Annotated in this window: 45 protein-coding genes (1 of these 45 running past the window's edge); 26 read left to right on the top strand and 19 right to left on the bottom strand. The window is 40.6% G+C overall.

The window, feature by feature from the left end; all coding sequences use genetic code 11:
• Positions 1-659: the 5' portion of a DUF2461 domain-containing protein gene (locus Q4567_RS13885; RefSeq protein WP_216048512.1), read on the bottom strand. 25 nt of this gene lie to the left of the window's left edge; only the first 659 of its 684 coding nucleotides appear in the window; it begins with the start codon at positions 657-659; its stop codon lies off the left edge, out of view.
• 11 nt (positions 660-670) lie between these two features.
• The gene (locus Q4567_RS13880) at positions 671-1483 is read right to left on the bottom strand and encodes a pyruvate, water dikinase regulatory protein (RefSeq protein WP_216048513.1); all 813 of its coding nucleotides are present in this window, start codon (positions 1481-1483) and stop codon (positions 671-673) included.
• A 212-nt stretch (positions 1484-1695) separates the two neighbouring features.
• Between Q4567_RS13880 and ppsA the strand changes: the two genes are divergently transcribed.
• Positions 1696-4068 (top strand): phosphoenolpyruvate synthase, encoded by a 2373-nt coding sequence (ppsA, locus tag Q4567_RS13875; protein ID WP_216048514.1) that lies wholly within the window; start codon positions 1696-1698, stop codon positions 4066-4068.
• A gap of 89 nt (positions 4069-4157) precedes the next feature.
• Here the strand turns inward: ppsA and Q4567_RS13870 are convergent, their stop codons facing one another.
• Together Q4567_RS13870 and Q4567_RS13865 are read right to left on the bottom strand one after the other, a co-directional pair.
• Positions 4158-4376: a tellurium resistance protein TerC gene (locus tag Q4567_RS13870; protein ID WP_216048515.1), complete on the bottom strand. Its 219-nt coding sequence runs from the start codon at positions 4374-4376 to the stop codon at positions 4158-4160.
• A 171-nt stretch (positions 4377-4547) separates the two neighbouring features.
• On the bottom strand, positions 4548-5486 hold the full coding sequence (locus Q4567_RS13865) for a fatty acid desaturase family protein (RefSeq protein WP_303500794.1): 939 nt from the start codon (positions 5484-5486) through the stop codon (positions 4548-4550).
• A gap of 70 nt (positions 5487-5556) precedes the next feature.
• Between Q4567_RS13865 and Q4567_RS13860 the strand changes: the two genes are divergently transcribed.
• The 3 genes from Q4567_RS13860 (at position 5557) to Q4567_RS13850 (ending at position 10038) form a co-directional block, all read left to right on the top strand.
• Positions 5557-6384: a hypothetical protein gene (locus tag Q4567_RS13860; protein WP_303500793.1), complete on the top strand. Its 828-nt coding sequence runs from the start codon at positions 5557-5559 to the stop codon at positions 6382-6384.
• Between the two features lie 153 nt (positions 6385-6537).
• A complete protein-coding gene (locus Q4567_RS13855; RefSeq protein WP_303500818.1) occupies positions 6538-9591 on the top strand; it encodes an FAD-binding and (Fe-S)-binding domain-containing protein in 3054 nt (1017 codons plus the stop codon).
• A gap of 18 nt (positions 9592-9609) precedes the next feature.
• Complete coding sequence (locus Q4567_RS13850) at positions 9610-10038, top strand: DUF4826 family protein (RefSeq protein ID WP_216048518.1); 429 nt, start codon at positions 9610-9612, stop codon at positions 10036-10038.
• A gap of 49 nt (positions 10039-10087) precedes the next feature.
• On the opposite strand, the gene Q4567_RS13845 is transcribed toward Q4567_RS13850, so the two are convergent.
• The 4 genes from Q4567_RS13845 to cdd form a co-directional block, all read right to left on the bottom strand.
• A complete protein-coding gene (locus Q4567_RS13845) occupies positions 10088-10546 on the bottom strand; it encodes a GNAT family N-acetyltransferase (protein WP_303500792.1) in 459 nt (152 codons plus the stop codon).
• 21 nt (positions 10547-10567) lie between these two features.
• Complete coding sequence (locus tag Q4567_RS13840; RefSeq protein ID WP_303500791.1) at positions 10568-11719, bottom strand: cupin domain-containing protein; 1152 nt, start codon at positions 11717-11719, stop codon at positions 10568-10570.
• A 5-nt stretch (positions 11720-11724) separates the two neighbouring features.
• Complete coding sequence (locus Q4567_RS13835) at positions 11725-12984, bottom strand: adenylate/guanylate cyclase domain-containing protein (protein ID WP_303500790.1); 1260 nt, start codon at positions 12982-12984, stop codon at positions 11725-11727.
• Positions 12985-13086: 102 nt separating this feature from the next.
• A complete protein-coding gene (gene cdd, locus Q4567_RS13830) occupies positions 13087-13479 on the bottom strand; it encodes a cytidine deaminase (RefSeq protein ID WP_216048522.1) in 393 nt (130 codons plus the stop codon).
• 276 nt (positions 13480-13755) lie between these two features.
• Between cdd and nlpI the strand changes: the two genes are divergently transcribed.
• The 3 genes from nlpI (at position 13756) to Q4567_RS13815 (ending at position 17878) form a co-directional block, all read left to right on the top strand.
• A complete protein-coding gene (gene nlpI, locus Q4567_RS13825) occupies positions 13756-14649 on the top strand; it encodes a lipoprotein NlpI (RefSeq protein ID WP_303500789.1) in 894 nt (297 codons plus the stop codon).
• A 17-nt stretch (positions 14650-14666) separates the two neighbouring features.
• The gene (locus tag Q4567_RS13820; RefSeq protein WP_303500788.1) at positions 14667-16100 is read left to right on the top strand and encodes a hypothetical protein; all 1434 of its coding nucleotides are present in this window, start codon (positions 14667-14669) and stop codon (positions 16098-16100) included.
• 95 nt (positions 16101-16195) lie between these two features.
• Positions 16196-17878 carry an EAL domain-containing protein gene (locus Q4567_RS13815; protein ID WP_303500787.1) on the top strand — a complete coding sequence of 561 codons (1683 nt, stop codon included), beginning with the start codon at positions 16196-16198 and terminating at the stop codon, positions 17876-17878.
• 61 nt (positions 17879-17939) lie between these two features.
• Here the strand turns inward: Q4567_RS13815 and cysZ are convergent, their stop codons facing one another.
• Positions 17940-18692, bottom strand: coding sequence for a sulfate transporter CysZ (gene cysZ / locus Q4567_RS13810; RefSeq protein WP_216048526.1), 753 nt, complete (start codon positions 18690-18692; stop codon positions 17940-17942).
• A gap of 141 nt (positions 18693-18833) precedes the next feature.
• Here cysZ and smc point away from each other — a divergent pair, with 141 nt between their 5' ends.
• The 4 genes from smc (at position 18834) to Q4567_RS13790 (ending at position 26360) form a co-directional block, all read left to right on the top strand.
• Complete coding sequence (gene smc, locus Q4567_RS13805; protein ID WP_303500786.1) at positions 18834-22313, top strand: chromosome segregation protein SMC; 3480 nt, start codon at positions 18834-18836, stop codon at positions 22311-22313.
• 20 nt (positions 22314-22333) lie between these two features.
• The gene (gene zipA / locus Q4567_RS13800; RefSeq protein ID WP_303500784.1) at positions 22334-23722 is read left to right on the top strand and encodes a cell division protein ZipA; all 1389 of its coding nucleotides are present in this window, start codon (positions 22334-22336) and stop codon (positions 23720-23722) included.
• Positions 23723-23799: 77 nt separating this feature from the next.
• Positions 23800-25830 carry an NAD-dependent DNA ligase LigA gene (gene ligA, locus Q4567_RS13795; RefSeq protein WP_303500782.1) on the top strand — a complete coding sequence of 677 codons (2031 nt, stop codon included), beginning with the start codon at positions 23800-23802 and terminating at the stop codon, positions 25828-25830.
• 107 nt (positions 25831-25937) lie between these two features.
• Positions 25938-26360: a DUF1801 domain-containing protein gene (locus Q4567_RS13790; RefSeq protein WP_303500780.1), complete on the top strand. Its 423-nt coding sequence runs from the start codon at positions 25938-25940 to the stop codon at positions 26358-26360.
• Between the two features lie 29 nt (positions 26361-26389).
• On the opposite strand, the gene Q4567_RS13785 is transcribed toward Q4567_RS13790, so the two are convergent.
• Positions 26390-26914 carry a DUF2062 domain-containing protein gene (locus Q4567_RS13785; RefSeq protein ID WP_216048531.1) on the bottom strand — a complete coding sequence of 175 codons (525 nt, stop codon included), beginning with the start codon at positions 26912-26914 and terminating at the stop codon, positions 26390-26392.
• A 38-nt stretch (positions 26915-26952) separates the two neighbouring features.
• Between Q4567_RS13785 and Q4567_RS13780 the strand changes: the two genes are divergently transcribed.
• The 10 genes from Q4567_RS13780 (at position 26953) to Q4567_RS13735 (ending at position 36644) form a co-directional block, all read left to right on the top strand.
• Positions 26953-29283, top strand: coding sequence for a DNA internalization-related competence protein ComEC/Rec2 (locus Q4567_RS13780; protein WP_216048532.1), 2331 nt, complete (start codon positions 26953-26955; stop codon positions 29281-29283).
• A 146-nt stretch (positions 29284-29429) separates the two neighbouring features.
• On the top strand, positions 29430-31181 hold the full coding sequence (gene msbA / locus Q4567_RS13775; RefSeq protein WP_216048533.1) for a lipid A export permease/ATP-binding protein MsbA: 1752 nt from the start codon (positions 29430-29432) through the stop codon (positions 31179-31181).
• On the top strand, positions 31182-32174 hold the full coding sequence (lpxK, locus tag Q4567_RS13770; RefSeq protein WP_303500779.1) for a tetraacyldisaccharide 4'-kinase: 993 nt from the start codon (positions 31182-31184) through the stop codon (positions 32172-32174).
• Between the two features lie 5 nt (positions 32175-32179).
• On the top strand, positions 32180-32386 hold the full coding sequence (locus Q4567_RS13765) for a Trm112 family protein (RefSeq protein WP_216048535.1): 207 nt from the start codon (positions 32180-32182) through the stop codon (positions 32384-32386).
• Complete coding sequence (gene kdsB, locus Q4567_RS13760) at positions 32383-33147, top strand: 3-deoxy-manno-octulosonate cytidylyltransferase (RefSeq protein ID WP_303500778.1); 765 nt, start codon at positions 32383-32385, stop codon at positions 33145-33147. The genes Q4567_RS13765 and kdsB overlap by 4 nt, the downstream gene beginning before the upstream one ends.
• 2 nt (positions 33148-33149) lie before the next feature.
• Positions 33150-33812: an SDR family oxidoreductase gene (locus Q4567_RS13755; RefSeq protein WP_216048537.1), complete on the top strand. Its 663-nt coding sequence runs from the start codon at positions 33150-33152 to the stop codon at positions 33810-33812.
• A complete protein-coding gene (gene modA / locus Q4567_RS13750; protein ID WP_216048538.1) occupies positions 33790-34596 on the top strand; it encodes a molybdate ABC transporter substrate-binding protein in 807 nt (268 codons plus the stop codon). The genes Q4567_RS13755 and modA overlap by 23 nt, the downstream gene beginning before the upstream one ends.
• Positions 34593-35276 (top strand): molybdate ABC transporter permease subunit, encoded by a 684-nt coding sequence (modB, locus tag Q4567_RS13745; protein ID WP_216048539.1) that lies wholly within the window; start codon positions 34593-34595, stop codon positions 35274-35276. Before modA ends, modB begins: the two co-directional genes overlap by 4 nt.
• A complete protein-coding gene (gene modC / locus Q4567_RS13740) occupies positions 35273-36343 on the top strand; it encodes a molybdenum ABC transporter ATP-binding protein (RefSeq protein ID WP_303500777.1) in 1071 nt (356 codons plus the stop codon). The genes modB and modC overlap by 4 nt, the downstream gene beginning before the upstream one ends.
• Positions 36344-36479: 136 nt before the next feature.
• Entirely contained in the window at positions 36480-36644 is a 165-nt protein-coding gene (locus tag Q4567_RS13735) for a hypothetical protein (RefSeq protein ID WP_216048541.1), read from the top strand.
• A gap of 240 nt (positions 36645-36884) precedes the next feature.
• Here the strand turns inward: Q4567_RS13735 and Q4567_RS13730 are convergent, their stop codons facing one another.
• The 6 genes from Q4567_RS13730 to Q4567_RS13705 form a co-directional block, all read right to left on the bottom strand.
• Positions 36885-38114 carry an ABC transporter permease gene (locus tag Q4567_RS13730; RefSeq protein WP_216048542.1) on the bottom strand — a complete coding sequence of 410 codons (1230 nt, stop codon included), beginning with the start codon at positions 38112-38114 and terminating at the stop codon, positions 36885-36887.
• A 10-nt stretch (positions 38115-38124) separates the two neighbouring features.
• Positions 38125-39438, bottom strand: a complete 1314-nt coding sequence (locus Q4567_RS13725) for an ABC transporter permease (RefSeq protein WP_303500776.1) — start codon at positions 39436-39438, stop codon at positions 38125-38127.
• Between the two features lie 9 nt (positions 39439-39447).
• Entirely contained in the window at positions 39448-40164 is a 717-nt protein-coding gene (locus Q4567_RS13720) for an ABC transporter ATP-binding protein (RefSeq protein WP_303500775.1), read from the bottom strand.
• A 40-nt stretch (positions 40165-40204) separates the two neighbouring features.
• Complete coding sequence (locus Q4567_RS13715; protein ID WP_216048545.1) at positions 40205-41503, bottom strand: efflux RND transporter periplasmic adaptor subunit; 1299 nt, start codon at positions 41501-41503, stop codon at positions 40205-40207.
• A 180-nt stretch (positions 41504-41683) separates the two neighbouring features.
• Positions 41684-42856, bottom strand: a complete 1173-nt coding sequence (locus tag Q4567_RS13710) for a hydroxymethylglutaryl-CoA reductase (RefSeq protein WP_216048546.1) — start codon at positions 42854-42856, stop codon at positions 41684-41686.
• Positions 42857-42972: 116 nt separating this feature from the next.
• Positions 42973-43524, bottom strand: coding sequence for an RNA methyltransferase (locus Q4567_RS13705; protein WP_216048547.1), 552 nt, complete (start codon positions 43522-43524; stop codon positions 42973-42975).
• A gap of 74 nt (positions 43525-43598) precedes the next feature.
• Between Q4567_RS13705 and Q4567_RS13700 the strand changes: the two genes are divergently transcribed.
• Entirely contained in the window at positions 43599-44003 is a 405-nt protein-coding gene (locus Q4567_RS13700; RefSeq protein WP_216048548.1) for a TerB family tellurite resistance protein, read from the top strand.
• A gap of 69 nt (positions 44004-44072) precedes the next feature.
• Here the strand turns inward: Q4567_RS13700 and Q4567_RS13695 are convergent, their stop codons facing one another.
• Genes Q4567_RS13695 through Q4567_RS13685 form a run of 3 tightly spaced genes read right to left on the bottom strand, consistent with a single transcriptional unit; the run spans position 44073 to position 51590 of the window.
• The gene (locus Q4567_RS13695; protein ID WP_303500773.1) at positions 44073-47141 is read right to left on the bottom strand and encodes an efflux RND transporter permease subunit; all 3069 of its coding nucleotides are present in this window, start codon (positions 47139-47141) and stop codon (positions 44073-44075) included.
• The gene (locus Q4567_RS13690) at positions 47134-50466 is read right to left on the bottom strand and encodes an efflux RND transporter permease subunit (protein WP_303500772.1); all 3333 of its coding nucleotides are present in this window, start codon (positions 50464-50466) and stop codon (positions 47134-47136) included. The genes Q4567_RS13695 and Q4567_RS13690 overlap by 8 nt, the downstream gene beginning before the upstream one ends.
• A gap of 14 nt (positions 50467-50480) precedes the next feature.
• The gene (locus Q4567_RS13685) at positions 50481-51590 is read right to left on the bottom strand and encodes an efflux RND transporter periplasmic adaptor subunit (protein WP_216048551.1); all 1110 of its coding nucleotides are present in this window, start codon (positions 51588-51590) and stop codon (positions 50481-50483) included.
• 329 nt (positions 51591-51919) lie between these two features.
• Between Q4567_RS13685 and Q4567_RS13680 the strand changes: the two genes are divergently transcribed.
• The 4 genes from Q4567_RS13680 to Q4567_RS13665 all read left to right on the top strand — a co-directional run bounded on the left by Q4567_RS13680 (position 51920) and on the right by Q4567_RS13665 (position 57279).
• Positions 51920-53737 carry a VWA domain-containing protein gene (locus Q4567_RS13680; protein WP_303500770.1) on the top strand — a complete coding sequence of 606 codons (1818 nt, stop codon included), beginning with the start codon at positions 51920-51922 and terminating at the stop codon, positions 53735-53737.
• A 65-nt stretch (positions 53738-53802) separates the two neighbouring features.
• The gene (locus Q4567_RS13675; protein WP_216048553.1) at positions 53803-54402 is read left to right on the top strand and encodes a sigma-70 family RNA polymerase sigma factor; all 600 of its coding nucleotides are present in this window, start codon (positions 53803-53805) and stop codon (positions 54400-54402) included.
• Entirely contained in the window at positions 54395-55378 is a 984-nt protein-coding gene (locus Q4567_RS13670; protein ID WP_303500769.1) for a hypothetical protein, read from the top strand. The genes Q4567_RS13675 and Q4567_RS13670 overlap by 8 nt, the downstream gene beginning before the upstream one ends.
• A gap of 380 nt (positions 55379-55758) precedes the next feature.
• Positions 55759-57279, top strand: coding sequence for a catalase (locus tag Q4567_RS13665; RefSeq protein ID WP_303500768.1), 1521 nt, complete (start codon positions 55759-55761; stop codon positions 57277-57279).
• The last annotated feature ends 392 nt before the right edge of the window (positions 57280-57671 follow it).

Genomic DNA, 57671 nt, shown 5'->3' with positions numbered 1-57671 from the left:
CATAAAAACTTTTGAAAAGGCTGGGCTCTGCCATAGCGTCTAGCGACTTCTTCACATAGATTACCAGCAAATAAGAAATCTTCGGCAAGCGGACATATTGCGATAAAGTCTTTGCGCTTAATTTCTTCGATTAATTTGTGATCAGCATTAAATCCTTTAGGTGGTCGTTTTAATTTCTCACCTGAGAGGGCATAAATTTCGGTAAACGGTGCGTGTTGTATCGCGTCTTCGTATGAATCAGGTTTGAGAGCAATATAGTCACGAATTGATTTCAATGCGTCAGGTTCTGGACGCCAAGTTCCGACCCCTAAAAATACATTGTCCGGCTCGATATGCAGGTAGAAACCTGGGGCGTGGACGTTTTTGCCAATTTCATGGCGGAACTGAATCCCAACGTTGGTTTTGTATGGAGATTTGTCTTTGGAAAAGCGCACATCTCGGTAGGGCCGCATCATAGAGCCACCTACTTTTTTTGGGATGGCTTCGTAATGGGGAGAAATCATTTTAATCCAAGTGTCCATACCCTCAATAAATTCTAGGGTAGGGGTGCGAACCTTATCTTCATACTCTTGTTTATGATCTGCAAACCAATTTTTATCATTGTTATTAGCCAACTGCCTCAGGAAAGTCATCAAGCTTGGGTCGAAATGGGTAAACATACGATAACTTCCTAATATTTGCGTCTTTGAATACCTGTTTCAGCTAAAATTTTAGCTGACATCTCTTCTATGGAAAACTTGGTGCTGTTCAAAAATGGGATTTTTTCTTTACGATATAGATTTTCAACTTCTCTCAATTCCATTCGACACTGCTTCATTGACGCATAACGGCTATTGGCCCTTCTTTCAGAGCGTATTGAATGCAATCTTTCCGGTGCAATGGTTAATCCAAATAGCTTATCTTTAAAGCGCCTTAGTGCTGGGGGGAGTTTTAAAATATCGCCCATATCTTCTTCAGTGAAAGGGTAATTTGCTGCTTTAATACCAAATTGCAGAGCTAAATATAAACTGGTTGGAGTTTTACCCGAACGAGATACACCACACAAAATAATATCCGCTTCGTTATAGTCTTTAACATTAGAACCGTCATCATTTGCAAGGGCATAATTAACCGCATCAATTCTGTTGTCGTAAGTTTTTTCATGGATGCTGTGGGTACGATGTTTTTCCGGCATCGAAGGGACGCCTAATGCTTTTTCCAGAGGCGCAACAAATTGGTCAAGAAAGTTATAATTAATGCCTACTGACTTAGCGACCATTTTTCTAACTTCGGTATTCACGATGGTATAAAATACTAAAGGACGCAAACCAGTCTCTTTAAATTCCTCTGAAATTTTATTTAAGACTTTTTGGGCTTGTTGTTCAGTTTCTACGAATGGTTCTGTGTAATGTTTAAATTCGACGGTAAAAAGTGACAGCAATGCATGCCCAAACACTTCCGCAGTAATGGCTGTGCCATCAGATATGTAAAAAGCTGATCTCACTACAATTCCTTAACAATGTTGTAATTTTATTACAGAAAAAAATTAAATTTTACTTTCTTCTTTACACCATTCTAAAATCCCTGACGCAAAAAGCCAGAAGGTGAACAAAATAAATTCATAAGCACCATTCTGACAACTTTATTGCATTAAAACTTATTTCGTTTGCGCCTTAGCAATCGGGCCCAGGACAAAAAAACTTTGAGGTGTTAGCAGTGCAAGAATATGTACTTTGGTATGAGCAGTTGGGAATGAATGATGTTAATCGCGTTGGCGGTAAAAACGCATCATTGGGTGAAATGATTTCAAACCTGTCTAATGCAGGTGTTCAAGTTCCGGGGGGCTTTGCTACAACCGCATACGCATTTAACGAATTTTTAGAACAAAGTGGACTCGAAGAGCGTATCCATGACGTGCTGAATAGTTTAGATGTTGACGATGTTGAAGCACTAGCTAAAGCCGGTGAAAATATTCGTAACTGGGTGATTGAAACCCCGTTTTTGCCAAAACTTGAAGAAGAAATTAAAACCGCATTTGAAAAGCTACAGGGTGACGCTGGTGATGAAGCTTCATTTGCTGTGCGTTCTTCAGCCACTGCTGAAGATATGCCAGATGCTTCTTTTGCTGGTCAGCAAGAGACTTTTTTGAATGTAAAAGGTTATGACTCTGTGCTTGTAGCCATTAAGCATGTTTTTGCATCATTGTTTAATGACCGAGCTATTTCTTATCGTGTTCACCAAGGTTATGACCACAAGGGCGTTGCATTGTCTGCTGGGATACAGCGGATGGTTAGAAGTGACGTGAGTTCTTCTGGTGTTATGTTCACCATCGATACTGAATCAGGTTTTGAAGACGTGGTATTTATTACTTCTTCTTATGGTTTGGGTGAAATGGTTGTTCAAGGTGCTGTAAACCCTGATGAGTTTTACGTACACAAGCCTACCCTAGACAAAGGCTTGCCAGCTATTGTCCGTCGCAACATGGGCAGCAAATTAATCAAAATGATCTACTCTCCAGATTTGGCCCATGGTAAACAAGTCGAAATTGTGGATGTCGACAAATCTCAAAGTTTAGAATTTTCTATTACTGACCAAGAAGTAATGGAATTGGCCAAACAAGCGCAAATTATTGAAAAGCACTATAAGCGTCCTATGGACATCGAATGGGCTAAAGATGGTACTGACGGTAAACTGTATATCGTTCAAGCCCGTCCTGAAACAGTGCGTTCGCGAGAAGACATTCAAGTTATTGAAAACTTCCAATTGAAAGGTAAAGCGAAAATTGTCACCGAAGGTCGTGCAATCGGTCATAAAATTGGTGCAGGTGAAGCCAAAGTACTTAGTTCAATTGATGAAATGGGTAAAATTCAGCCAGGCGATGTACTAGTAACAGATATGACGGATCCCGATTGGGAGCCGATTATGAAAAAGGCCTCAGCAATCGTAACGAATCGCGGTGGCAGAACTTGTCATGCGGCTATCATCGCCCGTGAATTAGGTATACCAGCTGTTGTAGGTTGCGGAAATGCAACTGACTCAATCGAAACTGGCGATAAAATTACAGTATCTTGCGCCGAAGGTGATACGGGTTATGTTTATGATGCTGAACTTGAATTTGATGTAGTGACATCTCGAATCGATTCAATGCCTGATATTCCACTCAAAGTTATGATGAATGTGGGTAATCCAGACAGAGCTTTTGATTTCGCTAGATTACCTCACAAAGGGGTTGGCCTAGCTCGTCTAGAGTTCATTATCAACCGCATGATTGGTGTGCATCCAAAAGCCCTTTTGGACTTTGATAACCAGCCAGAAGAGTTGAAAGAAGAAATTTCGGAAATGATGGCCGGTTATGAATCGCCAGTAGAGTTTTATATTCAAAAATTGGTTGAAGGTGTGTCTACCATTGCCGCAGCTTTCTCTCCTGAGAAAGTTATCGTGCGTATGTCAGATTTTAAATCAAATGAGTACTTCAACTTGGTCGGCGGTTATCAGTATGAACCTGATGAAGAAAACCCAATGCTTGGTTTCCGCGGTGCAAGCCGTTACATCTCTGAAGAGTTCCGCGATTGTTTCGCGCTAGAGTGTGAAGCAATTAAGCGCGTTCGTAACACCATGGGACTGACCAATGTGGAAGTGATGATCCCATTTGTTCGCACTGTAGGTGAAGGTAAAAAAGTAATCGAGTTATTAGCTGAACAAGGTTTGGTGCAAGGTGAAAATGGTTTACGCGTGATTATGATGTGTGAATTACCTTCAAATGCATTGCTTGCCGATCAATTCTTAGACATCTTTGATGGATTCTCAATTGGTTCGAATGACTTAACTCAATTAACCCTTGGATTGGATCGTGACTCTGGCGTAATTGCGCATTTGTTCGACGAACGGGATGAAGCGGTGAAAATTCTATTGAGTATGGCAATCAAAGCGGCCAAAAAACGTGGTAAATACGTGGGTATTTGTGGCCAAGGTCCTTCAGACCATGAAGACCTTGCAGCTTGGTTGGTGGAACAAGGAATCGATAGTGTTTCTTTGAATCCTGATACCGTAGTTGAAACTTGGTTATACCTAGGCGAAAAACACGCGTAATAGTTTATCGTCATTAAACTAATTTATAGTTAAAACAACAAAGGCAGGTTCATCCTGCCTTTTTTTGTATTTAAATTGCGCTTAGTTATCTAACGATACTTTCGGTTAAGCAGGTATCTGTCTAATCGTCGAGCAGTGACACTCATAGAGTTTTGACATTTTTGCAAGCATTTCCGAGCCAGTGGTATGTCGTAACTCAAGAGCATTAACCCGCTGATCAAAAATAGAATTGAACCTGGTAAGATCGCGAAAACAATCCCCACAGCGGATAGCACTGCGCCTATCGTAATTCGAATTGCCTTTTTCATATGCTTCTCTTTTATCCGTTGCTACTGACGTTATTGAGTTATGGCATAACCCGCTGCATTTCTGTTGTGCGTAAAAAACCACAGATTAGGATCACAGTGTAGTGTTTAATTCGATTTAAATGTGTTTCGGCTTGTAACAAGTTGTGTTGAATTATTTCCAACTCATAGGTTCTAGCTCATATTGCTCACAGATGACGGCGCATGATGAATATTTTTGGATTTGCCATGGCGTTTTGAAATGCACTTTTTCATCACTTGCCAATAATTGTTTGCTACACAATCGAAACCGTCGTACATGCCTTTTTGTTTGAATAACTGATGGGCCTTTTTCAAATTTTGTGCTGGTATTTTTTGATGGATATGATGTTCCAAGTGATAATTCACATCATTCGGACAAATTAATAAAGCGACAATTGGATTTGCCAATGTGGTACGGGTGTTTAAGCGTGGATCTAATGCGTCTATATCGGTAACTGCGCCGTGTTCGCCGATGATCCTAATTCTGCTCAGAGCAGGATATATGAATAGGTAACCTACCCAAAACGCAGCGTATGTCCATAGTACGTCAAAAAATATCAAACTAGCGATGAAAATCCCATGAACAACGATGTTGGGTAAGCGTTTTTGCCAAGTAGATACTTTAATCTGGTAGATAATTTCTTTGAATCCGTTCACTCCGCTAAAATCTCGGAGAAGCTTACGGGCCATACTGGCGGGCGTTGCAGGATAGTTTGCAACAAATATTTTGTCTGGATCTTTACCTGTGCCTGCATAACGATGGTGTTGTGCATGACCGTTTTTAAAGGCTTGATAATCAACCAGTACTAAACCACCAAGTAGCCAACGGCCGACGTAGTGGTTAAGGCTGGGAGTGCGAAATAAAGTGTTATGTCCAGCGTCGTGATTAAGGATAGCGATACCCAAAATTCGCCCTCCGATAATCCAACTGCAACAAATAAATGTGTACCAATATGGAAAGCTCAGCAAAACTATTATTGCAATGGAAATCAATGCATAGTTTATAAAAACACGATACCATCCCACCAAATCAGAAGTTTGGCATAGGGCTTTCAATTCGTCAGAAGAAATATAATCTGATAGTTTTAGCAAAGTCTTAAATCCAAGTAGAGAGACCTTTTATAGGTATAACAAAAAATAGGGATGTTGCAAATTATTTGTTATGAAGTTAAATTATCAAGTTGCTATTGAACGACTCGCTGCAGACAGCGCAGATAAAAAAGTTTTAGAATTATTAAGTGCCATCAAGGGATTTCAAATATCTGAGCTTACAAGCCTATCGGCAAAACAATTGCTGGTGATTGCCGATAAGCTAGAGATAAGTGAAGCATCCTTGCGTATGGCCTTATCTCGACAAACTAAACAAGGTAAGTTAATCCGCGAAAACGGTAAATATTCACTGGCAAAAAGTCGAAAACCTTTTGTACTGCCTCGATTCTGGTTAGATATGCAGCAGCGCAGCGCGAATTGGGATGGTGAATGGCTGTTGGTGAATCAACTGCAGCATAAGTTTAGCCCAACGATAATGCGGCGGTTAAACAATAAAGCTGATTTGCTTGGTTTTAAATCCTTTCCAACCTTGGGGTGGTTGAGACCTAATAACCTAATAGATTTAAGAGAAGAAACACTTTTTCACTTTCATTCGGTTGTTGAGGAGCCTCAATTTTTAACCTGCTGTTTGACCGATATCGATGAAGCATCTATTGGTTTATTCACGCAAAGTTGGCCGTTGGATAAATTAAATCAGTTTTATCATAAAGCTTACGAATTGATTTTCAGTGAAAGTGAATTGTTGGAAACGTTATCAGATAAAGATATTCTCATTCGTAGCTTTGCTATAGGGCGTTTAGTTGTCGAATACTTATCCAAAGATCCTTGGTTACCGGAAGATTTAATTGACTTGCCAGCACGAACTAGGCTTTTCGAGCAAACTGTTGAATACTATCAGAAAATTACGCCATTATGGTTAAACGTAATGATCCAAGAGTGAAACCGTTAGAATTTTTAGTGCCATAGAAATCAAATAGATAGTTGAATGGCTATGATAAATTTAGCATATAAATTATATTCAATGAATGTAGGTAAAGAACTAGGCATAACGCTATAATATGCCCATCTTATTTGGACGTTTAAAACAGTGACAATGTTACCGAGTATTGATCCTCAATCCGCTTTAGAAAATCACTATCAAATGTATTTGGAAGATTTAAAGTCTTCTGGCTTTACTGGTGATATTGAATACAGTTACGCTAGCCGTCTGGCTGTTGCCACTGATAACTCTATTTATCAAAAATTACCTCAAGCTGTTGTGTTCCCTAAAACGACAGCCGATCTGACCCTGATTGGTAAAACTTCAAACCAATACGATGGCGTCAAATTTAGCGCTAGGGGAGGCGGCACTGGTACTAATGGTCAGTCTCTCACAAGTGGCATTATTGTCGATGTTTCTCGGCACATGAATCAGATACTTGAAATCAATGCGCAGCAAAGTTGGGTTAGGGTGCAAGCTGGGGTAGTGAAAGATCAGTTAAATGATGCGCTCCGTCCCCTGGGCTTTTTCTTTGCGCCTGATTTGTCCACTAGTAACCGCGCCACTATTGGCGGGATGATTAGCACTGATGCATCAGGGCAGGGATCTTTAGTATATGGGAAAACCAGTGATCATGTGCTTGGGCTAACATCGGTACTGGTTGATGGTACGGTTTTAGAAACGGCACCAACGGCAATAGAAAATGTCAAAAACGACCCAGCTCAACCGAGCCGTTTAACGAGTATCACATCACAATTAATTGCTACTTGCGTTGATAAACGTCAGCAAATTCTGGCTAAATTTCCGCGAATGAATCGCTTTTTGACGGGATACGATCTTGAACACACTGTATCCGATGATTTAGCTCAGTTGGATATCAGCCGTGTTATAACCGGCTCTGAGGGATCCTTAGTCTTTGTGGCTGAGGCAAAACTGAATATTACCCCTATTGCTAAATGCAAAGCCTTGGTTAATATCAAATACGATTCATTTGAATCGGCTTTGCGTCATGCTCCTCATATGGTTGCCGCAAATGCGACTTCGGTGGAAACGGTCGATAGCAAAGTACTCAACTTGGCGAAACAAGATATTGTTTGGCACTCTGTTAAAGATCTTATTCAAGATGTGCCCGGCAAAGAAGTGCTCGGATTAAATATGGTCGAGTACAACAGCGAAGATAAAGCCGAAATAGAAGCTAAAATAGCGCAGCTTAGTGAAACCTTAGACAATGCTCAAAAACATGGATTAGACGGCATAATTGGTTATCAATTAACCTATGATGTGGCCGATATTAATCGCATTTATGCAATGCGTAAAAAGTCTGTCGGTTTGTTGGGGAAAGCGGATGGCTGGAAAAAACCCATTCCATTCACTGAAGATACAGCGGTACCACCGGAAAATTTAGCTGATTTTATTATGGAGTTCAGAGCTCTCTTAGATAGCAAAGGACTTGCTTATGGCATGTTTGGTCATGTTGATGCGGGTGTACTGCATGTGCGGCCAGCCCTTGATATGTGCGATCCTAATCAACAGCAAATCATGCAAGAAATTTCTGATGAAGTAGTCGCTTTAGTCTCTAAATATGGCGGTTTGATGTGGGGCGAGCATGGTAAGGGGTACCGCAGTGAATATGGCCCTGAATTTTTTGGTGAAGAGCTTTTTCTAGAGTTACGTAAAATTAAAAGTGTATTTGATCCCTTGAATAAGATGAATCCGGGGAAAATTTGCACGCCTATCGATTCCACTGAAGAACTGGTTAAAGTCTCCGATTTGAAAAGGGGAGACTTAGACAGCCAAATACCTATTGCGGTTCGCGACTCGTTTGAGGTGGCAATGAGCTGTAATGGCAATGCGCTTTGTTATAACTACGACACCAAATCAACCATGTGTCCTTCCAGTAAAATCACTCGTGATCGCCGTCATACGCCTAAAGGTCGCGCAGGCATGATCAGAGAATGGTTACGCTTGCTTAGTCAAAATAACGTTAACGTGATTGAATTAGAAAAAGGCGAAGAAACGCCATCTTGGTTTGAACGTCTACAAAATACTCGCTACAAATCGAAAAACACCGACTTTTCACACGAAGTATTAGAGGTGATGGAAGGTTGTCTAGCCTGTAAAGCCTGTGCCAGCCAATGTCCGGTGAATGTTGATGTGCCGTCTTTCCGTTCACGATTTTTAGCGATGTATTATCAGCGCTACTTGCGGCCGGCTAAAGATGTGTTAACTGCGAACATTGAATCTATGGCTCCATGGATGGCAAAAGCGCCTGCAATGATTAACTTTTTCCAGCGTCAACCTTTGCTCAAAGAAGCAATCAAACGATATATAGGTTACGTTGATGCGCCATTATTGTCTGAGCCTTCGCTGGATAAGCGACTTGAAAAAAATCAAATCATGCCCTTCGATTTACAGGCTCTATCCGCATTAGATGAGGAACAAAAATTAAAAACAGTGTTGATAGTACAAGACCCTTTCACTAGCTATTATGAAGCTGAAGTGGTGGAAGAGTTGATTCAATTATTGCAAAAACTGCATTTTAATCCTGTTATTTTGCCGTTTAAGCCGAATGGAAAACCTCAGCATGTGAAAGGCTTTTTAGCTAAATTTGCTAAAACAGCGCAAAACACAGCAGACTTTTTAAATCAGGTTTCCGAACTGAATTTACCTATGATCGGTATCGATGGTTCTTTAGTACTATGTTATCGAGATGAATATCGTCGTATTCTAGGCAACCAGCGCGGTAATTTTCAGGTTCAACTAGTGAACGAATGGCTTGGTAGTCAGTCTTTAGAAAGAGAGCTACTAGAAAGAATGCAAGTTCGTAACCCTGATGGTCTTGAATTTAAGCTCATTTCTCACTGTACCGAAAAAACCAGTATTGCCGGTAACGATGAGCAATGGCGCACAATATTCTCTTGGTTCGGTTTAGAGTTAACATCGATTGCCACTGGGTGCTGTGGGATGGCAGGCTCTTTTGGTCATGAGTTAATTCATCAACAAGAATCAAAAGGAATTTATGATTTAAGCTGGAAGCAAGCTGTAGATTCGGTTCCTCAGCAAACGCTTTTGGCAACAGGATATTCATGCCGTACTCAGGTGAACAGATACGAAGGTTTCAAGCCTAAGCATCCAGTACAGGCTCTGTTAGCAGTATTACAGAAATAATAATCGATAAGGATAGTTATGACACAACCTCAGGCCATGAGTCAGGAGCAAATGACTCAGTGGGTGCGTTCGCAGTTTCAGCGAGCCAATAAACATTTAGCAGAAAATGGTGTTATTTTTGATTCGGTGGTGACCGAAGAATGTCGTTACCTAGCACCTTATGTAGCAGTTTGGAAAATCAAAGCACTAGATAAGAAATTTTATTGGGTAATCAGTGGCGATCTACCTTGTGATTTTATGCCATATGAAAGTGAAAAAAACGCGAGAGATGTGCTTCGTCGATTTTCTTTTCAATGGCAATTGAAAGCACAAGATATTGAAGAAAGCGGAAATATTGATAAAACCCAAAAACAGTTTGCAGAGATGTTAGTTACCCGAGCGGAAGGCTTGTATGCTTTGTATAATCAAGAAGATTTGTGGAAAGAAATCAAGGGCGGCAAAGCATAGATTTTCAATCAAAAGCTATGCAAAATAAAACAGCACCTTAGGTGCTGTTTTAATGTGTCAAATCCACTCTGTTGAGTGAAAATTCTGCTGTGGAACATGCCATTTTTTGTCTGGCTATTCCTGCGTCCATATAGACTGGACCGACTGGGTTGAATCCCTGGTTTTGATAATATTCTACACCTTCCAAATCACACTGAACGTATACTTGTTGCAAACCTAGACGATGTGCATTCTCTAGTAGTGCAGCAAACAGTGTGCGGTAGACTTCAGGTCCACGAAATTTTGGAACAACTGCTACGCGGCCAATTTCCCCTCTGGTGGTTAATCTGCCTGTCGCGATTTCTTGTTTTTCATTGTCTAGCATAAGTACATGGGTTGCATGCACATCTTGCTGATCAAATTCGCATTCTCGAGGAATGCGCCACTCGTAAACAAATACCTTTTCTCTTAACCTACTAAGCGTATGTTTTGCTTTTTCCCAGTCAACGTTTTGTACCGTCAACGTCACTAAAGCGCTCCTTAAAGTATCTTAAATATCAGGGAACCACCCCCCTGCATTAACGAGTTTAGCCAAGATTTGGTTAAAAATTAAGCCGTCAGCGTAATTAATTTTCGTTTGTTTATCTAAAACGCTGGAATTGAGCATTTTAAAAAGCATACTTTCATGTTCAGATTCAACGTTAATTCTGTGTTGATTTATCCATGTAACCATTTGATATTTATTGTTTAATCTTACTTTCTGCTGGATTATTTTGGTGTCCAGTTTGCGCTCAAAGCTTACTCCTGAGTCGAGTAAATTAACAATTTCATTAAGTGAATAATTTTCTGTTAAATCAGCCTCATACATATCTACATCTTTGGTTTCGGTGAAGTAGGTAGCGATAAAATCATCAAAATGTACAGAATTGATCATTTGGTTAAACATATTTTTTAGTTTTTCAATTTCTGACGGCTTAATTTCAAAACGCGAATCTCTTAAGGTTAAGTCTGGATCGCTATAGCGAAGGTTAAATAAATTCTTGGCTTGGGCATAATCGACAAAACCGTCAAGCAATTCTCTTTGTGTCGGCGCACGAAAGCCTACTGAATAATTTAAACAGGATGTTATTGCTACGCCATTATGTGGAAAGCCGGGAGGGATATAAATTAGGTCACCTGGTTCAAGCACTTCATCAATAATGGGGTCAAAGCCGGTTATTTGTTTTAAGTTTTTAGCGGGTTGTATGGAGTCATGGTGCTTATTTGCGCCAACTTGCCATCTTCTAGAGCCGCGTCCTTGTATAATAAATACGTCATATTGATCAACATGAGGGCCAACACCTCCATTGGCTTCTGAATAACTGACCATTAGATCATCGACCCGCCAATTAGGAATGAAGTCAAAACTATCTAACAACATTTTTGCCTCAGGTATATAGTGGTCGACAGACTGCACTAACAAAGACCAATCACCTATGCAATAAGGGGTAAAGTCTGAAAATGGGCCAGGGGAGTTGGACCATTTTCCCTGTTTTTTAGAAATGATACGAGAATCTACTTCCTCTTCTTGAGCAAGGCCTGCCAGTTCATGTTCGTCTAGAGGATCAACAAAGTCAGAAAAAGCCTTACGAATGACAAGCGGTTTTTTCTGCCAATATTCGGTCAGAAAATGTTGTTTATTGGGAATGTTTAATTTGTACATTAACGTTAACTTTTCCTTTGCTGTGCGTATTGAGACTCACTTATAAAATAAGCGGTAAGTGTACCAAGTCCTTTTAGGTATAGCTTGTCTACACTCTCAAATTTAATTTGCTCTCGAGAATGTAAATAGGTGTTTTGACAAACTAGTACTTTGCTTGCTTGGCCATGACTTTCTAAGCGAGAGGCTAAATTAACCGTTTCTCCCCACACATCAAAAAGCATATTATCTAATCCAACACATCCCGCTGTAAGTGGTCCGCTGGCTATGCCGATTCTAATCTGTAAATTTAATTTTAAGTGATTACACAGATTATTAAAGCTTTCCAACATAGTCCTTGCTGCTAGACATGTCTGCAATGCTGGGTTTAATCGCTTTTCGTAAATTCCGCATACCGCCATATATTGATCGCCATTGGTTTTAATTTTTTGGAGTTGATTTTGTCTACTGATTAAATCAAATTCGCAATAAAATGAATTCAGTAACTGCATGATTTCTTGCTCATTTGTACTGTTACAATGTTGGGTGTACCCCTGAATATCGGCAAATAACACTGAACAAAAATGCTGCTCTATTTGCATGGATGGAGCCGGAGTCGTGAAGTTTGTTAGTAGGTTTTTAATCAACGGCTTAGGTAAGGTTTTCTGTAACAAATGTGATATGCGGGCTTTATCTCGACTCATTCTCAGATGAGCTGTACGGGAATTTTGATAAATCAATAAGCTAGAGGTTATGGCTGCGGCAGAGATTAATAGACAAGTGCCCATTGTCAGCCAAAACTTTTCTAATTCGTTTGCCTGAAAAGTCTGACGAGGAAATTGCCAGAACGCTTCAATACCGCAAAAACAAACGACATAAATCACCAAGTTGGGAATATATTGGCGTTTTTCCCAATCGCGGTATAAAAATGGACTAACAAACAAACCGATTATAAACAGAAAGTGGAATTGTAGATTAATATTCCAAATTACACTTGATATACCAATGTAGGATACAAAACCAAACATCAAAAGTGCTCTGGCAGAGACAAAGTGATGACGCCAGTTGAAACGTAAGATCTGGATGAATATAGCGATGTGTAACACACATAGGATTAGAACTGGAAAGCCGCCATATTGCCAAAATCGAGCAATAAAAGGCAATTGCAAGACTAAAAATATCAACACCATTAATGAAATCGTGTTTACTATTTTTATGTGGCTGAGGTTATCTAAATCCTTTTCATTGATCCCCAGAAATGCAATTTTCCGATAAAGTAATTTTAGCATTGGCAATCCTTGCCATGGTTAGAAATATATCTCTAAATCTAGCAATAAACACAGATTTTTCCCATGCTGTCCAAGTCTAGTTTTCAACTGATTTTAAGTTTATTAGTCCAGTTCGAACGCGAAAGGCAACAATGTACTGATATCTACTGTTTTGACATTATCGCTGGTGTCATACATCAAAATTTCAGTATCTTGATCAGCAAATTCTTTAATTTTTTGTCTGCAACCGCCACAGGGAGGACAGATTTTTTCATTTGGACTAGCGACTAATATCTTAACGATTTTTTTACCACCATCTAAAATCATCGCTGCGATTGCACCGGCCTCGGCACATTGCCCTAAAGGGTAGGCTGCATTTTCAATATTGCATCCAGCATAGACTTTACCGTTGTCCGCTAAAATGGCTGACCCGACTTTAAAATTTGAGTAAGGAGAATAGGAATTTTGCTGTGCTTGTTTGGCAGCTTGGATTAGTTTTTTAGTATTATTTTCCAACAATTTTATCTTTCATTTTGAAAATGGCCAAACAGTTTGCGACAAAATGCCTGTGCTTGACAAGTATTTATCTAAATTGGCTTATCTTAATGAATTTTGTAAACCGCTAAATTTACCTTGAATTATCGTATTTGTGCTGGGCTAAGCTTTACTTTCGTGTCTAAATAAGCGAGTCTTATCTTGTTCTTTTGAGTGTTATTTTCTTAACCTTTAAATCCGAATTGATTTAATTTCCGTTAGTTTATTGTCCAACTTTCAAGTGCCATAGTCATCAATATGAATAAACACCTTTTACTGTCATTATTTCTAGTAACCTCAGGCCTTGCTGGCTGCAGTATTAACTCGGGCTCTGCACTGCATTCAAAAGTCGAAAGTATTTTAATTCCAGAACCGCAACCACTGAATTTTAGGTCGCAGCTGGCCATCGCTAGATACAACCAAATACTGACGCAAACATCTTTAAGCAATGAAGAAAGAGCTGAACTGCTCTTTTTACGTGGAACACATTACGACAGTGTAGGTTTAGCGGGGTTGGCTCAATACGATTTTGGTCGGGCTAAGCAATTAAAGCCTGATATGGCAGAAGCATACAACTCTCTTGGTATTCATTTCACCCAACAGATGGAGTTTAATGAAGCTTATGAATCCTTTGATTCTGCTTTGGATATCAATCCAGAGTTAGATTTTGCGTTATTAAATAGGGGCATTGCACTTTATTATGGGCAGCGAAATGAACTGGCTATGCAGGATCTCATTCGTTTCTATAATAAAGATAAAGAAAATCCGTTCTCTGCTTTGTGGCTCTTTTTGGCCCACAAAGAAATAAATTATGAGGCTGCGCTGACGGAATTAAAAAAGCATCGTGAAAATCTTTCTGATGACAACTGGGGAACAATTATTGTTGATTTTTACTTAGGTAAGGTTAGCCGTAGTACCCTGTTGAATGGATTTGTTTTAGGGCCTAAAACGACGGTAGAACTTAATCAACGCATGTGTGAAGTTTATTTTTACATGGGTAAATTTTATGAAAGCCTAGGTGAACGTGGTTTGGCGTTAAATTATTTCAAAATGGTTTTAAGCACTAACATTTATGATTACGTTGAACACCGATATGCACGAATCGAAATAGATATGTTGCGTAAACAGGCGTCTGAAGATTTAAAAAGTTAAGATCTATGTGTAATTAAATGATTTTACGTTTGCTGCTATTCGTCTTTTTTTTCCCCTTATTGCGGGCTGATAGTGCATTATCTCCGAGCTTCTTATTTGATATCGGCATACGTAAACCCGAGCATTACAATTTACTGTATTTGGCGGCACAACAAAATCATCAGGCCGCATTACGACAGCTTTCAAGCACCGCGATACAGCATAATCACATGTATTGGGTAAGCAAAAGTGCCGAAATTGGCTCCGTGGATTCTCTTTTCTTCTTGGCTAACAACACGTCTGAGGTGGCTACAAAAAAACACTATTTATCGCAAGCAGCTCAACTTGGGCACTCTGAGAGTCAATTTCAATTGGCATTATTAACAGCTAGCAGCTCTGCCAAAGAACGTCTGCTCGAAAATGCGGCTTACTCTGGTCATAAAAAAGCGATAGTGTCTTTGTATTATTTATTAAATAAAAAAGGCACTGCTGATCAAGATAACCTTTGGTTTGCTCAAGCGGCAGAAATAGACATTGATTTAACCTCAGCTTATGCTGATTTCCTTTGGTTACAACAAAGTCCTGAGGTCAGTATTGAGTGGCTGAATAAACAAGCCGATAACCCAGTGAACGAGGTTAAATACCAAACTGCTACCTTAGCAGCTGATATTGAGCACACTCGTTGGCGCAAACCTGTAACGACGTTTTTAGATAATAGGACAGAGCAACCCCGATGCGCCATCGATATTCAATTCATAGCTGGATCCTTATTGGCTATAGAACAAATCGCTGAGTTGTCGCACCGCTTCCAAGGCGATCCACGTTTTGCTTCTTTTCCTATCTGTTTCAATCCACCTGTATGGTTATCCCCAGAAGCGTTAGCTTGCAGTAATGCTGCAGATAAAAGGCTAACATGTTCACTGCAGGCAGTCTCTGAACTGGCCAGCCTAACTGATTTTACTCACGCTATTGTCGTTGCTGACTCAGGTATTGCAAATGTGCACAATGGTGTCATGTTTCTTGATAAACAAGACGACTATAGGGTGTTTTTACATGAACTTGCGCACTTTGCGGGATTTGTTGATGAATATGAAGTTGATGCACAGATGGCGAACAAACTTTGCACCTCGACTCAAGCTCCCAATTTGGTTTATGCAGAAAATAAACCGGCACTTTCAAACACTGAGTTTGCTCGTTACCAAACTGATTACGAAGACTTAGTATTAACCAAAACATCAACTTGCGAACAAGTCAATTCCAATGCCTATAAACCGGTTCAACAAACGACCTTTATGGAGCACCATGATATTGGCGTGATCCCCAAAGTGTACTTAAACATCTGGAAAGACTCGCTAAATGATAAATTAAGTTTAACCCCTATATACGTCAATTTTGCGCAGTGGTTTGAGTCTAACGGAAATCACAAGCAAGCTGGATACTGGTGGCATAAATATAATAAATACCGCTCGTAAGTCGCTATGGCTCTAAAAAACACGGCAGCTGAGTGAGATTAGTTGAAATGCTTAACTATAATGAAAAAGATTACAATAAGTGAGATGTTTAAACTATGCCAATTGACATAAAGCAACTGAGTCAAGCCTACCAATATTTGCCGGATGCGACTGGCTTGGTTGATGACACTGGAAATATATTGTTTATCAATCAGGCGTTTGCAGAGCTCATAGACGCAGATACAATGGTTACAACTCAAGATTCATTAGCGCAAGTTTTTCTATTGCACAAATCACAGTCTAACGATTGGCAAAGTCTACTAAACACGGCCATAGATCAGTCTTGCACCGTTGAAGTTGTCATTGCCAATAAATCAAACCATCTTGTGTCATGTCGTTTGCATCTTCAATCTATTGTTGATGAAGGTCGCTTCGTTTGTTTTCTCGCCAGATTAAGCAATAAATCGATTAATGCCTCACTAGATGAAAATCTCACTACTTTGGCCTATCGAGATAGCTTAACAGGGCTGGCTAATCGATATTTATTTAGCCAGTTATTTGATCATGAAATTAGTCAGTCGCAACGCTTAAACAAACGTTTTGCGGTGTTGTTCCTTGATTTGGATAAATTCAAAAAAGTGAATGACAGCATGGGGCACGATGCGGGTGACGAAGTACTGTGTGCGGTTGCCGAAAGGTTGCAAAAATCATTACGCAAAAGCGACTTGATTGCCCGTATGGGGGGCGATGAATTTGCAATTATTATGAGTAATATAAAAGACTCAGAGACAGTCTCTAAGGTAAGCGACAAACTGATTCGAGAAATTAAGAAGCCGGTAAAAAGCGGTGCGAATGTAATGGAAGTAGGTTGCAGTATAGGCATAAGCATTTATCCCGATAACGCACTAACCGCAGAGTCTCTGCTCCAGCATGCTGATGCGGCCATGTACCGAGCCAAACACGATGGTGGCAATCGCTACCAATTCTTCAGTGACGCGTTAAATCAAGAGTTAAATGATATTCGTGTTGTTGAGCAAGAATTACAACAAGGACTTATTGATGATCAATTTGTACCTTATTTCCAACCTGTCATCGATCTGCGCAGTAATAGGGTGGTGGGAGTTGAGTGCTTAGCACGTTGGAAGCATCCTAAACGGGGTGTTTTGGCTGCTGTGGAGTTTATAGATGTTGCCGAAAAGAAGGGCTTGATAAAAGATGTTTTTAATCAAGTTTTAACCCAAGCCTTCGAACAAATTGATGATTGGACACTGTCCTTGAATGAACGCATTCCGCTGTCAATCAATATTTCAAATAAGCAATTTTATCAACATAACACCTTCGATTTAATTGACCAGTTAATTGCAAAATATAAGGTGCCATCTGATGCCATTCGTATTGAAGTAACCGAAAGTACCTTGCAGGAAAGTGAAACTGATTTGTTGGAGCATTTGAAGCGGATTAAAACATCAGGCTTCAGTATTACCTTAGATGATTTTGGGACGGGATATTCTTCGTTACGTTATCTGCAACAACTTCCCGTAGATACTCTCAAGATTGATCGATCTTTTGTACGCAATTTAGATAATAATCCACACGATAAAATTATTGTTAAAGCGATTATACAACTCGCTGAAACCCTTGGGATATCAGTGGTTGCCGAGGGCGTTGAAACGGCCTTACAATCTGAATTTTTAGAGCAAAATAAGTGTTTTATTATGCAGGGATACTTTTTTAGTGAGCCCCTTAGCAGCAATGATTTTGAAGCCTTTATCAAGTCAAAACCATCACTTACTAAATAACCTGTTCACAGACTTTAAGCAAAGACCAAGAATGTGAACAGGGATATTCGTTTATCGCTGATTAACGATATTCGGGAACTTTGTCACGTAACTCATTAACCCACATCGAAGTGGCACCACAAATTGCAACTGGCATAACCAAAAAGTTAATAATGGGGATCATCGAAAACACGCTGACCAACACACCAAATGAAAAACAATGTGAGCGACTTTGGTTTAAGGTGGCACGCATGGTTTTAAAGTCAATTTTGTGATTATCAAAAGGATAGTCACAATATTGGATAGCCATCATCCAAGCAGAAAATAAAAACCACAATACTTGTCCGGCTACAGGCAACAGGAAAAACAATATTAGAAAACCAATGGCGCGGGGAATATAGTAACCAAGTTTAGCCATTTCTCGACCCAAGGTGCGAGGAATATCTTTGAATACATCGAGTATTCCACTATCGCCGAGCCCTTTTCCGGTGAGATGCAATTCTACTTTTTCAGCCAGCAATCCGTTGAACGGTGCCGCTATCCAATTGGCTAAGGTTCCAAACAAAAGAGCGAATATCAACAACACTGTTATGACCGCAAGTGGCCACAAAATATAGGCTAAACCTTGTTTTAACCAGCTTAACCATTCCCAATCAGGAATGATATTAACGATATAAAGAATAGAAGACTCAATTTGCCCGACCAAAAAATATAGGGCCACTGAAAAAAGAATCAAATTTACTGCTAATGGAATAAAAACAAAACGTTTTAATCCTTTGGTTTTAATTAACGAAAAGCCCTGAAGAAAATATCCGGCACCACTGTTACTTTGCATTCTTTACTAATTCCTGCAGATTAAACTCAAAAATAGGGGTTAAGTATAACTTTGTGTTGAATCAATACAAATCCTCAATTGTTACACTTGATGACATTTGATACATTCACTACAAACTATAATAAAGATCACCAATCCCTAATGCGCTTAAAAAAAATCCGGTTGGCTGGGTTCAAGTCTTTCGTTGATCCTACCAATATTCCGTTTCCTGATGATATGACAGCAATTGTTGGTCCCAACGGTTGTGGCAAGTCTAATGTCATCGACGCGGTTCGATGGGTTTTAGGGGAAAGTTCCGCTAAAAATTTGCGTGGTGACGCAATGACGGACGTTATTTTTAACGGTTCAAGTGCGCGTAAACCAGTATCTCAGTGCAGTGTTGAATTGGTTTTCGACAACTCTTCTGGTCGAATTCAAGGGGAGTTTGCAAACTACACAGAGCTATCAGTTAAACGAATTGTTACTCGTGAAGCACAATCAACCTATTATTTAAACGCAAGCAAATGTAGACGCCGAGACGTGACAGACTTATTTCTTGGTACGGGATTAGGACCCAGAAGCTACGCGATTATTGAACAAGGCACAATTTCCCGATTAATTGAGTCCAAACCCCAAGAACTGCGGGTTTTCATAGAAGAAGCCGCTGGTATTTCTAAATATAAAGAGCGTCGACGGGAAACTGAAAATCGGATTCGCCATACCAAGGAAAACTTAGAACGATTAGAGGATGTGCGCGCGGAATTAGGACAACAAATTGATAAGCTGCAACGTCAAGCGAGCGCCGCGCGAAAATACAAAGATTTAAAAGCCAAAGAACGCACCTTAAAAGGTGAACTAGCAGCTTTACGCTGGTTGAAACACAGTGAACATATTGCAGGGCTTGAAAGCGAAATTGAGCAACAGCAAAATGAAGTTGAAGCCTTTGTTGCCAAGCAGCGAGGTGACGAACGTGGTATCACTGTCTATCGGGAACAGCAGCATAATCTAAAACAACAGTTAACCGATTTACAAAAAGAAAACTTCCGGCTAGGTACCGACATTACTAAGTTGGAACAAAATCGTCTGCACGCGAAGCAGCGTGCACTGCAAATTGAAAATGAACTTCAAGAAATTAATCAATCAATTGAAGAGTCAGAATTAATCGCGGCTGAAGAAGCGGCAAAACTCGAAAGCCTTGAAATGCAGGTCGCTGAATCAGAGCCAGAGTCTGAGGCACTACAAGCACAATTAGAAAATGCACAAGATACCTTGTTACAACATCAAGAAAAGTTACGTTGGTTAGACAATGATTTTCGTGACCATGAAAAGACTTATCAAAACACCAAACAGCAAGCGCAAAGTTGTCATAGTCAAATACAATCTACGATGAATATGCAGATGCGCACACAACAGCGCATTGGCGAGTTACAACAAGAACAAAATGAATTGCAACAGGATGTCTTAGCCGAACAAATTACAAGTTTGCAAACCCAGGTTGAACAAGCAAAAGAAGACTTTGAAGACGCTAAACAACAGTTACATAGCATCAAAGAAACACTGCTTAATGCGCGAGAGAAAGAAAAAAGTCAACAGCATCAATTATTCGAATTGAAAGGACAAGTGCAGCAATTTGACGCGCAAATATCTGCACTAAATAGTTTGCAAAGCCTATCTGATGAGGACAATTCGTTAGAGCTGCAATTGCAATCTAGCGCCGAACAATTCCAACCTTTATGGCAAGTGTTGCAAGTTGAAGCCGGATGGGAAAAAGCAGTAGAAGCGGTTACCCGCGAGTGGCAACAAGCATTTTGGTTGAGTCACTCCGGTAATATTCAGGATTATTTAGAATCTCAAAACGGTAAGCTCATCTTCGCTGATCAATTGGAACAGTTAAAACCTGAAGGCACTTTGGCGTCCAAAATTTCTAATCCAGATATCCCAGATTGGTTCTGCCAAGTACTAACAGTCGAGACGGCTGAACAGGCATTAGCATTACAACAAACGCTAAAATCAGGGCAAAGTATTGTTAGCAAACAAGGCCAGCGTTTTGGCAAAGGATGGTTGGACTTAGGAGACCCGCAAAACCAAGGGGGAATGATCGAAAGGGCAGCGAAAATAACCGAGTTAACGGCGACGCGTCAGCAACTTATTGATGATAAATTGCTTCAGCTGGAAGATTCGGTTTCTCAAATGGCGCAAGCTAGCGAACACCTTGAATTAAAAATAGAAGAATCTCAGGCTAATTTTAAACAGGCTGAGCAAACCTTAATTCAAAGGCAAAATCAATTAAATTTGATAGAAATGCAGCAACAACAAACTGCATTAAGACAAACAAAGCTTAGTGAAGAACTAGGTCGGCAACTGCAGCTATTAGAAGACGAAAAAATGCAGTCGGAGCAATTAGCGGAGCAAGTCCAAGAATTAGAAGTTGAGCTTGAAGACATGTCGGCTAAACAACTCGACTTCGAACAACAAAAATCTCGATTATTGGAACACGAACAACAAGCTCGACATCAGGTTGAAGCCCTTACCAGCCAATCCCATCAACTTGCGTTGTCATTACAGCAGCTAAAAAGCCAATTTCAAGGCGTCAGTGAGGCGAATCGTCGCACTAAACAGTTATTGGAAAACCTGCAAAATCGTCACAGCATGCTATCTGCAGAGCTTACCGAGCTATCTAAACCTTTCGATGAGCAACAGCAAACTTTGGCTGCGTTGTTAGAACAACGGGTGGAAGTTGAGATTCAACAAACTGAAATTAGTGATCAATTGGCGGAAGTCGAAAATCTGTTATCTGATGCTGAAAAAGGCCAGCAGGGAATTGTTGAAAAAATTCAACAAATGCGCAGCCAGTTGGAGAGTAAAAAACTGGAATGTGAAGGTTATCGGGTACGCGCCAATAGTACCCTTGAAAATTTAGATGAACTCAATCAAAGCTTAAAGAGTATTTTGGAAACGTTACCCGAAGAAGCAGAAGAGACTCAGTGGCAACAACAACTGGAAACGACACTTGCAGCGGTATCGCGTCTTGGTGCGGTGAATTTAGCGGCGGTTGAAGAATATGAAATTCAGTTTGAGAGGAAAAAACATCTAGATGATCAAAATAATGATTTGGTGGCCGCGTTAGAGACACTGGAAAGTGCTATACGTAAAATAGATCGAGAAACACGAACACGTTTTAAAGAGACTTTTGATAAAGTGAATGATGGGTTGAAAGAACTGTTTCCTAAAGTGTTTGGTGGAGGTTCAGCTTATTTGGAACTTACTGGTGAAGATTTACTCGAAACAGGGGTGACAATCATGGCGAGACCACCAGGTAAGAAAAATAGTACAATTCACCTTCTTTCTGGTGGAGAAAAAGCGTTAACCGCTTTATCATTGGTGTTTGCAATTTTTAGATTAAATCCGGCACCGTTTTGTCTTCTTGACGAAGTCGATGCTCCGTTGGACGATGCCAACGTGGGACGTTTTTGTAAGTTGGTGTCTGAAATGTCGAAAAGTGTGCAATTTATATATATCACCCACAATAAAATTGCGATGGAAATGGCTAAACATTTAACCGGTGTCACTATGGCGGAACCAGGGGTTTCTCGTATGGTAGCAGTGGATGTTGAAGAAGCCGTGGCGATTGCTCAAGCATAAAAATAGGGTATTAAGCTCATATGGAAGAATTACGACTAGCATTTTTAGTCATTGGTGCGGTAGCCATCATCGGTATCTTGATGCATGGTATGTGGAGTGTGCGTAAGAACTCACAAGACAAAGGGCACGCGAACCTAGAAACCCAAGATTGGGATGACGATTATGATGATATTGAAGACGTTGATGTCGAGTCTGATTCAGACGTTATCGTGCTCGATCCCGCACTTAAATCAAATAATAAGGTTGAACCTAGTTTAGGTGGCGATAATTTCGACGAGCTCGGCATAGGCGCTGTTCGCGTTGTCAGTCAAGCCCCCAAAAAGCCCAATTCAGATGAAACTGATGAATCTAAGGATATCCCTGAAACTGACTTATCTGACGGTGCCAATGAAGTGGTTAAAGAACAGATAAAAGAATCAGAAGAAACCAAACCTAAGATTTATTCTTCTGTTGTGACTCAGCCCAAGCCTGAATATGCTGCACAGCAAGTTCATGCCATGCGCAGTCGAATGAGTGCAATTGACAATACTGATCCGAGTGATATTCCAGAACCTCCGCCGTTTTTGCTTAGAACGAGTGGCGAAGAATCTACAGACGAGGCGAACACAGCCGATTCAACAATCGATTTTTCGGCGATAGAACAAACCACCCCCAGAGCTGACGTAAAACAAAAGCCAGTTGTGAAAACGCCGCCTTCAGATAAACCAGAAGCGCCGTTGCTAACCGAACCTAAAATAGAACCTGAAATTAAAGCTCAGACCGCTCCAGAAAGTAAGGTAAGCCTTGCTGACCAAGCCCGTAATTTTGTTAAGCGCAGTAAATCTGAGCCTAAATCACGAAAACGTAAAGAGCCGCAAATTCGTGAAGACCAAATGAAAATCGATTTTGATGATCCTGAGCCTGAGATTGATGGCCACGGTGAACAAAATAAATCGCAAAATGCCACAAACGCGCCAAGTAAAGAAAATAACCAACCACCAGAACAACAGGTGCTCGTGCTTAACGTGCGAGCGAGCGATGATAATCCCATTCAAGGAGCTGCATTGCTGCCTATGTTATTAACCCTTGGTTTTAAATTTGGTGACCAAGATATTTTCCATCGTCACGTGAATAGTAATGGTAAAGGTCCGGTATTATTTAGCTTGGCTAATATGTTTAAACCAGGCGTGTTTGATATTGATAATTTGGAAAACTTTAATACCTTAGGTGTGTCATTATTTATGATGTTGCCGATTGAAGGAGATCCCCATCAAGTCTTCAATATGATGCACAATGCCGCTCGAAAAATTGCCGATGAATTTTCTGCCCAAGTACTTGACGGAAGACGCAGTGCTTTGACGAAACAAAGTTTGCAGCAGTATGTTGAGAAAATCAGAGAGTTCGAAAGAAAGCGAATGATCGCGCGCTAAATTACAATTTATTGGGGCAGTAACTTTACTGTCCCCAGATTAACCTTTCCCATCTATTCCGTTTTGCAGGTAATTACATGAGCCAATCTGCCGACCTTTTGCAGCAGTTAAACGACATTCGTACACAAATTAATGAATATAATTATCAATATTACGTATTGGATGATCCTTCGGTGCCAGACGCCGAATACGATCGTTTAATGGGTGAACTGAATGCTATCGAAAAACAGCACCCTGAATTAATTACCGCTGACTCGCCTAGTCAGAAAGTGGGTGGGGCGGCTTTATCCGCGTTTACTCAGGTTGAACATGAAGTGCCGATGTTGTCGCTAGATAATGCCTTTAATAACGACGAGCTGAGCGCGTTCAATAAACGAATACTTGATCGGCTTAAACAAGATATTACCTTGGAATATAGCTGCGAACCTAAACTAGATGGGCTAGCGGTTAGTATCTTATATGAAAATGGCATTTTGGTAAGGGCCGCCACTCGAGGCGATGGACGAGTAGGGGAAAACATTACCAGCAATGTGAAAACCATTAAAAACGTTCCGTTAATGTTACGTGGCGATAATTTCCCCGCACGTTTGGAAGTTCGAGGCGAGGTGTTCATGCCTAAAAAGGGGTTTGAGCAACTTAATCAAAGGCAACGCAATGCTGATAAAAAAGTATTCGCCAATCCGCGTAATGCCGCTGCCGGAAGTCTTCGGCAACTTGATCCTAAAATAACTGCGAGTCGCCCATTGTTATTCTATGCCTACTCAATGGGCTTGGTGGAACAAGAGGTGCAAGAGCTAGCCAACAAACACAGTGAACGTTTAGCCCAGTTAGTGGCTTGGGGACTGCCTGTTTGTAACGAAATCTCAGTGGCCTTAGGAGATCAAGAGTGCCATGATTATTTTGCTAAAATTGGTCAAATGCGCGATACATTAAGTTATGAAATAGACGGAGTTGTATTCAAAGTTAATGATATTGCGCTTCAACAAGAGTTAGGATTCGTGTCAAGAGCGCCGCGATGGGCCATCGCACAAAAATTCCCTGCCCAAGAACAAATGACAAAGCTAATTGATGTTGAGTTTCAAGTTGGTCGTACTGGCGCGATTACACCTGTTGCCCGTTTAGAGCCGGTATTTGTTGGTGGTGTAACCGTTTCTAATGCGACTTTACACAATCAGGACGAAATCGAGCGGCTGGGCGTTAAAAAAGGCGATACGGTGATCATTCGCCGAGCAGGCGATGTTATTCCTCAAGTGGTCTCTGTTGTAGCTAAATTGAGGCCAGAGGATGCCACTGAAATCACTTTCCCAACTCAATGTCCGATTTGTGACTCAGCTGTTGAGAAAATAGAAGGTGAAGCTGTTGCTAGATGTAGCGGTGGCCTATTTTGTCCCGCTCAGCGTAAGGAGGCGATGAAACATTTTGCATCTAGAAAAGCGCTCGATGTAGACGGTTTAGGCGACAAATTAATTGAACAACTCGTTGATTTGGATTTAGTTAAAAGTCCTGCCGACTTTTTTAAATTAGATTTAGCACAACTGTCCAATATGGAACGTATGGGTGAAAAGTCGGCAGCTAATCTAGTCAATGCATTGTTAGATGCCAAACATACTACATTTCCTAAGTTTTTGTATTCTCTAGGTATTCGAGAAGTAGGTGAAGCAACCGCGGCTAACTTGGCTAACCACTATTGCACTTTAGATGCACTTAAATCAGCGGATCAAGAATCCTTGCAAGAAGTCAGTGATGTTGGTGTGATTGTGGCCGCTCATGTGTTTCATTTTTTGCGTGAACCCCACAATATTCAAGTCATCGATGATTTGCTGGACGTAGGAATAACATGGCCAGAAATCATTCCCAAAACCGCTGATGAGTTACCACTAAAAGAGCAAACGTTCGTTTTGACTGGCACCATGGAAACCATGGGACGTAGTGAAGCTAAAGCGCAATTACAACTATTGGGAGCTAAGGTATCAGGCAGTGTCTCTGCAAAAACAGATTACTTGGTGGCAGGTGAAAAAGCCGGCTCTAAACTCACTAAGGCGCAAGATCTAGGCGTGGCGGTTCTCACCGAACAAGACTTGATTGACCTACTGGCACAATATTCGTGAATTGTTACTAATATTTACTCAAAAGGTAACTTGTTTAGGTTATCCATTGTTTACAGCCTATGTAGATAGGCTGTAATGCTCTTATCAGTAAATAAGGAATAACTTGTATGCCCACAAACATGAAAACCACAGAAAACGATTCAGAAGTCTTGAGTTTTATTAATAGTGTTGAGAATGCACAACGTCAACAAGATGCTTTGGTTCTGTTACAAATATATACTGAGATTACAGCTCAAAAAGCAAAAATGTGGGGAAGTTCAATTGTTGGTTTTGGTCGATACGCCTACACGTTGGCAAACGGTAAACAACAACAGTTTATGCGTAGTGGATTTTCCCCGCGAAAACAAAACTTAACGATTTATGTCGGCGCAATGTTGTCTGAAGATCAGAGCTTATTGGCAAATTTAGGTAAACATAAAACCAGTAAAGCATGCTTGTATATCAATAAGTTAGCGGATATTAACCTGGAGGTTTTAAAACAAATCATTACTCAAGACTTAACCATTATGGATAATCGTTATCCCCAATAAGCATTAGCTTATAGGCCAATGTAGACACGCTAGGGGTTATTGTGTGGTCGCAATTTACGTTTATTCCAAGCTTTATTTACTGAATATCGCCAAATGGCATCAAGGCTAAAGTAACCCACAATACCGCACACGATTGAGCAAATCCCACAGCCTACTAAAAACGCCGGACCTATGGTTTCCATACTTTGCACAACCCAATCCCAACTGAGTTGAAATTTAAAATGGCGCTCTGGTGTGCCTAACACCTTGGTACCTAAAAGATATGCAAGATAAAACATTGGAGGCATGGTAAATGGGTTAGTTACCCACACTGTTGCCATTGAAAGGGGAAGGTTAACCCGCAAAGGAATGGCAGAAGCAGCTGCTAACCACATTTGAAATGGCACCGGCCACCAGGCGAAAAATAACCCAATACCAAAAGCACCTGAAGCTGATTTTCTATTCAAATGCCACAAATTGGGGTCATGAAGTACAGTTCCGAACATTTTTAACGCTTTATGGTTCTTGATCGTTTGATGATCTGGTAAAAAGCGTTTAATAATCTTTTTAGGCATAGTTAACCGAATTTCATACCACTGTTGAGGCAAAGGAATTGCTAAACACTATACAACGTAATAAACAACTTTGGCTTGTCAGTTTTGTGACAATTGCAGTGTCCAGTATTTTGTGGACGCATCTACCGAGTTCCTATTTGTTGCCAGTATTACTTCTAATTGCCTGGCTGTTCACACGAAATCCCCTAGTTATGCCCTTTTCAAGCGCACTATTTATCTCAGGGGCGCTATTTGCAATTGTGTGGATGGCGAGTGTAGGCCATTGGCGGGTTAATTGGCAACTACCAGAGCAAGATATTCGACAAATTAGACAAGTTACAGGTTCAATCGAAACAATCGTAAGTGCGAAACAAAGCGCAAGATTCAATTTAATAGTCGCAAGCATTAATGGCCAAACTCACTATCGAAAGTCGCGCATTAGACTAACTTGGAAATCACCTACATGGCCGCTAAAGCAAGGACAAGTCGTTGCTTTAAAGATTAAACTAAAACCTATTCATGGACTGGCGAACGAGGGCAGTTTTGTCTATCAGAAATGGTTACTCTCGCAAAACATCGTTGCTACAGGCTATGTTCTTAACAAAGAAGCGCATTTAATCAATGATACTTCGACATTGCGGCAACAGTTAATTGATAAATTTGAGCGACTTAATTTGCAACACAGTGGCTGGATAGCGGCAATTACGTTTGGCGATCGTTCCGGTTTAGAAGCCGATGATTGGCAAATGATTCAAGCTACAGGAGTCGCCCATTTAGTGGCTATTTCTGGTCTACATTTAGGTGTTGTGGCGTGGTTATGTTACTTGCTATTTAATCTCGTTTTACGTTTGTTGTGTTTTTATTCTTCGTTATCTCAACGGATTAATTATCACCACATTTCGCTTCTAACGACATTAATTTGCACGTTTTTTTATGCTTACTTGGCGGGGTTTTCGTTGCCAACGTTAAGAGCATGGATCATGTTATCGGTATGGGCAGTGCTGCTAATAACAGCGCGCTTTATCACATTTAAATGGTTTATCTTAGGCAATATTTTTATCTTTATACTCATTGCTCCTATGAGTTTGTTGAGTGCCAGTTTCTGGTTGAGTTTTGGTGCTATCGCTTTTATTGGTTTAGTCACCTGGCTATGGCCTGCGATTCCACAAGATACGAGCGCTCAAACGTTATCTTCGAAGATTAAACAAAAGTGCAAAGTGGTTTTACGATTACAACTTATGCTGTGTTTTTTGATGATGCCCATTGTCGCTGTGTATTTTTCTATGATTTCAGTGAGCTCTCCTATTGTTAACCTACTTGCCGTTCCTTTGGTGACCTTATGCATAGTACCCATGTGTTTAATTGGCTGTTTGCTGCTCTTGTGTTGTGAATATTTGGCCGCATTTGTATTTTCTTGGATTGACTGGATGTTAGATAATAGCCTTGACGGTTTAGCGTTCTTTGCTCAAATGAGTTGGTCTCGTATTGAACTTCCCGGTATTCCAATTTTGGTCTGGGCGTGCGTATTTTTGGTATTGCTGGCGGTATGTATGCCAATTAAAAGCAGGTTTAAAGTGCTGAGTTTTATTGGGATTATTCCGCTAATAAGTTACTTTTTACCAGCAAACACGGACACATGGAAGGTGCATATTCTGGATGTCGGGCAGGGGCTTTCAGTATTGATTGAGCAAGATCAAAAAGCACTGTTATATGACACTGGAGCTGCATATCCTAGTGGATTTAATATGGCACAGGCGGTAGTGCTACCTGTTTTGAAAAGTCAAAATATCACATCGCTTGATTGGGTGATTGTGAGTCATTTTGACAATGATCACGCTGGCAGTTTAGCGCAATTATTTGCGGGGGTTAAGGTCACAGGTTTCATTTCGAATCAAGATGTATGTGATAGTAACCTATTTGTTAAGTGGCATGACTTAACCATAACTGGGCTTTGGCCTTTAGCGGGAAGTAAGGGGATTGGCAATGATCACTCTTGTGTTGTTTTAGTGTCAGATGGTCATCAGAGTATCTTACTGCCTGGAGACATTAGTAAGCAGGTTGAACACAAATTAATGAATAAATACCAAAGTTTGTTAAATGTGGATATTTTAGTGGCGGCTCATCATGGCAGCGACACATCGTCAGTCATGCCTTTTATTAGGGCAACTGCGCCGCAATATGCTATTTTCAGTCAAGGTTATTTAAATCGTTGGGATTTTCCAAAACAGCAGGTGGTAAATCGTTATGTGGAGCAAGATATCCATCTAATTTCTACCGCGGAGTCTGGGCAAATTAGTTTTGAGTTATCTTTGCGCGGTGAACCAATTAAGGTCATTGGTTTTCGTGATAAAGGACTACAAAGCTGGTTTAATCGATATTTATGGCATTAATAGAGTCCATTTGTATCAAAAATAAACAATTAGAGTTGGCATAAATAAATTTTATGCAATCATCATTTTAATCGTAATATCAATTTTTAATAGATTGGAATTACAGCTATAATCAACAAGTTATCTAACGTATAAGTTGCACATAAATGAATTCAACGCTTCCCACACAATCTCTGTTTAAACGTTTTATGGTTTATTTGAAGGAATTCAAATTAGCGTTTTTAATGGCGATTATTGGCATGATCGGATATGCCGCTATTGATTCTTGGATATTTTCTCAATTACAGCCGATTATTGATAATAGTTTGGGCAATCAAAACTTTGAAACATTGCGTATTGCCGCCTATTTCGTGGTACCAATATTTATCGCTCGTGGCTTATTTAATTTCATGGGAACTTACATATTGTCATGGATTGGCAGCCATATTGTCATGAAAATGCGCCAGCAATTATTCGAAAAATACATGTATCTTCCAGTTTCATATCATGATGATAATGCGTCTGGCGGACTGATTTCGAAAGTCATTTATGATACTGAACAAGTTTCAGGTGCAGGCAGTAAAGCGTTATTAACCTTGATTCGCGAGGGCGCATTTGTCATCGGTTTATTAGCGGTTATGTTTTATTATTCATGGCAACTTTCATTGGTCTTTATCTTAATCGGCCCCGTGGTTGCGGTCATAGTGTCAATCGTCAGCAAACGATTCCGTCAGGTCAGTAAAACGATTCAGCAAACGATGGGCAACTTAACCTCGTCAGTTGAGCAAGTTATCAAAGGTCATAAAGTTGTATTGATGTTTGGTGGCCAAAAACAAGAAAAATTAAAATTTACCGAACGTAATAACCACAATCGCCAGCAAAATATGAAATTAGTTGTGGCCCGTGTGTTGAGCGTTTCATCCATCCAGATTTTAGCTTCCATTGCATTGGCAGTGGTTTTGTATATTTCTAGCTTACCTAGCATGGTAGAAGATCTTACTCCTGGAATTTTTACAACCGTTGTGGTTTGTATGACAATGTTGCTCAAACCCCTCAAGCAACTTACCACGGTGAACAGTGAGTTTCAAAAGGGCATGGCTGCCTGTGCCAGTGTGTTTGACGTGCTCGATCAAGAAATTGAATTGGATACTGGCAGCAGACAAATTAGTCGCCTGAAGGGTAAAATTGAATTCGACAATGTCACCTTCACTTATCCTGATACACCCACGCCAGCGTTAAATAACATATCTTTTAAAGTTGAAGTGGGCCAAACCTTTGCTTTAGTCGGTCGTTCTGGGAGTGGCAAATCAACCATCTCTAGTTTATTGACGCGTTTTTATAATATTCAACAGGGGCAAATTCGTTTAGACGATATACCCATTGAAGAAATAAAGCTAACTGATTTACGTAAACAATTTGCATTGGTTTCTCAACACGTTACGCTTTTTAATGACACCATTTTTAACAATATCGCCTATGCGTCTGAGGACATTGACAGCTCCCGCGTGTACGAAGCGGCTAAAATTGCCCATGTGCAGGAATTTGTTGATCAATTACCTGAAGGTTACAACACTATGGTAGGCGAGAACGGTTTGAAGTTATCTGGTGGTCAACGCCAACGAATAGCCATTGCTCGCGCAATTTTGCTTGATGCTCCCATATTAATTTTGGATGAGGCGACCTCGGCACTAGACACTGAATCGGAACGTTTAATTCAAGATGCATTAGATAAATTACAACAAGATAGAACCAGTATTGTTGTTGCTCATCGTTTGTCTACGATTGAGAATGCTGACCAAATAATGGTGATAGAGCAAGGCAAAATAATTGAGCAAGGAGATCACCAAACATTATTGCAACAACAAGGTGCTTATTCTCAGTTACATAGTTTGCAATTTAGTGAAGGGAATAAACAGTAAGTGACTTTTATTGAAAAAGTTTGGTTTGATAATTTACCCCAATATCAATTAGTCAAATGGGTGTTATTGCCACTTACCTGCCTGTTTTGGTTGTTGTCGGGTTTACGGCGAGCTGGATATAAGTTGGGGTGGCTGAAAAGCCATAAAATACCGGTTCCGGTTATTGTGGTGGGCAATATCTCGGTGGGCGGAAACGGTAAAACCCCGTTAGTGGTTTATTTAGCAAAGTGGTTAACTGAGCAAGGTTATAAACCCGGTATTTTGAGCCGAGGTTATGGTGGTAACGCATCTTTATTTCCATCCAGTGTCGACTTTGAAAGCGATGTTAATCGCGTTGGCGATGAACCTTTGCTAATCAAACGGCGCGCCAATTGCCCAGTCGTTATTGATCCTAAACGTCCACGTGGCGCCAAATACTTGGTCGATAAACACCAGTGTAATGTAGTGATTTGTGATGATGGGTTGCAGCACTATGCATTGCAGCGTGATATTGAAATTGTGGTTATTGACGGGGCAAGAAAACACGGTAATGGTTGGTTATTACCAATGGGGCCGTTGAGGGAAAAGCAAAGTAGATTGAAAACGGTCGATTTTGTTATTAATAACAGCGGTTCACCAATACCACCTGAGATACCCATGGAAATTAAATCTGGGGACTTTATTAATGTAAAGGATGGCAATCAGCACAAAGCGGTTGCAGATTTTAACGAGCCCATTACGGCTATTGCAGCAATTGGCAATCCTCAGCGCTTTTATAATTTGTTAGCGCATTTACAAGTACCGGTAAAACAACATATTTCATTTCTTGATCACTACCAATTTAAACAACTAGACTTTCCTAATGGTACTATCGTCATGACTGAAAAAGATGCGGTAAAATGTCGTGACATAGCCAAAGATAGTTGGTGGTTTTTGCCAATTTATGCAAAATTACCGGAAAGTTTTACGCAACAACTAAAACAAAAACTAGACTCTATTGATAAGGATACATAAAGCGAATGGCATTTGATAAAAAACTACTGGAAATACTGGCGTGTCCAGTATGTAAAGGTAAGCTGCAATATCAGGCTAAAGACTCTGAGTTGATTTGTCGGTTTGACCGGTTAGCATATTCAATTAAAGATAATATTCCGGTTATGCTTGAAAATGAAGCACGGGAGTTAACATCCACTGATATAGAAAATTTGGATAAAGCGAAACAATGAAATTTACCGTGATTATTCCTGCTCGCTATGCATCTACGCGGTTTCCTGGAAAACCACTAGTTGAAATTGGCGGTAAACCAATGGTTCAACACGTTTATGAGAGAGCGCTGGAAGCAGGGGCTACCCGAGTGATAGTGGCTACCGATGATGCGCGTATAGCAAAAACCGTCACCGATTTTGGTGGTAATTACTGTATGACAGCTGCACATCACGAATCAGGCACGGAAAGGCTGGCAGAAGTGGTGGATGTCGAAGGTTTGTTAGCACACGAATTAGTTGTCAATGTGCAGGGGGACGAACCTTTTATCCCCGCCGAGAATATACGCCAAGTAGCAGAGAATTTATTTCAATATAAAGACGCTGAAATGGCGACCTTGGGAGTCAAGATTACCGATGTTGAAGACGCCTTCAATCCAAACGTGGTAAAAGTCGTAACCGATAAGATTGGCTATGCGTTGTATTTTTCTCGCTCAGCAATACCCTATGACAGATCACGCTTTATGGACGCCGACAGTATTGATGAAATCGGTGATTTTTACCTAAGACATATTGGTATTTATGCCTATCGAGCTGGCTTTATTAAGCAATATGTCAATATGGCGCCATCAGGGCTTGAACAGATAGAATCATTAGAACAATTGCGTGTTTTATGGCATGGAGAACGCATCCATGTTGATGAAGCGCAAAAAGCGCCACCAACAGGAATTGATACTCCTGAAGATTTAGAAAAGCTGATTCAAACCTTACAAAATGGAGAGTGATAATGCCAAATGCAGTTATAACCGGTGCAAATCGCGGTATTGGGTTGGAATTAACCAAGCAGCTTTTAGCCCAAGGTTGGGACGTGTATGCGTTATGTCGTAACAGTTCGGACGAGTTAGATAAAAGTGGAGCTAAGGTCGTTACAAAAGTCGATGTAGGCAATCCCGACTCACTACCGAGTGCATTAGCCAAAATAAAAGATGTGAAAATTGATTTATTAATCAATAACGCTGGCGTGTTAGGTAGAGATTCAATAAAAGAGTGGGACCCTCATACGATTGAACATCAATTTAGAGTCAATGCCCTAGGCCCGTTACTCGTTACCCAAACCTTGCTAGAGCAGTTTAAAAAAGGCGCTAAAGTAGCTCATATCACCAGTCGAATGGGATCGTTGACCGACAATAGCTCTGGTGGTTATTACGGCTATCGAATGTCTAAAGCTGCCCTTAATGCCGTCGGTGTTTCTATGGCAAACGATCTTAAGGAACGTGGCATAGCTGTTGCGTTATTGCATCCTGGCTATGTTCAAACTGAAATGGTCAGTTATGGTGGAGATATCTCAGCACAAGATGCAGCATCGCGTCTATTGACTCGCATTGAAGAGTTAAATTTAGATAATACTGGTAGCTTTTGGCATTCCAATGGTGAGATTTTACCTTGGTAAAGTATTTCTGTTAAACCCCATGCAAAAACTTAAACAACGCTATACCGGAAAATTAGTTCGAGTGCTGTGTGGGGTACTCTTTCTTTTTTATCTGCACAGTGCAGCGGCGAATCAAGTGATTCATGTGGCGGTTGCAAGTAACTTTTTATCTACGTTAAAACAATTAAAGTCTGAGTTTGAACGCACCCACAATAGCAAAATTTTAATTAGCGCAGCCTCTACCGGAAAATTGTATGCGCAAATTTCCCACGGCGCGCCATTCGATATATTTTTTTCCGCCGACGATGTACGCCCTCAACAGTTGGAAGCGCTAGGTTTTTCCAAACAACACAAGGCATTTACCTATGCCTATGGGAAGCTAGTAGTGTTTCATCCGAGTATTGAATCAACGCAGTTTTCGTTAAGCCAGTTAGCCAACAATCGTGTTGAACATATTGCGATTGCCAATCCAAAACTGGCACCTTATGGGGTAGCGGCTAAAAATTGGCTACTGAGTAAAGGCATTTGGCAAGCAGTAAGTGATAAAATTGTAATGGGAGAAAATATTAATCAAGCCATGCAATTTGTGAAATCAGGCAATGCGCAAGTTGCCATAGTTGCGTTGAGTATGATGAAGGAAGAGCCTATCAGTGCGTTTACTGAGTTGCTGACGACAGATTATCAACCCATAAGACAACAAGGAATTTTACTGTCCAATAATAAAAATACTGCCCAATTCGCAGCCTTTTTATTTACTGAACCTGCTCAAACCATCATTCAGCAAAATGGTTACATCTTGCCATGATGTTAAGCGAAACGGATTTAATAGCCTTTTGGTTAACCATTAAATTAGCACTTATATCCACCGTTTTATTATTAGTGATAGGCTTTCCATTAAGCTTTTGGTTAGCTAAATCTAAGTGGCGTTATAAGTTTATATTTGAAGCATTAGTGGCGCTTCCTTTAGTTTTACCTCCTACCGTTCTTGGTTTCTATTTATTAATTTTGATGAGTCCAAATGGGGTGTTGGGAGAAATATCCAATGCGCTAGGAACTGGTAATTTAGCCTTTAGTTTTACCGGCTTGATCATAGGCTCTTGCATCTATTCTTTGCCGTTTGTCATTCAACCCCTGCAAACTGCATTTGTAAATTTGCAACAACGTCCGTTAGATGTAGCTGCAACGTTAGGGGCGTCAAAGTCAGAACGCTTGTTTCGGATTATCATTCCATTGTTAAAACCAGGGATCATCAGTGCTGCAGTCTTAGGGTTTGCTCATACCTTAGGAGAGTTCGGTGTAGTGTTAATGATTGGAGGTAATATTCCTGGTCAAACTCAAGTGGTTTCAATCGCAATATACGAACACGTAGAATCACTTGAGTATCAACAGGCACATTGGTTAGCAGGCACATTGTTGTTGTTTTCGTTTGTTTTGTTGTTAATTGTTTATGCAACCAACAAAGGTTTCAAAGTGGTGAATAAATGAGCCTATTGGTACGTTTCTCGAAACCACTAAAGAGTAGAACGATTGACGTTAAACTAGATGTTAACAGTGCTGGTGTGACGGCCATCTTCGGTCCATCTGGTGCGGGTAAAACAACTTTGCTGAGGGTTATTGCTGGATTAGATAAATATCCGAACGCTGAAGTCACTTTTGATAAAAAAGTTTGGCAGAATGCGAGTACATGGATTGCCCCTGAGAACCGTCATATCGGTATGGTGTTTCAACAACCGAGTTTGTTTGAACATCTAAATGTTGCGCAAAATATTTACTTTTACCAAGGATTAAAAGCCCATAAAGGTCGCAAAAAGCGGTTTGATGTTTCGCAGTTAATTGAATTATTGCAGTTAACTCCCTTGTTAAATCGCTTACCTAAAACATTATCAGGTGGCGAGCAGCAAAGAGTCGCTATCGTCAGAGCTTTAGCGACACAACCCGATTTATTATTGATGGATGAGCCGCTGTCTGCTTTAGATGAGCAACTTAAAAGCCAATTTTTAGATTATTTAGAACCTTTACTTGAACAAATTGCGATACCCGTCATCTATGTTACCCATTCTAAGTCTGAATTGGCCCGAGTTGCTAAACAGGTAGTGTTGATGGATAAAACAGGTATTACAGGGCAGGGGGAAAGTACAGAATTACTCACAGATCTCAATCAACCATTGACCTTGGGATCAGATCTTCAAAGTGTATTAAGTGCCAAGGTTGAATTGATTGATGAGCAACAGCATGTCAGCGCTTTAATAACCCAAGCTGGACAGCTTTGGGTAAGTGTTATCAACAAACCAATAGATCAACGAATGAAGGTGGTGATACACGCAAAAGACGTAAGTGTGAGTTTATACCGGGCTGCAGATACCAGTATCCTTAATGTGCTGCCAGCCGACATAATGGATTTTAAGTTCACTGCAAACGGTAGTGTTATTTTAAAATTGAAAGTAGGCACTAGTGTTATTCTCAGTCAAATTACCCAACGATCCTTTGAGCAATTAAAGTTAGCCAAACATCTTCGAGTGTTCGCACAAATCAAAGGTGTTGTTTTAAAGTAAGTGTATGCAGATGATCAGAAAAGTGTATTAACAATGACTATGCAATGTATATACATTGACCATCATATGGATATCGGTCAATATTGCCTCATCACGAGAGCAAACCTTACTTTAAATCGGCGTTTTGGAGATTATTTTGCAGCATAAAAAATCAAAGAAAAATAGCCAGCTAATTGTTAGGATTAATGATCAGGAACGAGCTGAATTTGTGAAGCTTTGTGACGAGTTAGATACAAGCGCAGCCCGTGAAGTTCGGCGTTTTATTCGTGATTTTTTAAAACAACACAAGGATCGAGATTAATCGATTAGTGTTTGTATTTTCATCATTTTTTAAGGAGATGCCAGCATGGCTAAAGTAAAGACTTTGAAAGCAAAAATTAAGACCAGTAAAGCGAAAATCGCAAAGCAAAAAAATAAACTAGCAAAATTGAAAAAGCAGCTTAAAAAAGCGAAATAATTATTGGGCGTTCTGTCCCAATTTTCCTAAATAGAAGTTGTTTGCGGAAATTCTTTAAAAGAATTTCCGCTTTTTTTTACGATTTCAGACCGTTCTAGTGGCCAATGCCGGCGGGATATTCGCCGCTTTTTGTGCGGGGCCAAATACCGCTATTTGCCCTACAATCCAAAGTACTAACATACCTGCGGGCACAAAATACCAATCTAGTGCATTCAGGCTAAACATATTCACTAACAACATATTTAAACCAACTGTTAGTACGGCACCTAAGACGACACCTACAGTGCTTATCAAAAAATTCTCAATCATGAAGTAACGCACAATCGACCCTTGACTTGCCCCTAACGCTCTCCGTGTGCCTATTTGTTTTTTACGACGATTAACACTAAAGCTGGCTAAACCAACAATACCTAACCCGGTTACTATGGTAAGGATTACCATAGTGGTTGAAAGTATTTTTATCATCGCGGTATCTCCGCGATAGCTGCGTTCTCGTGTTTCTTGAACGGTACGCATGTTGCGAATAATGCGTTGTTTATTTGATGAGGCTAGCGCTTCTTCAATAATCGGCATTATTGCATCACGTTGTCCTGGTAGAGCGCGGATATAGTAGCGATTGGACTCAAACTCGGTTAACTCCGGTGTAAGAACTGTGTGTTCTAAGTCATCCCAACCCACCCAAGGAGCTTGAATTTTATCGACAATCCCTTTTACGATCATAGGTTCTGTTTGACGAATATAAATGGTTTTACCCACTACATTTTGATAAGGGATATCCGCAAATAAAGACTCCGCAAGGACTTTAGTAATAAGTACATTATCAGGCCAATCGGTCACACTTCGTTGCCGCCACCTCACGTCGTTCGGTAAGAAGTTTTCACCGGCAATTACTTCTAAATCAAGTGCATTGATGGCGTGTTCATCGACCATATAAATCGCAGCGCCTTCGCTTTCTTTTTCTTCGCCTGGTTCAGTTTGAAAACTCATCGACCAGCCACCACCACTCACAGGAATGGCGTTAATTTGGATTGCATCTAGTACCCCAGGCGTAGCGCGGATTAATGCTAAATCATCAATGGCGGTACTTTTAGGATCAAAACTCGTACCAAAACCTGTAGTGGTTAGGTAAAAGCTATTGGCCTCATCGATGCCGCTGTCTCGCTCGATACGTTGCGCACGTTCAAGAATAATAAATATTGAATTGACCACTATTGTCATAGTGACGGCAATTTGTATTGCAATCAAAATGGCACCCACCTTGTTGCGCATTAAAGCACGAAAGATTGGACCAATTTCCCATTGATTAGAGCTCATAGTCTTCTCCTTATTGACTTTTTAATTGGCTGGCTGGGGCGATGTTACAGGCGCGCCAAGTAGGGTACATGCCGGCTAAAATACTCGAAACTAACGCAAGTAAAATCGCACTGGCCATCATGGTAATATCCAGTCCAACTAAATTTTGCACAAACTCACCGTACAAAGATTTAATACCTTCGAGTCCAAGAAAGGCTAAACCCAGTCCCAAAATACCGCCGGCTATGCCAATGCAGGCCGTTTCGACGATATGCTGAATAAACAGGTCTGTTTTAGACGCGCCTACCGCTCTGCGTAAACCTATTTCTGCAGCTTTTCCAGTAAATTTTGCCAGCAACAAACCTATGGTATTAAGCAGGCAAACTAATAAAAACATAAAGGACACCCACATCATGATTTGGGCGTCGTCGGCAACCACTTCTTGGTTTTCCATCCATTCCATGACGTTAGAAAGGCGGTTGTTCAATGGGCGGGCAAAACGTCCTAAGGCTTTTTGTTCGTTGACATAGTTATTTAAAAAATCCATGTACTGGGCTTTTTCATTTGCGTTTCTAAGTTCAACCCACATCTGATAGTTAACACACTCAGATTGTAAAAATGCAGCAAAACCTTCACCTTCTGGGGTTTTCCAACAATTGGTATTGCCGCCATTAGATAATTCTAATTCTTGCTTCATATAAAACGGCATAAAGACTTCTTCGGTTTCATCAAAGGCACCAGTGGTGACATCATAAAACCGTGGCACTAACAGCCAATCGTTTAAAACACCCACCACTCGGAAGTTTTCGCCTACAATCCGAATCGTACGACCAACAGAGTTTTCTCCTCCAAACACACGTTCATTCGTGGCTTTGCTGATCACCACCACATATTCTCTATTGTCATCGCTGCTATCAGGCCAGCCACTGCCAAACAAAAAAGGGGCATCAAACATCGGGAAAAAATCAGAAAAGGCTAAACGAATGCTGGCCATAAAGGGCTTCTCATCTTGACCTTGAGGTTCGACAACACCGCCGGTAGAAGCCATGGCTGTTTGCCGATACGCTTGTTTTGCTTGCATCAAATTGGTGGCTTCAGTCCAGGTGATTTGATCCGGTGGCTCATTCGGCTCGCGGGCAGGTTCAAACTGTGACCAACTGTCTAATTGCACATAGAAAAGTTGTTCACTTTTATGGGGAATGGGATTAGCTGACATCAGATAGTTAACTGTTACCGTAGTCATACTTGCACCAATTCCAAGACCAATAGCGGTGATCATCAGGGCACTTAAAATAGGGTTTCGCTTGATGCTTTTTAGGGCCAAACGCAGATAATAAGTAAACATTATTTTTCCTTATCCGTTGGCCGCTTGATTAAGCTCAGCGATAGTGGGCTCAGATGAGTCAGTTAATTCACTGACTTTGCCATCTCGTACGTATATATTGCGTTTGGCTTGGGAAGCCAAATGTTGATCATGGGTCACCATAACGATAGTCGTGCCTTGGTCATTAATTTGTTTGAGTAGCTCCAATACACTTAATGCCATTTTAGTGTCCAAATTTCCGGTTGGTTCATCGGCAAGTAAGAACCGTGGATCACCGGCTAAAGCTCGGGCAATGGCGACACGTTGTTGCTGCCCACCTGAAAGTTGCGAGGGTAAATGCTTCATTCGGTTAGCCAAGCCGACTAATTCGAGACTTTCTTCAATCCGTTTTTTGCGTTCATTACTTTTAAATCCGCGGTAACGAAGGGGCACATCTACATTATCGAACAGGTTTAGGTCAGGGATAAGATTGAAACTTTGAAAAATGAACCCTATTTTTTCATTTCTTAGTTGGCTGCGTTTTTTGTCATTAAGACGACTGACATCTTGACCATCTAGCTGGTAAGTACCACCTTCGAAGGTTTCTAACAAACCTGCAATGTTTAAAAATGTGGTTTTTCCAGAGCCAGAAGGGCCAGTGACGGCGACAAATTCACCTTCATCTACCTGTAAATTGAAATCACGTAAGGCGTGGGTTTCAACCAAATCAGTACGAAATACTTTTTTTACGTCTGTCATTGTTAACATGTGCTTTCCTTAATTCTTTTTGCTTTTAATGTAGGAGTGATTAATTGGTGATGAGAATTCGCTGCGCACCATTGAATTGTTCTGTACCGGAAATGATGATGGTGTCTCCGGCATTCAGACCTTGCATTATTTCAACATTGGATAAACTTCTAATACCGGTGGAAATCGGCGTTTTTTCTGCCATTCCGTCTTTAACCAGATATGCAATGCGGCCACTACCACTGTCTAAGAACTGTCCTCGTTGCACCATTAAGACATCTTCCTTACTTTCCATTAGGATGCGCGTGGTTAAGCGTTGGTTTTGACGCAATCCTTGTGGCTGTTCTAAGGCTTCTCCTGCAGCATTGTGGGAGGCGAAACGCACTCTCCCATTCACTTGATTGTTCTCAATTTCAGGTGAGATAGTGACTAGGGTGGCCAAGTGCGTTTCGCCATTGAAACTAACTTCTGCAAGCATACCAATCGCCAAATCGTCGGCGTAGCTTTCTGGAATATCAACTTCTAACTCGAATTCTGATAAGTCCACCACGCTTAAAATGGGCTGATTTTGTGTAACTTGGTTTTTTTGCTGTACCGCTAAATTACCGACGATGCCATTGACTGGAGAGCGCATTGTCAATTCGTCCACTTTGCGTGTTAATTCATCAACCAGCAAAGCTTGTCGTTCCAATTGCAGTTGTTTGGTTTGAATTTCAAAGGCTAAACTCTCTTGGTTTAACTGAGCATCGTGCACCGCATGTTGATGAACGAGTTTGGCATTTTGCAGATCGTCTTGGGCTTTTTCATAATCGATCTGGCTTATGGAGTGGGTAGCATAGGCTTTGTCTGCACGGCGTTTTTCTCGATCTGCGGCAGTGAGTGAGACCAATGCAAGATCGACGGCTTTTTGATTTTCCAGTGCTTGTTTTTTCGCTTGTATTTTTTCTCTGTCCAACTCCATTTGCGAACGCTGTAAACTGGACTCTTCTTGTTTTAGTTCATTGGTCAACGCTGGGCTGTCGATCAATGCTAACACTTGATTGATCGTCACCGAATCACCGGCATCCACTTTAAAAGTAATAGTACCTTGGGCTGGGCTATACAGACGGGGACTAATAGAGGCTACAACTCTGCCTTGTACAGACAAATCTCTAACCAGATCACCTTTGTGCACGGTGGCAAGTCGTAAACGCTGAGCTGAAACCGAATGGTCTGAACTTGACCAATTACTAAAAGCCGGTGCTAAGCTAAAATAGCAAACGATTAACACTACGCTAATGCCGATAATTATGAACAGTGGTTTTTTATTTTTTTTGCTTGCCAGTACGACATCTTGTCCACTGGTATCTTCAATTTTCATGGTGTTTTCTCTGAAATTATTAGAACAATCACAGAGTAAGTCGCAGCCAGAATTAAAAAGGTTTAAATGATCTTAAAATAAATTTTAAATGGGTGTTACTAAGCGCGGCATGTCATAGGGAATATTGCTTAAAAATAACGCTCGATAGACACGAGCGCGCTACTTATATAAATTTGTGGGTTAGCGATTACGGCCCATTTTGTCATGGCTGCTTACCCAGTGGCCGGCAATGACGGCGCAAGCTAATGAAATGTCACCGGCTAATACGGTCGCAGCAACGATTTCAGCAAATTTATTGGCTTTGTCTTTGCCCACACAATCTAATAGCTGTAAACATTCATTTTGTGTAGGTAAACCTGTTCCGCCACCAAAGGTGGCAACTATTAATGAAGGTAAGGTAACCGCAAGATAAAAATCACCATTGTCTAATAATTCATGGGATAACATACCCGCATGAGACTCAACTACATTCGCTTCATCTTGACCGGTGGCAATATATAAAGACGCGATGCCATTGGCTGAGTGGGGGCCATTATAAGCCGCACCGGCTAATTGCGCGCCATTATTCGCTAGCGTAGTAGCACCTGCTAGCACTTTTGTATCCACATTCATGACACGAGCTAACACTTCTTTTTTCAAGATGATCTCGGCGATCACGCGCTTGCCTCTTGAATGCAGCATATTTAGATGAGAGTGTTTTTTATCGGTATCCATGTTGCCAGAAAGTAAATACATGCAGGGGATGGGGGAGTTTGCTTTAATCCATTCACAGGCCACAAGGGTCGCTTTGCCCACCATATTTTGACCCGCAGCATCACCGGTGGTGTAGTTGAAACGCAAGTATTGTGTTTTCGCCACTGACCATTGTTGAATATGCTCTAATTTGCCAATACTGGTTGTGGTTTCGGATACGGCTTTTATTTGCTCAAAATTTTGTTCTACCCATTGTCCAAAGTCACGGGCTTGTCTGGCATCTTCAAAGATAAACGCTGGAGCACGTTGCATCCAACCTTCAACTACCGTCGTTTTTACCCCGCCACATTCATTTATGACACGCATTCCACGGCTGTAACTGGCCACTAATGTACCTTCAGTGGTGGCAAGTGGGACGTAAAATAAACCTTTGGCATGTTCACCATTAATTTGCACTGGACCGGCAATACCTACTGGCATCTGTACGATTCCAATAAAGTTTTCAATATTGCCTGGTAATACACCAGGATCAATACTGAATTCACCCGTGTATTTTAAATCAGTACCGGTTTTTTGTTTCAGAAACTCCCGTCTGGTTTTCGCCATTTCAACAGTGTGATCATTTTCTGAGTTACGGGGAATCCGAGTATCTTCAGACATAGTAGATTTCCTTATTATCGATAGAGTGCAGGTTTTGCAATAAACGCTGTCTTTCAATTAATACATAATTACACCTACTTAGACAATTTTTTTATCAAAAATATGTAAAATAATTGTTAATTTTGTTGTGCGTTGCTGGTCATTTTCCGTTTAAGTTTATTATTGGTGTCTCGGCTGCTGCGAATGATGTCATCGGAATAAATCGTGTTCTGTTGTTTTGCCATACGGTCGTAGAGCACGACATTCACTGAGGCAGCTAAATTCATACAACCTATGGTAGGGACATACAGTATCTCGTCACACTGATTGAGGATCTGTTGTGGTATGGAGCCATCCTCAGGCCCAAAAACATAAATAGCATTGTCTGGATGTTGAAAGTGAGGCAGTGGTGTCGCACCCTCTACCAGCTCAAAGGCGATTTTTCGATAACCAGCAGGTAAGTCATCAAATATGTTTTCTTTGCCCGTTAGCGGTATGTGTGCATTTGCATTTTTTGTATCGGTAGCGAAATTTTTCGCGTGCTCATAACGTTTGCCTGTATACACAATTGATTTTGCTGAATAACACCCAGCAGCGCGCAGCGCAGCTCCCACATTGGTAGGGCTTTTAGGATTAATGAGACCGACAATATAATGATTCGATTGATTTTGTTGTTGGGGTTTGTCCATTTTTGATTAGCATGATGTGATAGTTTGGACTAGGATACTTTAGATTGGATTATAAAACACCATGGAGCAATTTGATGAGGTTTACTATATTTATTCAAGCATTGGATTTAGGTCAGTGCAAAGATCAAATTCAACGTCAGGCTTTATTTGATATTGCACTTATGTTTGTGATGATTGATGGCGTCATAGATGAGCAAGAAAGAAGCTATATGCAAGGTTGGTTAGCGCAACTAGAATGGTCTAGTGAAACCGATAAATTGGATTATTACAATACGGTAGAGAGTAAAGTTATTGATGCGATAGCTGAAAATGAAATTGAAAACTTTTTAGCCCATCGCGCGATTTTGTTATCCGACCCTTGGATGAAAGAACAAGCGTTACAGCTGGCCGTAGACATCTCACGTGCCGACGGTCAATTAGATGAATCTGAAAAGGCTGCGATAGAATTTTTAATGGTTAAATTGGCAGATAAACGCTAAGAGCAAAAGCCCTTAGCTTGATACTTAAGCCCTTAGCATACGGCTTGAATTGTTAGCGTACTGTTCCATTTAAGCTCGAATTAACCTCGAGACCAACAGCTTGCTGTCAGCAATCATTTCTATTGTATTTCGACGCAATTTCAGCAGTAGCAAATAGGTTAGTGGTACTAAAAATAAACTGGTGAGGGTGCTAAACAACAAACCACCGATTATGGCTATCGCCATCGGCGAATAGGAAGGGCCGTCACCGCCAATACTCATGTCGCCAAACGCAAGTGGTAAAAGTCCTAGCACAGTTGTAGAGACTGTCATCAAAATAGGGCGTACTCGGGTGAGACAACCTTCAATAATGGCGTTGTGTACAGTCATTCCTTGATTCACTAATTGATTAATCCGGTCGACCAATACAATACCGTTATTTACCACTATTCCCATTAAAATCAGCATCCCAATCATGCCCATTACGGTCATTGGATTGCCTGTAATTAAAAACGCCCAAAATACCCCAGTAAATGAAAAAATCAACGAAGTTAATACCGATGTGGGTAATAATAATGATTCGAAAAGCGCTGCCATAACAATATAAATCATACACACGGCTAGGATCATATTTGTGATCATCACGCCTTCATCTTCGTCTTGACGTTGGAAACTGCCATCTAACGCCCAACTATAACCGCTGGGCAGTTGCACATTTGCCATTATAGATTCAATACGTTCTTGTGCTTCTTCGATGGTGAGTTCACTTTCTAAATTAGCCCCAATACTTAGTGCCGTTTGCCTGCCGTCCCGCTGAATTTGTGACATTCTTGGTTTAATCGTTAAGTCAGCCAACATATCCAAAGTGACATTTTGATCAAGGTTTCTAGACACCGTTAAGTTGCGTAATGCGTCTATAGAGGTTTGCAGTGTTTCATCGTAAAGCAAACGAATGTCTATTTCACCATTAATGTCATTTCTAAAGGTTCGCAGATTTGCCCCTCGTAATGCAGTGCTAATAATAGTGGCAACATCATTGGTGTTTAATCCAAAACGAAAGGCTTTGTCTCTATCTACTTTAATTTGTAACTCATAATTTTGACCATCTATATCAGCCTTAACGTCTGTTAAACCATTAACGCTACTCAACACTGGTACAATTTCACTGGCAATTTGCATTAAGGTTTCAGATGACTGTCCAAATAACGATATTTTGACACCGCCACCACTGCCTTCATCCCACTGAAAAGAAGGTTTTGCTCGTGCAAATGCAGGGAACTCATCTTTAATTAACTTTTTTAGATCGGCGATTTTCATCGGGATTTCATCTTCTAGAGTTAAGCCTGATACCGCTTCTCCCGCTGTGAAATAGCTATATACCTGTTTGATGTGAAATCTTTCTTTATTGGCGTATAAATAGTCTTCCATTTTAGCCACGGTTTTTTCAACTTCTTTGAGGCTATAGTTGGCCTGAACATTATAGTTCAACCAAATTCGGCCATTATTACCATTGTTTTGTTCGTCGCTCTTTAATAAGTTCATGGGGATCATAGTGCTGATTAATATGAGTATAGCAACAAGCGCGGTTTTTCTTTGATTCTCTAAGGTCCAAGTTAAAATAGAAGCATAAACATTTTTGATCTTTGATGGCTTCACTTGTTTAGGTTTCGCTTTAATTTTTAGCTTAGTGGTTAATAAAGGAATGAGTGTCTGCGCTAAAATTAATGACGCAAACAGTGAAATGCAGATAGATACGGCTACATGTTCAAGAAATACGGTTATCTCTTCTTTGGCGCCAACTATATTGGGTAGAAAGACGATGGCTGTGGTCGCTGTTCCAGCGATAACAGCTAAACTCACCAAAGCAACCCCTTTCTTAGTTGCTTCCACAGGGTCAGGTTCGTCTTCCCGTGCTTGGAAAATGCTTTCAGTAACCACAACAGCATTATCCACCAGCATGCCAACCGCCAACATTAAGCCCATTAAAGACAATATATTGAGGCTATATCCTAAGAAGTACATACAGGCCAAGGTGATACAAATTGCAAATGGCACCGATAGGACCACAACTAGGGTAGTAGCAAGGTTACGTAAGAATAAATACAATACAATGATAGAGAGGATGGCACCGAGCAAGCCCGAATTGAGCAGGTCTTGCAGCGAAGTGGTAACAGAATCCGCCTCATCATCCATGATAAATACGTTAATGCCATTAAACGCGGTGCTGTTTCGAGCTTTTTCAATCTCTTGCATAACCGCGTCGGATACCTCCACTAAGTTAGCACCTGACTCACGAAAGATATTGAGACCAATCGCATGGGTGCGATCTAAGTGGCGTCCTTCTTCTGCTCTAGGGGTTTCATATTTCACACTGGCAATGTCGTTCAAACGTACATTCCGTTGGATAATGAGATCTTCAATTTCCTGTTTGCTACGGTATTCGCCAATTGGATTGACTGTGATTTTTTGGTCCAAATCAAAAAACTGACCAGCCGTCATGGAGAAGTTGGCATCGCGCAGGATTTTGGTTAATTTAGCCGTATCAATGTGCAAAGCTGCAATGCGTTGAGGATCTAAGCGAATCGATATTTGTTTTTTCTGAACACCATATAATTCAACTTTTGAGACACCTTTAATGCGCTCGATCGGCATTTTTAGGTTGCGCTCCAGTAAATCATACGAGTTAGAAATATCACGGTCACTCGACAATCTAAGTTGAAAAACTGGCATATCTTTTAGGTTGAACTTGAAGACTAGTACCCGCTCTACATCATCTGGCAAAAGGTGGCGGATAGCATCGATTTTCTCTCGTGCTTCGATGCTTTTAGCTTTGATATTGGCATCCCAATCAAACTGTATCTGAATTTCTGCATTGTTTTCAGTAGAACGAGAGCGCAGTCGTTTGATGCCCGACATTGTGGCTAATGCTTCTTCCACCGGTTGGGTGATCATTTTATCGATTTCTGCAGGCGTGGCATCTTTATAGGGAACCTGAATAAAAATTTCTGGAAAATCAATGCCCGGAAACTTCTCTAAAGGCAGCATTTTACTGGCCGCTAACCCCATGATTAACAGAGAAAAGAATAACATGGAAATGGTTACTGGACGACGTATGGCAAAGCTTGCCAATGCAGCGCCAGCGTGGGCAAACTTATCCATAAACCACCTCACTGTTTGGCTTGTCGGTTGTGCTTTGGTTCACTTCTGGGATAAATGATTTGCGATCAAATATGCTATACAACACGGGGATCATAAATAGAGTTAGGAAGGTTGCGAACAACAATCCAAAAATTACTGTAATAGCCATAGGTGTGCGAATTTCCGATCCTTCACCTAAACCAATTGCCATTGGAAGGAGGCCTAATATAGTGGTTAAGGTGGTCATTAGGATAGGGCGTAAACGACTGTGCGCAGCTTGTTTAATTGCGGTCATCTTATCTTCGCCTTTTGCACGTAATTGATTAATTCTATCAATTAGCACTATGGCGTTATTTACCACTATTCCAGCGAGCATAATCAAGCCAATGAATACCACCACACTGATATTTGTGCCGGTTAAAAATAAACCATAAATTGAACCTGCGCAAGCCATGGGAACAGTGAATAAAATTAAAAATGGATGCAATAAGGACTCAAACTGCGAGGCCATCACCAGATATACCATAAAAATCGCCAAGGCCAGGGTCATATAAAGGGAATTAAAACTCGACTCCATTTCTTCACTTTGGCCGGTGATCCTAGCTTGTAAACTAACGGGTAAGTTGATTTCATCAATGGCTGAGCGAGCGTCGATTACAGCCGCACCTAAATCACCGTAATTAAGGTTAGCAGTGACCAGTACCACCCGTTGTTGACCCACTCTGGTTATTTCACTTGGACCGACTGACATCTCAATAGAAGCCACAGCGGCTAAGGGGATGACATTATTGCTATTTGGGTTTACCACTATTTGTGAAATATCTTGGATTGAGTCTCGTTGGGTAACTTGGTTTCTGACTAAAATATCCACTTTACGATCATCGACACTAAATTGACTTGCCACTTCGCCACCAATTTTGGCCGCTATTAACTTTGAAACATCCGGTGCATTGAGTCCTAATTGGGCCAGTTTGGCATGGTCGAACTGCACTTTTAATTCAGGGTTGCCATTTTGCAACGAGCTTTTAATATCGGCAAATCGTCTATTTTTAGAAAGAGCTTGTGCTAGCTTGTCACCGTAACGTTTTAACATCGACAAGTCATATCCTGAAATTTCCACCACCAGTGGAGTCGAAAAACTGAATAGTTCCGGTGTACCGAATTTACTTTCCAGACCTGCTTGATTAATTAGGTATTCACGCATAGCTGTGACAACAGCTTGTTCGTCTTGGGCAGAGGCATCAGTTTTCATCACCACATTTAACTTACCCCAATGATCACCACCTTGGGAGGGGGAAGCATTCATTAAACTGCCAGTACCAGCTAAAGAGTAGGTGCGTGCTACTTGCGGTTGTTTTTGCGTAAAAGTGGCCAGTTTAGCTAATACCTCATCGGTATTTTCTAATCTAGAGCCTGTAGGTAAGGTAATTTCAACATTAAATTCGCCTTGGGCTAACGGTGGAATCAGTTCCAAACCGATTTTAGGCAATAGTAAAAGCGATAGAGCAGAACATGTAACCACAATTGCAATAACTGCAATCCGAGCTTTCATTGCCACATTCAGACTATGGTAATACGCTGATGAAACGACATTGTAGAACTTATCGAACCCCCACAATACCGGTTTGAATAGTATTGATAGCGCTTTAGATAGCCCTCTAAACACAGTTAAAATGATGCTGGTTACCGTCAGAGGTACAACATAAAAGATTAATTTAACGAGAAGAGTTAATGGTAAAAATAGGTAATATCCAGTTAGTTTTAACTTGCCTGTGGGTTTAGCTTTAACCGGCCTAGGTCCCAAATCCAATTCTTTACTTGGCTGATTAGACTTTTCTCTTGCTGCAAGCATAGGGATGAGGGTTAATGCTACAACTAAGGATGCTGCCAGTGCAAACGTAACGGTAAGGGCCTGATCACTGAATAATTGACCAGCGATACCTTCAACAAACACTAACGGAAAAAATACGGCCATGGTGGTAAGGGTAGAGGCCACTATTGCCATTGAGACTTCTTTTGTTCCTTGCGCGGCAGCTTCTAAGGTATTGGCATTGTCTTTTTTATGCCTATCGATGTTTTCCAGCACTACGATACTGTTATCAACTAATAAACCTATGGCCAGCGCAATGCCACCCAGACTCATAATGTTTAAACTGATATCGTAGCTATACATTAAATTAAAAGTCGCGATAATTGATACTGGAATGGAGATGGAAATAATTAATGTGGGCCAGATATTTTTCAGGAAAAAATACAAAATAAACATAGCCAGAATACCACCTATGATGGCCGCAGACTTTACTTCTTCCAATGCGCTGGCGATAAATAATGACTGGTCGTAGACCATTTGTATTTGGTAGTTCTGCGGCAATGACTGCTTCAGTGATTCAAGTCTGGCTTTTACCGCGTTAGCTACATTGACCGTATTAGCGTCACCTTCTTTATAGATTGCTATTTCAACACCTTCGAGTCCGTCAAATCGGGTGACTGAGGTGCGTTCTTTAAAGGCATCTTTGATTTGGGCTACGTCGCTTAAACGAATATGTTTGCCTTCTCGTGTAGCAATATACAAATTACGCATATCGTCTAAGGTTTGAAATTGATTTAGGGTTCTGACTAAATATTCTTGCGAACCGTCTTCCACTCGGCCACCGGACGCATTTACATTTTCGTCTTTCAAGCGTTTAATGATTTCCGCTAAAGGTATATTTAATTGACTAGTACGATGTTGATTAATCAGAACATGGATTTCATTTTCTAGGCCACCGCCGACTCGAACCGAAGCGACACCTTCAACCGACTCCAGTTTGCGTTTTATGTCTTCTTCGGCATAAGTACGAACCTGTTTCATGTTCGCTTCATCCATAGTCGCTTGTGCTACCTTAGAGTCGTTAGCGTCGGGCGAAGCGGCATTGTTTGTTCCTAGTCCGAAGCGCATTACAGGATCTAAACTTGGATTGAATCGCAATAATAAAGGCCGTTTAACATCTAGGGGTAAAAGTAAAACATCGAGTTTTTCGCGAACCTCTAAGCTGGCCATGTCCATTTCGGTGCCCCATTCAAACTCCAGCACTACATCAGACTGTCCAGCTTTAGAAGCTGAAGTGACTTTGCGAACACCTTTGACTATGCCTACTGCTTCCTCAACCGGTTTGGTAACCAATTGTTCTATCTCTCCTGGAGCGGCTCCTACATAGTCAGTGCGAATGGTTAGAGTCGGGTAGGAAAGCTCTGGTAGTAAGTTCAAAGACAAACGTGATAGAGAAACAAATCCGAATAAGAGTACAGCTAAGGTAAACATCCACACTGTCACCGGACGTCTGACCGCAATTTCAATTAAATTCATAATGTACTCCTCAATTAGCTGTTGACGATTTCAACAACGGCTTTGTCTTTGAGGTTTTGGTGCCCGGTTACCACCACTTTTTCAGTGCCAGTAAGGCCTTTGATAACTTCAACGAAGTTTCCTTCTTGGTAGCCAACTGTAATCGCAATTTTGTTTGCGATACCGTCTTCGTCTACCACAAATACATTGGTTTTATCGTCAATGGCCAGCAGTGCTTTGCGAGGCAACAAAGTCGCATCAAGGTGGGTGTCATAATTTAAACTGACTTGAGAGAACATGCCTGCTTTCAATAAATTATTTTCGTTTGGTACTCTAAGGGTAACTTTAAAAGTCCCGGTTTTTGAATCAATGACCGGACTGATACGCTCAACATAAGCATTGATTGTTGTATTCGAAAGCGCTGATAAAAGTAAGCTTGCTGGTTGGTCTTTGTGCACCCGAGACAATTCTTTTTCCGGTAAATAGACAATTCCGTAGAGTTGTTTTTGTTGCACAATATGAAACATACGCTCGCGCTGGAACGATTCGGTTAGGTTACCCACTTTAGCGTTTCGTTCGGCGATATAACCGCTGATAGGTGCAACTATGGTTGCTTCTTTCAAATCGAGTTTAGCCAAAGCCAGTGTTGCTTTGGCTGATTCATACTGTGCAGTAAGCTTGTCGTAAGTATCATCACTTATCAGTTTTTTATGATAAACCTTATTGACTTTCGCAAGCTCTTTTTCGATACCTTGTAAATCTGCTGCTGCTCGCAACAAGTTTAGTTCGTAACGTTCGGGATCTAATTTCGCTAAAACTTGACCTTTTTCAACGTAATCACCTTCTTCAACTAATATTTGATCAATTATTCCCGATGCGCGGGCAACAACAAATGCTTCTTCTTTAGCTTCTAATACTGCTGTTGTTGCATAATTGGAGGAAATATTACCGCGCTCTAAATTTTTCACTTCAACAGGAATAGGGATGACTTTTACCTGTTCAGCTTCTTGCTGGTCATTTTTATTGGCTTCTGCCTGTCCACAGGCTGTTAATAAAAAACTTGAGCAAATAAAAGCTGCCAGTGATAACTGCTTTATTGTTGAGCGTGAAATTGAAGCGTGGTTGTTGTAATTATGCGCGTCCATTGTATTTTCCAAATTTAACCAAATATTTTAAGTGAATATCGTCACGACACTGTTTAGTGAGTCGTATTTGATGACTGTTCTATTTACTAGACTAAGCACTCACTGTGCCATTGGTTAAAGTCTTTATAAATCAATTAGATATGGAGATGGTTTGTGGGTTTTTGTGAGTTTGATTAACTGTATTTGGTGAAATTTACTAAAAATTAGTTGATTTATTACTAGCTGCGAGACGCTGCCATGCAATAAACCGCGCTCTTTATTGAAAAATAAATAACCCCTTTTAAAATTCTATTCGTTGGTACTGATAACTATGTGTAAAAGGAATAAAAATGAACACTATTAAATCAGACAATTCAACGACTACTCGCTCTATCGATTTAACGCTTAAAAACAGATTTAAACTGCGTAGATTTAGCTATTTATTAACCTCTACAGTTATCGCTTTTAGTCTTGCCGCTTGTTCGTCTACAGAAAGCGATAATCAAGTCAAACAGGCGAAGCACAGAGCTGAAGCTGAAGCTGAAAAAATTATGATGACCGCACAACGAGCTGAAGCGCAAGGAAAATTACATAGTCGCCAGCGACATGAATCTCAGCTGTTCGCAATGGCTGACTTATCTGAAGCCACTTCTCCTGGATATTATCCTCCTCAAGTGCCAGCGCCAGGGAACCCTGCTTATACAGAAAACTATCAACATGAAGAAGAAAACCAGGTTTTTACCACCAGTAATAATCCAGTTTCAACATTTTCAATTGATGTGGACACAGGTAGCTACAGCAATGCTAGACGAATGTTAAACCAAGGATGGCTGCCACCGGCAGACGCTGTTCGGATTGAAGAATTCATAAATTATTTTGATTATCAGTATCCAGTGGCTGAAGAATCCTCTCATCCTTTTGTGATTGATACGCAGGTTTCAAATTCGCCTTGGAATCAAGGCCGTATGTTGATGCGAATTGGTTTAAAAGCCCATGCTTTAAATGATAAATCCGAAAAGCAACTTGAGGCGAGCAATAAAAATCTAGTGTTCTTATTGGATGTTTCTGGCTCTATGAATTCTGCGAATAAATTACCTTTGGTTAAGCGTGCTCTGATGATGTTAACCAATCAATTGACAGAAAACGATAGTGTAGCCATCGTGGTTTATGCCGGAGCATCTGGTGTAGTACTTGAGCCTACCAAAGCCAATCAGAGTGTAAAAATAGAACAAGCGCTAAACCGCCTATCCGCTGGTGGATCAACCAATGGTGGAGAGGGTATTGAGCTTGCTTATAAATTAGCTAAACAAGCATTTAAGGAAAATGGTGTGAATCGTGTGATTTTAGCTACTGACGGCGATTTTAATGTTGGCAGGGTCAATCATCAGCAATTAATTGAATTAGTTGAAAAACAAAAAGAGCAAGGAATTGAACTCACCACCTTAGGTTTTGGACAAGGTAATTATAATGATCACTTGATGGAGCAATTAGCGGATAAAGGCAATGGCAATTACGCTTATATAGATACGTTGCTTGAAGCGCGAAAAGTATTAGTTGAAGAATTAGATGCTACTTTACAATCGGTTGCCCGAGACGTGAAAATTCAGGTCGAGTTTAATCCTAATACGGTGGCGGAATATCGTTTAATTGGCTATGAAAATCGTCGCTTAAATAAAGAAGATTTCAATAATGATAAAGTCGATGCGGGGGAAATCGGAGCTGGCCATACTGTTACAGCATTTTACGAAATCGTATTGCAAGATGGCGCTAAATTTAATGACGATTTACGCTATCAACAGACCCATAAAAATGCCGCAGCTAGTCTGAATAATGAATTGGCCCATGTAAAGTTGCGTTATAAACCTATGGACAACGACACTAGTATCCTAATCGACCAAGTTATTGAAAAACAAAATGTTACTGATTTTGATGCACAATCCATGGATTTTAAATTTGCAACTTCTGTTGTTGGCTTTGCTCAATTGTTGAAAAATAGTAAATACACCCAAAATTTAGATTTTGAAAAGGTGATTGAGCTTGCTAATAACAACAAAGGTAAGGATGATTACGGCTATCGTGCTGAGTTTGTTTCTTTGGTGAGAATGGCAAAAACCTTACAGTCGGAAACTTCTCGTTCGGTTGCCACTCAAGAACAAAAGCAAAACTAAGAAAATAAGGCGCAGACGTCAAGGTTTGCCAAGTCTTATTCATTATTTAAGGAAGATGGACGCGTTTGAATCAAGTAGTAGATGAAGAATTGCTTAAACGATTTGCAGATGGAGATTCGGCATCGTTTGAGCTTTTATATGAACGTCATAGAGGCGGCTTGTATCGCTATATGCTGCGTCAATTAAAAGATCAGCAATTAGCAGAAGATTTATTTCAGGACACCTGGAGTAAAGTGATAGTGAATGCTGAGTCGTTTGAGCCAAACGCTAAATTTTCCACTTGGTTATATACAATGGCACGAAATAGAGTGGTTGACCAAATAAGACATTTGCGCATTGTCGATAAGCTGATTGACGATAGCGCCGATGAGGTAGATAGCCAACTTGGTGCCAATCAAATTGAGCAAAATATACTAGAAAAAACGTTGCAAGCTGATAAGCAAAGCATGTTTTTAAAAGACTGTATGCAAAAGTTACCTGTCAACTTGCTGGAAGTATTTTTACTCAAAGAAGAGTCGACTATGACGGTGAAACAAATTGCAGAAGTAATTGATTCTTCTCATCAAGCAACTAAAAGCCGTTTACGTTATGCCTACGGTCAGTTAAAACAATGTTTATCTAAAAAAATGCCTGATTGGGTAAGTAGTGGTGAAGGTCATGAGTAATAAAAATCAAGCTAAAAATGAGAATATTACTGATCCTGATGTGAGTGTCGTATATCAGGCACAGGAAAAACCAGTACCGACTGCAGCATTGGATAAGCGCATATTGGAACTCGCCAAACAACAAGCAAGTGATAAGGTGGTTGATGTAAAAGCGCCAGTAGCAAAATGGCGAAAATGGCAATGGCCAACTTCCATTGCCGCTTCAGTGATGTTTATTAGCTTAGTAGTATACAATCAATATGATCGTTTTGATCCTATGTTGACAAAAGCGCCGGAGCTAAGGGTTGATACTTATGATATTGCAGACCAAGCTACATTGGACAATGAACAATTGACAAAAAAATCAAAACTAGAAATTCGTGAACTTAGCAGCCCACCAGTTTCATCCAGAATGGCCTCAGAGCCACTGCTAGATAAAAGTGAGTTTGTGCGAGATTCTGTAGAGGAGCCTGAGCGAGCCCAATATGCTGAAAAAGAAGCATTAACTTTAGCTGCAAAAGCTATGGATAATGTTGAGATTGAGCCTTTATCATTTGAGCTTGAAATGCCCCTTGAGGTTGATGTTGAACAACAAATTCCTGCAGATATTGTGTTAACTCAAGAAGCTGCAACGGAACAAGCATTTAAACAAGCAGAGTTGATTGCCAAACAACAAAAATCACAGTTAGCAAAAAGAGAACATCAAGGTCAAACGAGGCTGTCTTTAATTGAATCAAGCTCAATGTTTAACGACAATCAACCCTCAACATCTAAAATGCAGGTTAATACCGAATATCTTGATAGCCTGTTAAAGCAACTTGAAGAACATAGTGCACCGAAAAACAAGAACGCAGATAAAATCCAATCTCTTAGTCAGTTGCAGAATGATATTTTTGATTATCTATCACTACTTAAGATGGCCGATCCATTAGTTGAAATAGACCCAAAATATTTACAAGTGTTAACTGAAGAGCAAAACAAGAAATTAAGTGAGTAGATGTGCATTGGCAACGTTGGATAAGGATATAGGAATTGCTTGAATTGGAGAGATTGAGGCAATTGATAATCTTAGCGACATCTTTTTGAAGAAACAGAACCGCGTTTAATCTCACATCTGTTCGCCACGTCTTGTAAGCGTCAATGGGCGCTCAGTTATGCAATTTTAAGAGCTGTTTTGGGGTGAAATTTAAGTGATTTTTAGCTCAACAGCTTCTATGTTTCCAATCTTTTTCAGATGTTAATGAATAAAATTCTAAAGGTCGTTAAAGGGCTTGATATCTTCTATACTCAGAAATGCTGAAGCAGCTGCGCGTTGAATTAATTGTTCGCAGATTGATTTACTCGTGACTCTACTTAATTCTCAATAGGAGCAATGTGATGAGCGACAAAAAATGCCCATATCAACCAACAGACCTAACTACCAATGGTGGAGCGCCGGTTGTTGATAATCAAAATAGTCTGACGGCTGGTAAGCGCGGCCCTGTGCTAGCCCAAGATCTTTGGTTAAATGAAAAGCTTGCGAATTTTGTGCGTGAAGTTATCCCAGAGCGCCGAATGCATGCTAAAGGTTCTGGTGCATATGGTACTTTTACGGTTACCCATGATATTAGCCAATATACTCGCGCAAAAATATTTAGTGAGGTAGGCAAAACAACCGAAATGTTTGCACGTTTTAGTACGGTAGCAGGTGAACGTGGAGCTGCCGATGCTGAACGTGATATTCGCGGTTTTGCCTTGAAGTTTTATACCGAAGAAGGGATTTGGGATATGGTTGGTAACAATACCCCAGTATTCTTTTTACGTGATCCTCTCAAATTCCCAGATTTGAATAAAGCGGTTAAACGAGATCCTCGCACCAATATGCGCTCTGCTACTAATAATTGGGATTTTTGGACGTTGCTGCCAGAAGCCTTGCATCAAGTTACTATTGTGATGAGTGATCGTGGTATTCCAGCTTCGTATAGACACATGCATGGCTTTGGCTCGCATACTTACAGTTTTTGGAATGACGCCGGTGAGCGATATTGGGTCAAATTCCATTTTCGCACTCAACAAGGCATCAAAAACTTAACTGATGCGGAAGCCGCTGAAGTTGTCGCTATGGATCGGGAAAGCAATCAAAAAGATCTTTACGAGTCTATTGAGCGAGGGGATTTCCCTAAGTGGAAGATGTATGTGCAAATTATGCCAGAAATAGAAGCTGATAAAGTTCCTTACCATCCATTTGATCTCACTAAAGTGTGGCCAAAGGGCGATTATCCACTTATTGAGGTAGGTGAATTTGAGTTGAACAAAAATGCTGAAAATTACTTTGCGGATGTTGAACAAGCGGCATTTGCTCCAAGTAATTTAGTGCCAGGGATTAGTGTATCACCTGACCGCATGCTGCAGGCGCGTTTAATCAACTACGCGGATGCTCAGCGTTATCGAGTGGGTGTTAATCATAATCAGATTCCTGTTAACAAACCGCGTTGTCTTGTAAATAGTAATGCCCGTGATGGTGAAGGCCGTGTAGATGGCAACTATGGTGACAAACCACACTATGAACCTAATAGCTTTAATCAATGGCAGGAGCAGCAACAATTTGCTGAGCCACCTCTTAAAATCGATGGTTATGCTAAACGCTATGATTTTCGTGAAGATGATGATGACTATTTTAGTCAGCCACGTTTATTGTTTAATTTGATGAATGACGAACAAAAACAAGCGCTTTTTGAAAACACGGCTAGACAAATGGGGGATACTTTTGATTTTATCAAATATCGTCATATTCGAAACTGTAGCCAGTGCCACCCAGCTTATGGCGAAGGCATTGCTAAAGCTTTAGGATTAACGGTAGAGGATGCAATAAAAGCACGAGAAGCGGATCCTGCTCTTCATTTACCTAGCTGTTTATAAATAACTGTTTTTTGCTCAATAACAAACACCGTTTTTAGCGGTGTTTTTTTACAATTGGACAGGCATAATTTTCAAAAAAAAATAAATAGACAGTCATTACTAGTCATCTACCGATTTGACGAGATTAATTAACGCTTAGGAGCAATTTAATGGGTGCGAAAATTAGAATTTTTGAGAAAAATAGATAAAAACTGGTTTTTACGCTGCTATACCCGATTGAAATTCAGCCGTCGTACCGCATTTCATCTGCGGGGACCTTTAAGCCATAAATTTAGGTTTTTTGAGCTCTTTAAAGCTTCATCCTAACCGTATTTCTGTCGACGTCGGCGTTTATATTTGTTGAGGGTATTGATTTGACCTGCGGCCACACTAAACGATGTTTCAAAACTTGA

Origin of the sequence: Aliiglaciecola sp. 2_MG-2023 (assembly GCF_030548145.1) — a bacterium.
Taxonomy (GTDB): Bacteria; Pseudomonadota; Gammaproteobacteria; order Enterobacterales; family Alteromonadaceae; genus Aliiglaciecola; species Aliiglaciecola lipolytica_A.
This window is presented reverse-complemented; position numbering and strand designations above follow the sequence as displayed.

Coding starts and splice junctions, on each gene's coding strand:
- Q4567_RS13870 (WP_216048515.1), bottom strand. CDS start 4,376: ATGAAAAAGGCAATTCGAATTACGATAGGCGCAGTGCTATCCGCTGTG.
- Q4567_RS13860 (WP_303500793.1), top strand. CDS start 5,557: ATGAAGTTAAATTATCAAGTTGCTATTGAACGACTCGCTGCAGACAGC.
- Q4567_RS13855 (WP_303500818.1), top strand. CDS start 6,538: ATGTTACCGAGTATTGATCCTCAATCCGCTTTAGAAAATCACTATCAA.
- Q4567_RS13850 (WP_216048518.1), top strand. CDS start 9,610: ATGACACAACCTCAGGCCATGAGTCAGGAGCAAATGACTCAGTGGGTG.
- Q4567_RS13840 (WP_303500791.1), bottom strand. CDS start 11,719: ATGTACAAATTAAACATTCCCAATAAACAACATTTTCTGACCGAATAT.
- Q4567_RS13835 (WP_303500790.1), bottom strand. CDS start 12,984: ATGCTAAAATTACTTTATCGGAAAATTGCATTTCTGGGGATCAATGAA.
- nlpI (WP_303500789.1), top strand. CDS start 13,756: ATGAATAAACACCTTTTACTGTCATTATTTCTAGTAACCTCAGGCCTT.
- Q4567_RS13820 (WP_303500788.1), top strand. CDS start 14,667: ATGATTTTACGTTTGCTGCTATTCGTCTTTTTTTTCCCCTTATTGCGG.
- Q4567_RS13815 (WP_303500787.1), top strand. CDS start 16,196: ATGCCAATTGACATAAAGCAACTGAGTCAAGCCTACCAATATTTGCCG.
- cysZ (WP_216048526.1), bottom strand. CDS start 18,692: ATGCAAAGTAACAGTGGTGCCGGATATTTTCTTCAGGGCTTTTCGTTA.
- smc (WP_303500786.1), top strand. CDS start 18,834: ATGCGCTTAAAAAAAATCCGGTTGGCTGGGTTCAAGTCTTTCGTTGAT.
- zipA (WP_303500784.1), top strand. CDS start 22,334: ATGGAAGAATTACGACTAGCATTTTTAGTCATTGGTGCGGTAGCCATC.
- ligA (WP_303500782.1), top strand. CDS start 23,800: ATGAGCCAATCTGCCGACCTTTTGCAGCAGTTAAACGACATTCGTACA.
- Q4567_RS13790 (WP_303500780.1), top strand. CDS start 25,938: ATGCCCACAAACATGAAAACCACAGAAAACGATTCAGAAGTCTTGAGT.
- Q4567_RS13785 (WP_216048531.1), bottom strand. CDS start 26,914: ATGCCTAAAAAGATTATTAAACGCTTTTTACCAGATCATCAAACGATC.
- msbA (WP_216048533.1), top strand. CDS start 29,430: ATGAATTCAACGCTTCCCACACAATCTCTGTTTAAACGTTTTATGGTT.
- Q4567_RS13765 (WP_216048535.1), top strand. CDS start 32,180: ATGGCATTTGATAAAAAACTACTGGAAATACTGGCGTGTCCAGTATGT.
- kdsB (WP_303500778.1), top strand. CDS start 32,383: ATGAAATTTACCGTGATTATTCCTGCTCGCTATGCATCTACGCGGTTT.
- Q4567_RS13755 (WP_216048537.1), top strand. CDS start 33,150: ATGCCAAATGCAGTTATAACCGGTGCAAATCGCGGTATTGGGTTGGAA.
- modA (WP_216048538.1), top strand. CDS start 33,790: ATGGTGAGATTTTACCTTGGTAAAGTATTTCTGTTAAACCCCATGCAA.
- modB (WP_216048539.1), top strand. CDS start 34,593: ATGATGTTAAGCGAAACGGATTTAATAGCCTTTTGGTTAACCATTAAA.
- modC (WP_303500777.1), top strand. CDS start 35,273: ATGAGCCTATTGGTACGTTTCTCGAAACCACTAAAGAGTAGAACGATT.
- Q4567_RS13730 (WP_216048542.1), bottom strand. CDS start 38,114: ATGAGCTCTAATCAATGGGAAATTGGTCCAATCTTTCGTGCTTTAATG.
- Q4567_RS13725 (WP_303500776.1), bottom strand. CDS start 39,438: ATGTTTACTTATTATCTGCGTTTGGCCCTAAAAAGCATCAAGCGAAAC.
- Q4567_RS13720 (WP_303500775.1), bottom strand. CDS start 40,164: ATGTTAACAATGACAGACGTAAAAAAAGTATTTCGTACTGATTTGGTT.
- Q4567_RS13715 (WP_216048545.1), bottom strand. CDS start 41,503: ATGAAAATTGAAGATACCAGTGGACAAGATGTCGTACTGGCAAGCAAA.
- Q4567_RS13710 (WP_216048546.1), bottom strand. CDS start 42,856: ATGTCTGAAGATACTCGGATTCCCCGTAACTCAGAAAATGATCACACT.
- Q4567_RS13705 (WP_216048547.1), bottom strand. CDS start 43,524: ATGGACAAACCCCAACAACAAAATCAATCGAATCATTATATTGTCGGT.
- Q4567_RS13700 (WP_216048548.1), top strand. CDS start 43,599: ATGAGGTTTACTATATTTATTCAAGCATTGGATTTAGGTCAGTGCAAA.
- Q4567_RS13695 (WP_303500773.1), bottom strand. CDS start 47,141: ATGGATAAGTTTGCCCACGCTGGCGCTGCATTGGCAAGCTTTGCCATA.
- Q4567_RS13690 (WP_303500772.1), bottom strand. CDS start 50,466: ATGAATTTAATTGAAATTGCGGTCAGACGTCCGGTGACAGTGTGGATG.
- Q4567_RS13685 (WP_216048551.1), bottom strand. CDS start 51,590: ATGGACGCGCATAATTACAACAACCACGCTTCAATTTCACGCTCAACA.
- Q4567_RS13680 (WP_303500770.1), top strand. CDS start 51,920: ATGAACACTATTAAATCAGACAATTCAACGACTACTCGCTCTATCGAT.
- Q4567_RS13670 (WP_303500769.1), top strand. CDS start 54,395: ATGAGTAATAAAAATCAAGCTAAAAATGAGAATATTACTGATCCTGAT.
- Q4567_RS13665 (WP_303500768.1), top strand. CDS start 55,759: ATGAGCGACAAAAAATGCCCATATCAACCAACAGACCTAACTACCAAT.